The following is a 54,596-nucleotide window of genomic DNA, read 5'->3' as shown; positions in this document are numbered from 1 at the left end:
CAGCCAGGAGCCTCCGTAGCCGGTGATCATGAGAGCGGCACCCGTGAGGGCCAGGCGCGTCCGGACAGCGGTGGCAGCCAGGTCCAGGCGGGCCATGGCCATGCCGGCGATCACGAACGGGATCCACGTCAGGGCCGGGTAGGTGCCGGTGAAGAGCAGCGAGACGATGCCGTCGGGTTCACCGGGCGAGCGGACGCCACCGTCGCCGATCGCCTGTTGCACCACGTAGAGCACCTGGGGCAGGACGAGGGCCGTTCCCGCGGCGATCGCCGCCAGTGGGCCGGCGCCGAGCCGGTACAGCGGCAGTACGAGCAGGAAGTACAGGCCGTAGAAGGCAAGGATCACATCGACCGGGGTGCCCCTCATGGTCAGGGCGGTGCCCAGGGCCAGAAGGATCACGGCCCGGATCACCACCTTGACCACTGCCTGGCGCCCGGCCCGCCCCGTCTTCGGCGTCCTGCGCCCGGTGATGAGAACAACGGCGAAGCCCGCCAGGAGGGCGAAGAGCGCGGCGGACCTGCCGTGGGCCAGCTCCATCAGGAAGCCGGTCACTCCCCCCTGGTCAGGGTCGGGCCCCACATGAGCCGCGTACATGCCGAATACCGCGAGTCCGCGGGCCAGGTCCAGCCCGATCAGTCGGCCCGTCGGCGCCTTCTTGCTGTCGCGCGCGGGGGCCGGGGCGTCCACCACGGGAGCTGCGACGTCTGAGTACTGCGTCATGCCTTCCAGGTTTGAGCGTGGGCTGATCGCCAGGTAACCGGCAGATGTCCGGGCTGCCCCGCCATCCGGCGGAGGCCTACCAGCCGGGTGTCTGGAGCCGCTGCTTGCGGAGCCGCCCTGGTCATGTGGGGCTTTGGGCTCGGTGTAGCAGGGATGGACAGCCATCGGCCGGTGTGCTTTCGACTGTACAGCCGACGGCCCCGAACAGACTGTGAGGCGGAACACATGTGATCCGGCTTGCAGTGGTGAACGATGAGGCACTGCTCCGAACTTCCGGCTCGTCCTCAACGCGGCCGACGAGATCGAGGTCGTCGCGGCGACTGGTGCCGGCCGTCGACATCGTCTGCGCGGAGCGCCCGGACGTGGTCCTGCTGGACATCTACGGCCTTGCTGCTCCCTTCCGGCAACAACGTGGCGAGGCTGCCGGCTCGTTGGGAAGCGGGCAGTCAGGAGGCGTTCGTCGCCAAGATGAACGACGACTGTTCCGGGAGTGCCGGGCCCCGTCGTCAACACCAACCGGCTGCTCCGTGCCCGTGCCCAGTGGCGGTGGCCGCACGCGCGAGGATGGCGGTGGCGCTTTCTGTTCGGCGGCCTGCTCACCGACAAACGCACGGATGGCGGGGACATGACCGTGGTCAGCCACAACGTCCACGACGCGAATCCCGACCCGCGCAAGACCGCCCGCGACCTCGCGGGGGCTGTTCCCGCTCAGAGATCGTCATGACGGCATCGGAGGGAAACCACCACCCGCGCATCGTCCGGTTTCCCACGTCTCTGGGCGGTCCTGCCGCGTTCGCCGACCGCAGGACCGGCTACTGACCGCAGTTGCCAGCGCTTGCCACGTCCATTGAGACTCGACCGACCTCACTATCCGCTGCTGCGTCATGACCGATGCAAGGTCCCGTCACTGCGCAGCGGTATGAAGTCCCAGGACAGTCTCTGCTCCTCGTCCACTACGCGCGTGTAGTCGTTGAGGGGCTGGTTGGTCTCGAGAGACGTGGCGATCGTCTTCATGAGCACCGGCACCGACGTCCACATCTCGTGTGATACGCGCATAAGGAACCTTGCTCGACCTCGGCTTCGTGGACGCGCCCCCGGTCGATCTCGGGACGGTGGTCCAGCACGAGGTAACCCCCGCTGACGTCCCGCGCGATGGGGATCAACTGCGGGTGTCCGTACAGGACGCTGCTGACCCCGATCTTCATGAAGTCGTAGTCCGCCTCTTCTCCTTTCTCATCCGCCGTGCGCTTGTCGTAGAAGCCGGTTAAAAGTTGCCACGCAGCCGCTATCTCGCGTGCACTCATCGGTCTGTAGAACCCTGGCGGTAGCGAGCCCAGCTGGTCGAGGAGACCGTCGTGCCGCGACAGCGACATCACCAAGGGCTTCAGGAGTGGTCGGCCGATGACGCGTTCGGCTCCGGCGATGTCCGCCGGATCCGCGGGCGGCGCCAGCGCGGCGTAGGTCGCCGGGGCATGCTCGGCCAGCCAGTTTTCGATTCGCTTCCACGACTCACTGATCGGCGCGGTCATGGCACGGCATCCTGCCACCTGGTGCTGACGGCCTCCTGGGAACAGCCAGACGGTGGCCGTGACCCCGATACATCCGACTGGGGGCCGTCTCTGGGCCGTGCGAGGGGACTCAACGATGACAGGCGACGACGGTCGCCGATCGCTAACCCGCAGGCCAGAACGGCGGCAGCTGGAGTGCGTGCAGGTCAGGAAGGTGCCGCGTCACTTCCAGAAGAACTGATCGAGTGCCGCACGCGCCCTTGACTCGATCCATGAAACTCCCAGCCAAAGTCGCTACGCCGACCTCTGTGCGCCCCTTCTCTTGGCCGAAGCCCTCCCATGGTGTTCTACCCGCATCGTTGCCCCGGCTGCCGGTGGGGCGGCTCAGGCGAGGCTCAGCTCGCCGGGCCGGTATCGAGCACCGCGGGTTCGGTCTTGGCGCGGACCTCCTCGACGGTGACGTCCGGAGCGAGCTCAACCAGGCGCAGGCCGTCGGTGGTGACGTCCAGGACGCATAGGTCGGTGATGATCCGTTGGACGACACCAATGCCGATGTAGGGCAGGGAACACTCCTTGACGATCTTGAAGTCGCCGTCCCGGGTCACGTGCTCCATCAGGACGACGACCTTCTTGGCACCGTGCACCAGGTCCATTGCCCCGCCCATGCCTTTGACCATCCCCCCGGGGGATCATCCAGTTGGCGATGTCGCCGGTGGCGGAGACCTGCATCGCGCCGAGGACGGCGGCGTCGATCTTGCCGCTGCGGATCATCCCGAAGGACGTCGCGGAGTCGAAGAAGCTCGCGCCGCGGCGTACGGTCACGGTCTCCTTGCCGGCGTTGACGAGGTCGGGGTCGACCTCGTCCTCGGTCGGGTAGCGGCCCGTGCCGAGGACGCCGTTCTCCGACTGCAGCACCAGCTCCACGTCATCGGGCACGTGGTTCGGGATGAGTGTCGGGAGCCCGCACCGCATGTACGCAACCGAGATCCGCCCCATCGGCTGCCCTCCCGCTGGCCGGGAGTACGTCCTCCGCGGAATCAATGCAACGGACTACTCCATCGGGTACATCCGGTCGGGGCTCGGTGTGGAGATAGCAGGGCCGGAATCCGAACGCTCGTATTTTGTGGCGCGCTCGGTTGATGGTCGATGAGCGCTGCCCGCCCTCGGAACGGGACCGAGCGGGGAGGCTCACCACTCAGGCTGCCGAGCTGCAGGGCAAGCTCCCTGCCGTTCCCTCAGACCGTCGAAGTACTACGTGCAGTAGGCCGCGGCTTCGCCGTCCTTCACGCGGACTGATCCCATCGCCCTGAGCGGGTAGGGCCGTCTCCAGGCCCTCCCACCACAACCTCACATCCTCAGAACAGGCCACCACTGGAGGCATTCGTCCGGGCGTGGCCGCCCCGCAAGAGCGGATTCCAAGGCGCGATCGCACCACCTATCGGCGTACAAGTGGTGCATCACCTCGTACGGATGAGAGGGGTCTGCCGCTGTGCCGCGCTCACCACGTCTTTCGTCTCCACCCTCAGCACCGGGGCGATAGCTGCCCTGGCGGTCGCGGGCACGCTCGTCATCGATCTTCAAGGCGGCCACCTGCTGGGCGGCACGATCCTCGACAGATTCCTCGCCGCTTGCCCGCTGCCGACCACCCTGGAGCCCGCCGAAGCAGGGGAAGTGCTCGGGGCGGGACGGTTCGGCCGGCCGCGGGGTCTGCAGCGCGCTCCGGGACGCGGCCGTCAGCCGTGGTACGGGGTTCCGATACGGCAAGGCTTGTGCCTCCTGATGGACGGAACTGCTCAGCCGTATGGCAGCTGTCGTGCAGGACAGCGGTGCCTCAGGTGCCTGCGCCGGCGTCGTGTTCAGGCGGGCTGCTTTTGGCTGTCCTTTCCTGCTGCGGAAGCTTCCGGCGCCTTGGACGGTGTGTAGAAGACGGAGGCGCCCTGCTTTCTGCGCTGGGCCTGGTTCTTGGCCACCAGTCCTTCGAGCGTGGTGCGCACGACGGTGGCCTTGATGTTGCGTTCGGGGTGCTGCTGTCCCAGTGCGGTGGTGATTTCGGCGGCGGAGCGCGGTTCGCTCCGTGCGGCCAGGTACTCGCGGACGATCTCGACGAGGGTGCGCTGTGCTGTTGGTGAAGCCGTCGCCTTGTCTGCGGTTTTCTTCGGCGAGTTCTTCTTGGGGGCGGTTTCCCGGGAAGGTGCGGCGGGCATCTTGGCCTGCTTCCGCTTGCTCTGGTTCGGCTCGGCGGTGGGCTTCTTGCGGGGCGCGGGCACTGCCTTCGTGGCCCGACCGGTCGTGGGCTTCTGCGGAACCGAGGTAACGCCAAGGGCCTGTTGGACATTCACCAGGACGGCGTGTTCGTGCTGGAGGGTGGCCAACTGTTCCTGCAGCGATGTGATGTCACCGCTGATGCGTTCTTGCTCCTTGACGTTGTTCTCAAGGTCCGTGGCTACTTGAGCGGCGTACTGCGTTGCCAGGCCGGTAGTTGCCGTTTCGGTCTTGGACATGAGAGTTGTCACTCCTTCCGGGTCTGCAGTCCATTTGCCGCAGGTCCATAGACGTACGCGAATCCGAACGCGTGTGCCGTTTAGGCGGGGGTGTGGAGGCTGCAGCGGCTAGTACTGCAAGCTGTGTTCCAGTGATAGTACGGGACAAAGGCATGTGTTGGTCTCTTTCCGGGTGTCCGAGGATCAACTGCCGGACTGACCACGGGTGTTTGTTGCGCAACGCATACCCACTGTGCAGTGGTGGAGCGACCACTCCTAATTGGTTTCCGTTCGCTGCTTCGACGCGGCCAGGGATGCCGGCCACGAGCGGCTGAGAATCCGGTCCTGCTGCTGCATCGGAGGCGGCGGCCGCGCGCCTGCCGCCCGACTCGACGGTCTTCTCAGCTTCGCAGTACCTGTCCTCCAGGAGTGCTTGCCGTCCGCGGCCTTTGAGGGTCGTCACCTACAGACACGCCTCTACGGGTGTTGAAAAGTGCGTGGAGAGTTGGCTCGGCTCGGGCACCGGATCGCAGCCTCGACGGTGTGGAAGGTTCTCCACGGAGCGGGCATCGACCCCGCGCCGCGCCGCGTCGCTCCGGTCCGACCTGGCGTGAGTTCCTCACCGCCCAGGCCGAAGGCATCATCGCGGCGGACTTCTTCCACATCGACACCACGCTCGGCAAGCGGCTCTATGCGCTGGCCTTCCTCGAGCACGGCACCCGGCGCCTGCACATCACCAGCGTCACCGCCCACCCAACGCGGGAGTGGACGGTGCAGCAGGCGAGGAATCTCACCCCCGACCTCGGGATACACATGGAGTCCCTGCGGTTTCCGCTGCGCGACCGAGACGGCAAGTACGGCGAGGCATTCGACGCCGTCTTTGAGGCAGAGGAACTGGACGTGATCAGAAGTGCACCGTGGGCACCTCGGATGAACGCCTACTGCGAGCGCGTCATCGGCAGCATCCGCCGCGAGGTCCTCGACCACATCCTCGTCATGGGAGAGGCACATGCCCGGCAGGGGCTTGCGGCCTACCAGAGCCACCACAACGAGCACCGGCCCCACCAGGCGCGCAACCAGCTACCACCCGCTGCCCAGACACAGCCCACCGCGATAGACCTCGGCGCCCACAAGCTGCTGCGCACCCGAATCCTCGGCGGCCTCATCAACGAGTGCAGATACGCCGCGTGACCCGCGGCGACGACTTTTCGAGCGGCATGGGGTGTCGACTCCGATGACGTCGTCGACGTGTTCTGCGAGCATGGTCACGCGGTCGTTCTCCTCCGTGCGGACGGGCCGTGGTCGGCGTCGACCTGGGTGGAGTCACCACGTGGCGGAACTCTGATAAGAATCTCGGCGACATGGCGGACGGCCCGGCCGCCCGCCCACCCGAGTCCACCGACTCCGCCGTGACCTCGGGCTGACGACCACAGCCGCAGCCCGATCTCGACTTCGCCACCAAGTCAGTGATCAGTACTTCGCCGGGATCGGGCGCCGTGCGGGCCGGGACTGGAACTCAGGCACAAGGTGTGGTTCGTGCGCAAGTCGGCCGGGGGAATTCCGCCCGGCGGCCGGGCCGGTGGCTCAGGACTGCAAGAATGGCCGGGTCAGCCGTTCGGCGTACAGCGGCGGGCGCGTCGCGTGCCCCGGAGCTTATGCCTCCGACGAATGGGAAGCCCTCAGCCATGACCGCCCAGCGCAGCTCCGGGGAGCGCACTGCTTTCGTCCACCAGCTCAAGGTCGCTCTGGTGGGGATGAGACCTCCGGTGTGGCGGCGGCTGGTGGTGCCTTCGGACATCGCCCTGGGGTCGCTGCACGACGTGATCCAGGGGGCGTTCGGCTGGGAGGGCATGCACCTGCACGTCTTCGAGGACCGCGCCGGCGGACGGTACGCCCCTCGGGAGGACCTCGACGTCCCGGTCTTCGACGAGGAGGAGGCCGGCCTCGCGGATGTCCTGCCGGGCATCGGCGACCGCATGGACTACACGTACGACTTCGGCGACGACTGGCTGCACCGGATCACGGTGGAGGCGGTGCGCCCCGCCCGGGAGGGTGAAGGGGAGCACGCGGTGTGCGCGGGCGGGCGCCGGGCCATGCCGCCCGCCGAGGACCTCGGCGGTGTGTGGGGGCTGGCCGGGCTGCTGGAGCGGTACGCGGACGGGGAGCGGCCGAGCCCCACGCTTGTCCGGCACGGCGGTGAGGAGTGGGCGGAGTACGACGGCCTGCACGACGAGGTGCTGGCGGGCCTGTACGAGGTGGGCTTCGACCCGGTCGCCTTCGACCCCGCCGAGCTCACCGGGGAGCTCGCGCAGGTGCCGCTACGTCGGGCGGTGGGCACGAAGCGGAAGAGGCGCGGCGGGCCGGGTGGGCGCCAGGTCCCGCCGGGGAGGTACCGGTGCGAGTGCGGTGGTCTGCACCCGCTGCCCGGAGGCGCGGGACCGCTCGCCGAAGGCGACGAGCCGGACGACGAGGTGTCGCTGTCCGATGTCCTGGGCGCCGTGGGCTTGCGGGTGCCGGCCGTGCGGCTGCCTGGCGAGGCGGAGTTGGCCCGCGCGGTGCGCGAGGTGCCCGCTTTCATGGCGGCGGTGCGGCTCGGGCACTGGTGCGGCGGCGGTCGGGAGCTGACCCCGAAGGGGGTGCTGCGGCCGAAGCTCGCCCGGCAGGCCGTGGAGGAGGCCGAGCTGTGGCGCGTCGACCCCGAGGGGTGGGGTGATGCCGAGGAGCGGGCCGCGTGGCTGGCGAAGGTCCGCAGCGCGGCTGACATGGAGCCGCTGGCTCTGCCCTGGGACTGGGCGCTGGACTGTGGCTTCGTCGAGGTGGAGGGCAACCGGGCGTACGCCGGCGGCGAACTGCCGGATCAGGACGATGACGCGGCGCTCCTGTCTGCCTGGGAGGAAGCGGTGGCGGGCGCGGCGGTCGAACTCTCCCTCTCCTTCCCTGCGTTGGACGAGTTGCCGGGCGGGCTGCAGCCGTTGCGGGAGCTGGTCGAGGAAGCCCCGCCGCTGGTGTTCTTGATGCTGATCGCGGCGTACGGGCTGCCCGATGGGGAGTGGCTGGCCGTCGACGGCTTCCTCACCGACGGCATGGAAGGGCTGCCCGAAGGCCCGGCCCGGCGGCTGGTCTCGGCGCTCCTCATCGGCCAATATCACGACACCGCCGGGACTCTGGAGCTGTTCGGCGCCGCCGAACGTGAGGGCCACGAGCCTCCGCCGGCGGACGCCGTGCTCGCGCTGCTGTTTGACGGGCCCGACGGCGGCATGCGGGGCACGCCGTCCGTCGGCCGCTTCCGGCTCACCCCGCTGGGCCGCTCCGGCCTGCGCGCGCTGCTGGTGGCGGCGGGCGTCCCGGCACCGGTGATCGGCTCGCTCGCCCAGGCGGACGCCCGCGCACTGCTGGCCGCGCTCCCTGCGTACCCCTCCGAGACGGACGTGGCGGCGGAGGTGGCGGGCTGGCTGGCGGCTCGCCCCGCGGCGGACGCGGCTGTCCAGGTGGTGGACGCCTGCGACGGCACGGAGCCGGCCGACGCCCTGCGCCGCCTGCAGGCCCCGCGGGTGCTGGCCGCCATACTGGAGGCGGACCGCACCGGGCGGGCGAAGGCGGTACTGCGCAAGGCCGCCCTCTCGAAGGTCACCGGCTGTGCTCACGCGGCGGCTTCCATGTTGCGCCGGATCGGCGAGCCTGCCGAGGGGGAGGACGCGTGGGGCCTGGAGTGGATGCTGGTGGACGGCGTGCTGCCGTTCGTCGCGGCGGGCGAGCAATTGCTACGCGAACAGCTGCTGGCAGGCCCCGAGGACGGCAGGCGTCCGCTCGACCAGCTGGCCGAGCGCGCCGACGACCTGTGGCGGGCCGGCCACCCGCACGCCGGCGAGGTGCTCGGCGCGCTGGCCGATGCCGTCAAGCCCGTCGACAAGGCCCTGGCCAAGCGGCTGCGGAAGGCCGCGTTCAAGGCGGGGAGCACCAAATGAGCCTGCTCGTGAGGGAGATCGGCGCCGAAGCTGTACCGCTCGTCGATCCCGCTGCTACCGCCTGGGCCCGCGAGCGCCTCGTCGCCGGCGGCTGGGCGGCCGTGTTCGCCCCTGCCGAACCGGGACAGCCGGCCCGGCTCGGCCGTCTGGTGCTCTACCGGTCCGCGGCCGACGCCTGCCGCGTGCCCGCCCAGGCCGCCGCGCCGGAGGCGGTGGAGCGGGTCCGGCTGCCGCTGGTCCTGCCGCACGGCAGCGGGGTGCGCACCCGCACCGTCGATGGGTGGGCGCTCGATCCCGGTGGCGCGCTCGCCCTCCTGCTCGACCTGCCCGGGACCGGGGTCCATCCCTCGCTCCTCGCGTGGGCAGCCGTCGCCCGGCTCGCCCTTCGGCTGCTGGGCGAGGGACGCCTGTATCCGGCGCTGACCTCCGACACGTACACCACCTGGCGCTTCGGACCGCCCGGTGCGAAAGGCAAGCGGGACCTGGACGCGCTGGCCGCCGCCCTGCCGCCGTACGCCCACAACCTCCCCGCGCCCCCGGCGGACGACCAGACCGTACGAATCGCCGAACCGGGCGCTCTGGTAGGGGAGTTCTGCGACGCGCTCGCGGACGCTCTGCCGCGCACCCCGGCCGCCGGCCGGGCCGTGCCCGGCAACCCTTACGCCAACCGTGCGACCGCCCTGTATCCGCGCCTGGCCCAGTGGGCGGCCGAAACCGCGGCCGAGCGGGCCGCGCAGATCAGTGTGGAACTGCGGGTCGAGCCCCCGGCCGGGCGGCGCCGTGTCTTCCACACGGTGTTGCAGCTGCGGACCGCGGCCGACCCGTCCCTGGTCCTGGACGCTGCCGAGTTGTGGGCCGATCCGGTTCGCGCACAGCACCTGCTCGGTCCGCGCGCCGAGGAAGAAGCGCTGCTCGCGCTGCGTCGCGCCGCCCGCGCCTGGCGACCGCTGGCTCGCCTGCTCGCCGAGGCCGCCCCCAGCGTGCTGCGGCTCGATGACGAGGAGGCCATGGAGCTGCTGGGGGACGCCACCGACACATTGCGTTCGGCGGGCGTGCGGGTGCACTGGCCGCGTGAGCTGGTCAAGTCCCTCGAAGCGCACGCGGAGATCGGGGCGGCGACCGCGCCCGGCGCGACCGTGGACACCCTGCTGGGCCGCGACGCCCTGCTCGACTTCTCCTGGCATGTCGCGCTCGGCGGCGAGAAACTCACCGAGACCGAGCTCGACCAACTCGCTGAGGCCCGCCGCCCGCTGGTCAAGCTGCGCGATCAGTGGGTGGTCGCCGACCCGAAACTCGTGGCCCGCCTCAAACGGCGGCGCGACCGCGAACTCGACCCGCTGGACGCACTCCAGGCGGTGCTGACCGGAGAAGTGGAATGGGACGGTGAGCGCGTCGCGGTGGAGGCGGCCGGCGCCTTCGGCGAGCTGGTCGCCCAACTGCGCGCCCCCGAGGGCCGCGGCCTCGTCCGGGCACCGAAGGGCCTGACCGCCACCCTGCGCGGTTACCAGCAGCGGGGCCTGGCCTGGCTGGCGGACATGACCCGCCTGACCCTCGGCGGCATCCTCGCCGACGACATGGGCCTCGGCAAGACCGTCACGCTGCTCGCCCTCCATCTGCACCGCCAGGAGCAGCCCGACACCGCGGGTCCCACCCTCGTGGTCTGCCCGGCCTCGCTGCTCGGCAACTGGCAGCGCGAGGCCGCCCGCTTCGCCCCCGCCGTGCCGGTACGCCGCTACCACGGCGGCGAGCGCACCCTGGACCACCTCGCCGGTAACGAACTCGTCCTGGTCACCTACGGCGTGCTGCGCCGCGACCGGGAGCGGCTCGCCGCCGTGAAGTGGTCGCTGGTGGCCGCCGACGAGGCCCAGCACGTCAAGAACCCGTACGCCACCACCGCCCGCGAACTGCGCGCCCTGCCCGCCCGTGCCCGCGTCGCGCTCACCGGCACCCCGGTGGAGAACAACCTTTCCGAGCTGTGGGCACTGCTCGACTGGACCACACCCGGCCTGCTCGGCCCGCTCGCTGCCTTCCGCGACCGTTTCGCCAAAGCCATCGAGCGCGGCGCGCTGGGCATGGACGACGACGCGGAGACCGCCGAACAGGCCCGGCAGGCCGCCGAGCAACTCACCCGTCTCACCCGCCCGTTCCTGCTGCGCCGCCGCAAGTCCGACCCTGGGATCGCCCCCGAACTGCCGGCCAAGACCGAGACCGACCACCCCGTCGCCCTCACCCGCGAGCAGGCCGCCCTGTACGAGGCGCAGGTACGTGAGGCCATGGCCCGGATCGAGAAGGCGGACGGCATCGCCCGCCGCGGCCTGGTCCTCAAACTCCTCACCGCGCTCAAACAGATCTGCAACCACCCCGCCCACTACCTGCGCGAGGCCGGTCCGCTGCCCGGCCGCTCGGGCAAACTGGAACTCCTCGACGAACTGCTCGACACGGTGGTGGCCGAAGGCGAGGGCGCCCTGGTCTTCACGCAGTACACGCAGATGGGCAAGCTCCTTCAGCGGCACTTCGCCGACCGCGGTGTACGCGCCCGCTACCTGCACGGCGCCACCGCCGTCCCCCGGCGCGAGGAGATGGTCGCCGCCTTCCAGCAGGGCGAGTTCCCCGTCTTCCTGCTCTCCCTGAAGGCCGCCGGTACCGGCCTCAACCTCACCCGCGCCACCCACGTGATCCACTACGACCGCTGGTGGAACCCCGCCGTCGAGGACCAGGCCACCGACCGTGCCTACCGCATCGGCCAGGACCGCCCTGTCCAGGTCCACCGGCTCACCACGCAGGGCACGGTCGAGGACAGGGTCGCCCGCCTGCTCGGTGCCAAGCGCGCCCTCGCGGACCAGGTCATCGCCTCCGGTGAGGCCTCCCTGACCGAACTCTCCGACGCCGACCTCGCCGAACTCGTCGCACTCTCCAAGGAGTTCGAGGCATGACCCCCGCCCGCAAGGCACCCCGTACCGGCAGCCGCGCCTTCGCCGCCACCTGGTGGGGGCAGGCCTGGGTGGACGCCCTGGAGGCCTCCACCCTCGATTCCGGCCGCCTCTCCCGCGGCCGCACCTACGCCCGCAAGGGCATGGTCGGCCCGGTCACCGTCACCCCCGGTGTGCTGCGCGCCGAGGTCGAGGGCAGCGCCCCCTGGCCGTACGACGCCGCGGTGCACCTGCGCGTCCTCACCGACGCCCAGTGGGACACCCTCCTCGACGCCATCGCCGCCCAGGCCGGCCGCACCGCCGCCCTCCTCGACGGCGAGATGCCCGCCGACCTCGTCGACGACGCCCGCACCGCCGGCATCCCCCTGCTGCCCGAGCCGAGCGAACTCGACCCCGAGTGCTCCTGCCCCGACTGGGGCTACCCCTGCAAGCACGCCGCCGCCCTGTGCTACGCCACCGCCGCCCACCTCGACGACGACCCCTTCTGGCTCTTCACCCTCCGCGGCCGCACCAAGGACACCGTCCTCGCCGCGCTGCGCACCCGGCGCCAGGCCCGCACAGGCGCCGCGCCGGAAACCGGCGGCACGCCCCGCGGCCGGGGCGTGCCCGCCCGCGACGCGTTCGCCTCCTTCGACGGCGTCTTCACCCCGCCCGCCTCACAGACCGAGGGAACCGAGAGCCCGCCCGCCGACCCCGCCGACCCCGGGTCGGTCCCTTCCCCCCTCACGACCACGCCCCCACCCGACGCCCCCTTCACCCTCGACGACCTCGAAGCCCTCACCCGGGACACCGCTCAGCGCGCCCGCGCCCTTGCGGCCGGACACACCGCCTCCCTCACCTGCACCCCGCTCGACGACGCCGTACGCCTCGCCGCGAGCGGCGTCGGCGAGCACTGGTTCCATCAACTCGTACGCTCCACCGGCCTGCCTCCATTCGATTTCGCCCGCCTGGTCCGCGCCCAGCGCCACGGCGGCCCGGCCGGCGTCGCCGTCGCCCGCGCGCCCCTCACCCCCGACCCCGCTGCCATGGCTGCGGCCCGCGCCGCCCTCTGCGACCCCGACAACGCCGACAACGCGGAGACCGAGGACGACACCGCGGGCACCGTGCGGGTACGCGTCTGGCGCAACCGTCTCACCGCCGATGACGAGGGCGTCCAGATCCGCCTCGGCCCCGACAACCGATGGCATCCCTACCTCCGCGAAGGCCGCGGCTCCACCACCCGATGGTGGCCCTGTGCCCCCGCCACAGCCGACCCCGTCGCCGCTCTCGTCGCGGCCCGTACCGCCGCCACGCGGAACTGACGGTCCTGGACGGCTGGTCCGGGAGGCTGCCTGGGGTGTGTCCGATGGGTCCAGTCGGATGCCGTGGCGGGTGCTGTCTCGCAACGGCTGAGCCGGATCGGGTGCCTACACCCGTTTCCCGGTTTCTGACTGGTGTTCTCGCTACGGTTTGGTCTGCATGCGGCCCCAAACCAAGGAGATCAGCGGGTGTCCGATCTGGACTTCTACGCTCACGTCGCCACTCACCGCGACGTCCTCGGGATCGGCATCGGATCCGGGCCCGGCGCATGGGAAGCCACAGTGGGGCCGGACTACCTCGACGATCCAGGTAAGAAGCTGCTGCGCCGGGACTACGGGCTGGTGGAGCTCTCCTTCTCAGACGCCGATGGGCTCATGTCCTGCTTCGGGATCAGCGTGCAGGTCCACCGGTTGGTCCACGGCCACTGTGTGCCGCCATCCCTGGTGCGCGAGTACGGCGAGTTCACGCCCCGTGCTCGGTTTGAGGAGTTGCGGTCCATGATCCTTTCCTTGGGGTGCAAGGTCGAGCCCGACGACCTCTCGGGGGACGTCCACCGCTATCGCGTGCCTGAGTCCGGCGCTCGCATCTTCGTCATCGACGACCCCGACCCCTTCGGGGATGGCGATCACGATGTCGACGATCCAGAGGTCCACCAAGCGGGCGACGTATGGGCGTTGAGCGTGTCCCCGGCCTGGTGGGGGCGGTACTAGGGGCAGATCCTTACCGGAGCCAAAGGCCGGGCTCACAGGTGCCATGGGCTGAGCTTGCTCAACGCTTCGGCGCGTTCCTCAATGATCTTCATCCGGGCAGGCCGCTCGACTTCGTGGTGGTGGGTGTCGTGAGCCATGAGCTGGTACAAGTTCGCCGTTGAGTACGTGGACGCGCGCTGGACTCGACTTTGCGGCAGCAGCCGGAAGAACCCTCGCCAAGACTCTGACCGTGCACAGCGTGGCGCTCTTGCGCGTCAAGCCCGCTCAGTTCGAACCCGCTGCGGTGCGTACCGCCCTGCGCGAATGGGCGTTCAACGCGAACCGGCGCGGTGCGGCTCCCTGCGACGTGGAGAGCATCCTCAGGTGGGTGGAGCGGAACTCGCTTCCCGTCTCGGCTTGGGAGGACCCGGACAAGGCCGACGAGGTCTTACGAGCCCTCGACACACGCCTCGACGGCAGGCAGGCCGCCGCCTGGTCACGCAAGCGTCATCGCCGGATCCTGAACGTCGCCATGAAGCACGCGATACGGCGGCGCATCCTGCGGGCCAACCCCCTGCCCAAGGGGAAGGGACACGGCCGCTGCCACCAAGACCACCAACGCCGTGGACAAGCGGTCCTTGATGAGTCCGGAGCAGGCTGCGGCCCTCCTCGACTGGATCCGGCGCCGACCACGCGGAGGCAGGCGCCTGCACGCGTTTTTCGCCACGCTGTACTACTGCGGTCCGCGTCCCGAGGAAGCAGTGGCCGTTCGGGTGAAAGATGTGACGTTGCCCGTTCCCGGTGCCGAGGACCAGTGGGGTGAACTTCTGATCCACACGGCGACGCCGGAGGTCGGCAAGCAGTGGACCGACACGGGGGAGATCCACGAAGAGCGCGATCTCAAGGGCCGTGCCGAGGGGGAGACCCGCACCGTGCCGGGACATCCCGCTCTGACGCGCATCCTGCGGCAGCACATCGAGGACGAGGGGCTCCAGCCGAGTGACCTGCTCTTCCAGGGAGAGACGGGCGGCATCCTCGCGGGCTGCGTCATCCGGCGGGCCTGGCACGGCGCGCGCAAGGCGGTGCTGCCTCCCCACGTTTTCGAGTCGCTCACGGGAAAGCGCGTGTACGACAACCGGCATACGCGCCTGACGAAGTGGCTCAACGGCGGGATACTGCCCGCTCAGGTGGCGGACTGGGCCGGCAACAGCGTCCCGGTGCTTCTGGCCACGTACGCCCGCTGTGTCGAGGGGCAGCTTCCCGACCTCAAGAGGCGGCTCGAAGCCGCGGGGGATCTCCCGGAGCTGCCGGACGTCGGCTGACCGTCCCGGCCGAGACCTTCGGCACGTATTCGACACGGCCACCCGCGAAAACCCGGTGACAGCCGGACAGCCCCGGAGCCTTCCCGTGATCGTCGGGGGAGCGCCCGGGGCTTCGGCGTGCGCGGTGAAACCCGCCCTGGCCAGCGAAAGCCCTCCCGAGAGGGAGGGCGGAGACTGGCGCCCCCGGCAGGACTCGAACCTGCGGCCAAGCGCTTAGAAGGCGCCTTGTGGCTGCGCCCCGTCCTCCTCTTGACCTGTGGCACTTCCTCAACTGAGCGGCCGGCCGGTAGAACTTCGACACGGATTCGACACGCAGTGTCTTGGCGGCTCTGTACGGTGCGAACGACACACACGCTGGGGACGAACTGTTGGGGGCGAGCATGACGGAGTATCTGTCTGAGGTTGATCCGCGATGGGCTGAGCACTCTGGCCTAGAGAAGCACTACGGCGCTCCGGAATGGGGCCCGGAGGACTTGGAGCGTGCCGCGGTGTTCCTGGCTGAGCTCGCCCCGAAGGCCCGACGGATGTTCGAGTACATGCTGCGCACCCCTGGCCGTGCGATCCACTGCACGGAGCTGGCGGACAAAGCTCTGGGCTGGCCGAATGAGGGGAATCTGGCAGCGCGCGTGGCAGCTGTGGTGCGTGGAATGGACAAAGGTCAGAGCAACAGTGGGCGGCGGTACCCGTTCTACTGGTGGGCGGCCCCTGTGGGGAGTGAGGGCGCAACGTACGCCGTCCGCCCCTCGGTGGCAGCGGTGTTCCTGGCCGCTCAGCTCGGCGCTTCGTGATCTGCACAGCCGCAACTGACCACCGGCGGCTGTGACCTGCGACCGCCTAATCGATCAACGTCCTGACCTGCTGCCAAGCTGTCGGCAGTTGTCAGCGTTGGTTATCGCTGAGCGCCCTTCCACGGTCCGAGGACGGCCCGGGAGGGCGCTCGTGCGTGAGCACCGCTTTAGGAGTTCGATCGATCCTCGGCACTGCCAGGGGGCAACCCAGCCACGCTGGCCAGGTCAGGCCGCCTAGGGTGCTGACGTCCGGCGTCGTTGATGTCACTCGTGGATGTCAGAACGGTGCAACCACGTGCACGCATGTCGTCGTGATCACCATTGATGTCAGCGAGGTGAAACGACGAGCGCGCCCTGCACCTGCTTCTGATGCGGGAGCTAGGTTTCCCGGCCTTCTACGGCATGAACTGGGATGCCTAGTGAAGGCCCTTCGCAGGCGAAATCCCTTCGGCTCCCGCCGGACAGGGGCGGTACCTTGCCGCCATGTGCATCTCGACAGGTGAGGCCGCGTTCTCCGGCACGATCGTGTACTGCGGACGGCAGCACCACCCCGTGCACGGCCTCATCCACGTCCTGGGCTACCAGAACACCGCCGTCGATCTGAGGGATGGCTCGAACGCCATGCTGCTGCACGTGCCCACGCGGCAGCTCACCCCCAAGCACTTCCTCTCCGCCGGACGCACCGGTGACGTCCTGCACCGCATGGTCGCCGCCGTCGAACCCGTCGCCGCAGCAGCCGACGACGCCGCGTGGATGAGCGCGGGACCGCAGCCCGTCCAGGTCTTCAACCACGACATCTACACAGTGGTCCTAGCCGCCGACCCCACAGCGGTCCCCGCCGCACTGCGGCAGGTGCCGCCACACCGGCGTCCGCAACTCGACCCGGAACTCCTGCGCTTCCATGCCGACCACTTCCCCGACCACACCATCGCCGTGTGCTGCTTCGACAACGCCGACGCGCGACGCGCCAAGCCCCTGCTGCTGTGGTACCCGCCCCTCGACCCCGACCGGCTGACCGTGCCGGCACTGGACAGCCACACCGGGGCGGCGCCGGACCTCGACACCTCCGTGCCCGTGGACCACTGGGTGCTGCTCTCCACCGATTAGGCCCCCTCCGGCTGGGGTGAATCCGTCGACTACCCGAGGGGCATGCGGCACAGCCTGCGCGCTTTCCTCCCCGCCACCGTCGTGGGCCGGTACTACGGCCGCGAACAGACCCTGCTCAACGGAGATTTCACCATCAGACACCGTGACCTTCTCGCCGGCGACCTCGACCGCATCGAGCGCCTGCAACCGACCCGCCGGTCCGGCTGACCAGCGGGACTGAAGAAGCCCACGGCTCTGATCAGCTCAGATGCCGCGGGCTTCTGCGTTGTCGGTCGCCGTCGGGCAGCCTCGCACGGCCCCGAGATGGCCCGAGCGGGGGCGTCGCGGTGCGCCCCTCGATGCGAACTACAGGCGGAGTGGTCGCTGAAGTCTGCTGGGCTGGGCAGGTGGCCATTCAGAGGTATGGGCACTCGGTGCTGGTCAGCGTGGTTGCTGTACTTCGCTGCTGTACTGCATCTTCGAAGGCCGTCCCAGCGCTTTACCTTGGGTCTTGTCTCCGATCTCGGTGACCGTATGTGCGTGCCGCTGTTAACGTCCGTCGCATGAAGCGCACCGTCAGAATCGTCCTCCCATCTGTTCTTGTAGCGCTCGTAGCGTGCTCTCCTCCTCCCTCGGAAACGGAGGGAACATCGACTCCTCGCCCTCACCTGGTCGCCGGTATCGATGGTGAGTCCCTGAGCGAAGCGGAACGCCGATACCTGGACGACGTCTTGGAGAAGGCCCCGGGCACCAAGGCCGGTGCGAAATGGAGGAAGGGTGTCATTTCAGGAAAAACGGATAAAGGCGCTCTTGACATGATTTTCGACGGCGAGCGATTGGCCTTCTGTGAAGGCGCGCCGCGACGCGATCAGGACTCCTTCACCGCACAAATGGGGCAAGATGTGGGGAGGTTCACGTTTATTCGTCAGGAAGCCGCACGCGAGCATCTGTGCTGAAACGCAGTTCGCGGTACACCTCCGACACACTCGGCATGCCTCCGACTTGCCGCCGAAGCGGCATCGTAGGTCGGCGGAGTCTCGATAGGGCGTGGCAAGCGCCGGGAGGCCCGGCCCAGCGGCTCCCCGTCACCTCCGAGACGAGCTGCAGGGGGCCGTCGCCGTCCGCGGGCGTTGCCGTCTGCGTTGCCGTCTAGCTGGGCCCGACAGTCTTGGCGATGTTCTGACACGCGGTCTGTTGACGCCGCGCTCCACACGGCGTTGGATCTTCCCTGCCCGTGCGGGTGTACGGGTAGAGAGCTGGGACGATGACCGAGGACGCCAGACCCGGGCTGATAAGGGTGGTGTACTTCCAGCGGACGTGCGCATCGATGATGGGCGGCGGCGCGGTGCTGTCCGAAGGGTTGCTGCTGGTCTTGATCGGTACGGCTCACCGGCTGGAGACCCTCCTGGTGGGAGCAGTTGCGGTGGCTCTTGTGTCACTGGTGCTACTGCCGCTGCGCTTCCGTCTCCCCGCCCGGCTTCGCCGCACGTACGAGCATGCCGTGCGGATCGACAGTGCCGAAGAACAACCGCACACCGGCCAGGACGCGGCGCAGCGGCTGTCGCTGGGGCGCACGGCCGGATTCGTGGGTGGAGCGGTCTGTTGGATGATGCTCATCGGCCTGGCATCGCATCAGCTGATCCCGCCGCTCATGCTGGTTCCGGTGGCCGTGGCCCAGTGGGCGCAGTCCCGGGCGACCGCGAAATGGGAGCGGGTGAACGGGGCAGACCTGTGGCAAACCGTGCCCGGGCTGCTGGGTGCCCGAGGCCCGGTGTTTTATGTGAGGGCAGAGCGCGGTATCTGAAGCCACGGTCTTAGGGGCCGTCACTCCCGGCACCGCTTTAGGAGAGAGGTAGGGGAGCCTTGCCTGTGACCTGTGGCCTTCTTGGACCGAGCTAGCGGGCGGAATACGCCTGTTAGCCACCCTGGTTGACCGTGGCAGACCCCTGTATCTGGCACGACTGTGGCACATGGCGACTTGCCCGGTGTGGCGCCGCGCCCTTCTGATCCGCAGCTCTATCGGGCCGGTCGGGGTCCGCGCGCGACCTCAGCGGGGAGAGGTGGTAGAGGCTCCGTCCAGGCAGTGGTCGTATGCAGACTTGATGGAGGGATACAAGGCGCCCAGAGCTATTCGACTGCCCGGGGCGTCGTCTTCGCAGACGTATCCCCCTGGGCCTGAAGCTGCCTTGACGTGCAGCACTACTTCGTAAGATGAAATGTGCACGTTGTGCTTCGCCCCCGCTGGGATGACTCCTAGGCTGCGCTGCTCCGCGCATTCGTTGTCACCGTCGCCAGCACACCAGAAGACGTGCACTGGGCCCGATGCGTCGTTCACCAGGACGATCGGATCGACGTTCTCTGGGTCGGTCGGATCAGGGTTGCAGCCAGCGAGAGCGAGTGCAGTCAAGCTCAACAGGATCGTGGTCGCAACGCGGACAACACGGCTGTTCAGCAGGTCCACTGGCTCTCCGAGGGGTCGTCATGCGAAGCAGCACAGTAACGCAGGATGGCCACTCCAGGACATGAGCTTGGGAAGCTCGTGTTTCCTGGCCCCGGTTGCCCTGCTGACCTGCGGTCAAGAGCGCTGGTGCCCCTGCTCGGCCGCCGCTCGATTCCCCGGTGTTCCCCGTGGTTCCCCGCACAACCTGGCACGCGTCTGGCACGACCTCCTCGTCCTGAACTACAGGCGGAGAGGTCGCTGAGGTCTGTAGACCTGGTCAAGCGGATGCTAGTGGCTCAAGATGTTCACCATGGTTGCCACGGTTGATGTGCTTCTGTGCTGCACCGCAGCGGCCCCGCTGGCCCCTTGCTCTCAGAGGAAGCCGCTGCTCGGACCCTTGCGGGCGCTTGGTCGGCTGAGGCCCGTCCTCAGGTAGCCTCACAACGCCCGACTGTCGGGCAAGCAGGTGTAGGCGCTCGGGGCGCAGCGAGACCCCGGCGACCTGGCCTTCACTGCCCCGGGCGACCTTCCGAAGGAGTGCATCGGTGGAAGCGGAAGACTGGTGTCTGGTCTTTCTCGCTTTGATGGCCCTTGCCGGGGCCTTTACGCGGGTGAGTCAACCATGGCGCTACAAGTTGATCCTGCCCACTGGATTACTGGGCGCCCTGGCGGTTGGGGTGCTCATCGGGAATGCCGACTGGAAATGGTACGGAATTCCCTTCCTGCTCATTGCTGCCGGAGGAATACTGGACGGCCTGTGGGTATCCGGAGTTTGGCGCGCCGGGCGCAAAATCTTCCGATCGAGCGGAATGCGACGTCGACAGAGCCATTGAGCCTTCTCCATCTTCACTCTGAGCTGGTCAGATGAAGGGTGAGGACGGCCTGGACGAGGCTGGTGATCCGGGTGATCGAGCACCGGAGTTTGCGGAGGAGCCGCCAGGACTTGAGGGTGGCGACGGCCTGCTCGACGGCCGACCGGCACACCTCCACAGCGCCCGGCAGGTCCGCCGGCCATCGTCCTCCCGCTCGGCCAGGACGTAGACGCTTCGGCGACGACGTCGCTCTCCTCGCCATTCACCGGGCCCCCATCCCCCACCCCGGCAACCACCTTCAGCACGTCCAGCGCGGACACGCTGGCGTCAGCGGGCAGTAGGCGAGGATGCCTTGCTCCTCCGGCTGGCGCCTTCTCATCGGAGGCGGACATCGGGCACGGTGTTGTGGAAGCGGGGAAGTCGGGGACCGAGGAGCAATCTTGAAAACCGTCGTGGCGCGAGTCACCGTGGGTTCAAATCCCACACCCACCGCGCAGGTGAACGGCCCCTGACCAGGTAAAACGGTCAGGGGTCGTTGTGCTGTGCGATGCCCGCCAGACACCGTGGCTCCCCGCGGCTCCCCGCACGATCGGGCATGGATGGGGCACGGACGACATTTGATCCGTAGCTCTACAGAGATCGGTCAACGAGGGTCGTAGAGGCCGCCGTTCGGGCCTTCAGAGTGGCTGTCGGTGTCATGGGCGGCTGCTGTGGTTGCTGTATTTCGCTGCTGTACAGCAACGGTGTCCTCTCACACCTTCTGGCAACCGCCATGGTCCGTGGTGCTTGGGTGCCCCGCGCGCCCTGCGGGAGATGTCAGTGTGATCTTGACAGGGGCCTGGGCTCCCGCGTCCACTTGCCTGGACGGTTGAAGGGGGGATCAATGGACGACGTTCGGGGAGTTCCGTGGCGTGAGGCCGCTCGCAAGACGGGTTTCTGCTGGGCGCTATGCGCGGTCGTGGCCGCCTTTCTCAGCCTCTTCGGCGACGTGGCCGGTCTGCCCGTCGCCGCGCCCGTCGTAATGGTGCTGACCCGGTGGTTTTGGGAACGGCATCGTTACTGGGTCGCCGGCATCGCAGCGACTCTCGCAGGCAGCCTCGGCGTTGGCTTCCTCGTCGACCTGACCCGCCCGCACCTCGGGAACTTGTATGGCGACGCACTCGCCACGGCCGTCGGCGCGACGGTGGCCATCGTTGCCTTCACCGCCGTTTCTCGGCTGACAGCACCGCCATCCGGATCTGCGGCGCGACACGATCGGCACTGAGGCCGAAATGATCTACACCAAGGCTCTTTCCAACTGTGTTGGCGGGGTCGTAAGCCTCGTACAGGGTCGTTCACCTGTGTTCATGGCTGACCGGGTCCCGGGACCAGCCTCGCCCACGGTCCGGTCCGAACGGCCCTGTACGGGGCTGAATGAGACGGGAACTGAGACGGCCCGGCCGGCGACTGGGCCGTCTCGTGAGCTGCGTGACCTTCTGATCCGTAGCTCTATGTAGATCGGTCGGTGACGGTCATACAGGCCGCTTCATGGCCCCTCGGAGGCACTACTGGTCGAGGCTGGTTGCTGTGGTTGCTGTACTTCCTTGCTGTACAGCTCGTTTCGCCGCCGCGTTCTGGGCATGAGCCTCACGCCGCAGCCGACGCTCATTCAAGAAGGCGGAGCTGACCTATCGGCACTCCGAGGAGAGCAGGCAACGCGAAGTCGCCGCCGGGCTCGGCGGCCTCGTACGCGCCGAACGTGCGAAGCACCACAGCGGTGACCGCACGCACCACACGGAGGAGCCGCCGGAGAGCTAATGGCGTGTGACCACGGGGGTTGCCGAGTCCGCGCAGGTCTCTGTATCGTCTTTCGATAACATCGATAATCGATAGGGGCAGTTGTCATGTCGAAGGTCCGCAGTCCTCTGGAGCCGATATCGACGGGGTTAGGAGCGTCCTGGCGCTGCTCGCGGCGCTGATGGGCGTGGGACTGTTCGCCTCGCTGTTCGCCGACGGCGGGTCTGTTCTCGGCGTCGGCCAGAAGTTCATTTGTGCCACGGATGCCAACACGAGGATCGGCGGCGATGAGCAGCCGAGCCCGGACTTCGCACCCGCACCGGGGGCCACGTTCAACGTGAGCGCCCACCCGGAGTACTGCACGGAAGCCCCCAGTACGGTGCAGAGTCTGCTCAACACCGCAACCCAGCTGGCTCCCTTCATCTTCGTCGTTGGAGCGCTCCTGCTCGCCCTCTGGGTGATCCGAAGTGCAGCGCGCGACGGCCTCTACACCACACAGACCGCAGAGCGGCTGCGCCGGCTGGGTTGGTGGATACTGGCAGGCAGTGTGCTCACCTCGATTGCTACGTCTATGGCCGAGAAGGCTCTCCTCGCCACCCTGAGGCTCAACAGTGACATCAGCGCTCTCTCCGGACTGCTGTCGTGGGACGTTCCCTTCCTGGCGATCCTCACCGGCCTCGGCGTCCTATCCTTCTCCCGGATCATGCGCGTCGGCATCACCATGCGCGAGGACCTCGACGGGACAGTCTGATGTCTGAGGAGAAGCAGGAGCACGCGATCGAGGTCCATCTCGACCGGCTGCTCGAGGAGCGGGGGATGACCTTGACGGAACTCGCCAACCGGGTCGGAGTCACCCACGTGAATTTGTCGATCCTCAAGAACGGCAGGGCAAGGGCCGTGCGGTTCACCACCCTGAGCCGCATCTGCGAGGTACTGGAATGCCAGCCGGGCGACCTCCTCAGTTACCGCCCACACTGAGCAGTCGGCGAGCCGTTCCTGCACTCCACCAGCGCACTACCGGTGGGGCCTCAGGGCTCAATCAAAGTGGGCCGGGGTGACTGCTATTGGAGCACCAGCTTGGAAGGGTGCGTATGTGGACGACGGCCGACCTGGCAAGTCTCTGACCTGTGCGGGAGCGCCTGTGACGCCGCTGTTCCTCGTGAGTCCCCGGCACGTCCCGCGGCATCGGGCACGCGGCGGGCACGTGGCCGACTCTCCGCTTTTCTGGCGAGTTGATCGTGCGGGCCGGATCATGATCCGGCCCGACAGCGACAGACGTCGACACCCCGTGACATACCGCTGCGTACGCTGACGTCCGTCGTCGTTGCCGTCAGAGGCCGTCGGGCGGGGATGGTCTTGAAAGTCGTACTAACGTGCGGCGAGCAGACCCTATGATCACTCCACCTAAGCGTCCGCTGCGGCCGCACACGCCTCCGAGACAGGCCAAAGACGATGACACGCAAAGCTCCCTGGATCCTTGCCCGCTCCGCGCAGGTGGCGATAGCGGCCGCCGCCGTGGCTGACACGTTCCGCGCGGCGGCAGTCCGGGATCACTACCTGGACCACACGGATGCGTCCCTGCACAAGTCGGGCTTCATCTCCATGATTTTCATCTATCTGATGACTCTCGCGATCGTGCTCTTCCTCGTGTGGCTCGCCCGGTCCCGGCGCAACGCCCAGGAGCTGTCCCCCTGGGCCTCGGTCCCGAGTCGGGGCTGGACGATCGGTGCGTGGTTCATACCGGTGGTCAACTTTTTTGTCCCGCGCCAGTTGGTCCTTGACATCGGGCGCGCGAGCTCCGCGTCGTGGGAGGAGAAGCGGGACACAACACTGGTGAATCTGTGGTGGGTGGCCTGGATCACGCATGCGCTAGTGCTCATGGTGGTGGGCGCCTGGGTGGCCCCGGGGTCGATGGCCTTCCTCGTGGTGGCGGAGTCGCTCATGATCGCGGCGGCCGTGCTGCTGGGGCTCGTCATCGAGCGCATCACGGCGGTGCAGAGCTCCGCGCTCGGTGCCACCGTGCCCGTCGCACCTCTCGCCCAGGCATGAGTCAGTCCCCCGATGTGCTCTCCCACGACGACGCGATTGGCTGCGCTGAAGTTCCCCCGTGGGGCTGGACAGCCTGATAATGGGACGGTCGGTCCCGGAGGAAGCAGTTCCAGGTAGTGAGCAAGAAGAGCAACACGAGCAAGCGATACACGGCCGAGTTCAAGCGGGACGCGGTCGCGCTGGTCCATTCGTCAGGGAAGACGGTGACCGAGGTCGCCCGTGAGATCGGGGTGAGCCCGGAGGGCCTGCGGAACTGGGTGAACCAGGACAGGGCGGATCGGGGCCAGGGGGCCGTGGGTGCTCTGACCAGCGATGAGAAGGAAGAACTGCGTCGTCTGCGGCGGGAGAACCGGGAACAGCAGCAGACGATTGAGGTCCTGAAAAAAGCCGCGGCCTTCTTCGCGAGGGAGTCGACGAAGTAGCCGTGCGCTACGCGTTCATCGACGCGGAGAAGGAGCGAAAGACGTCGGCGCGAGCCGCCTCGTGGCCGCAGACCCAGGACCTCGACGGGAACGGAGGCCGACGCGCAGCCTTCCTCGGCAGACGACGTCGACCACTGCACGCCGCGACTGCAGCCGCCACCTGCTCCGTCAGGCGGGCTGCGGGGCCGTCCTCCTGGCTCCCAGACGGCGGGTGCGGTACTTGCCGACCAAGCGGCAGACGGCGTAGATCGTGAACGAGATCGTCGTGACGTACGGGCTGATGGGGATGCTGCTGCCCAGGGCGAGGAGAATGCCGCCCTCGATGGAGATCACTGCGAAGACGATGCTGAGCAGTGGTAGCAGTACGGGGGAGGCAGTGACGCGGGCGGCGGCCGCTGCAGGGGTGACGACGAGGGTGAGGACCAGCAGGGCGCCGACGACCTGCACGGACAGGGCGACGGCGAGGCCGAGCACGATCATGAAGGCGAAGGACAGTCCTCGCACCGGGACGCCGCGCGCCTCGGCGACGTCCGGGTCGGCGCTGGCGAAGGATAGCGGCCGCCACATCACCACCAGAGCCACCAGGACCACGGCGGAAGTGCTGAGCAGCCAGGTCATCTGCGGAGTATCGACGGCGACGATCTGGCCGGTGAGCAGGCCGAATTTGTTGGCCGCCCGGCCCTTGTAGAGGGCGAGGAAGAGGACCCCCAGCCCCAGGCCGAACGGCATGAGGATGCCGATCGCCGAGTTGCGGTCCCGGGCCCGCGCTCCCAGGACTCCGATCGCGCCGGCCGCGACGAGCGAGCCGACGATCGAGCCCGCCACGACGTTCGTCTCCAGCAGCAGCGCGGCCGAGGCACCCGCGAAGGACAGTTCGCTGATGCCGTGCACGGCGAAGGGCAGGTCGCGCATGATGACGAAGACACCGGCCAGGCCGCCAATCAGGCCGAGTGCGGCGCCGGCGACGAGGGAGTTGCGGACCAGGGCGAGCAGTTCGCCGTAGTTGTCGAAGTTGAAGATCTGCTGCCAGATCCCGTCGGCGAGCGTCATGGCCGGGCTCCGCCGGACTCGTGGCGTTCGTGGCTGTGGTGAAGCTGGGCAGCCGGTGCGTCGGGTACGCCGGCCACCACGATCCGGCCGTGGACGCGAACGACGTCGATCTGCGTGCCGTACAGGCGGGAGAGCGAGCCGGAGGTCAGGACGTCCTCCGGCGTGCCAACGCGATGGCCGCCGGGCGCCAGGTACAGTACCCGGTCTACCAGGTCGAGGACTGGGTTGATCTCGTGGGTCACGAAGACCACCGCCGTGTCGTGGGAGCGGCGGCGGGCATCGATCAGTTCGGTGACCGCCCGCTGGTGGTTCAGGTCCAGGGAGAGCAGTGGTTCGTCGCACAACAGGATGCGCGGGTCGGTGGCCAGTGCCTGCGCGATGCGGACGCGCTGGCGTTCGCCACCGGACAGCAGTCCGAGCGGGACGTCGCCGTACGCCAAGGCCCCGACCTGCTCCAGGATCTCGTCGACCCGCCGGTGGACGGCGTTCGTGCGCAGCCGCGGGCCGAAGAGGTGGCCGTCGATCCCGAAGCGCACCAAGTCGCGGGCGCGCAGCATCGCCTGCGCGGACAGTGTCGCCTGCTGAGGGATGTACCCGATGCGCCGTCCGGCGTTGTGGGAAGGGCGGCCGAGGACGCTCAGCGTTCCCGCGGACAGCGGCTGTCGGCCCAGCAGGGCTTTCAACAGGCTCGTCTTGCCCGACCCGTTCGGCCCGAGCACGGCGAGGAACTCCCCGGGCCGTACGTCGAGGTCCAGATCACGCCACACTGTCCGCGTGCCGTAGGCCACGGCGGCGCTGCTGAGGCTGATCAGCGGGGCGGTGTCTGCGCGGACGACGCTGGTTTCCGTCCTGCTCTCGTGGGCCCGGGGTACGGGAGCCACCTCCGGTCACCTCACTTTTTCAGCGCGCCGGCCAGCGCGTCGACATTGGAGGTCATCCACCCGACGTAGTCCTTGCCCGTGGGCAGGGTCTCGGTGACGGGAACGATGGGGATGCCGGCCGTCTTGGCCGCCTGTTCGACCTTCTCGGTCTGCGGACCGGAGGTCTGTGCGTTGTAGACCAGCGCCTTGACCTGCTTGCCGGTGAACAACGCGAGAGTGGCCTGCAAGACCTTGGGGGAGACGTCACTGCCTTCTTCGACGGCCTTGCTGAACTCCTCGGGAGTCTTGTTCACCAGCCCGTCGGCTTCGGTCATGTACAGCGGCACGGGCTCGGTCATGGCGATGGCCTCGCCCCCGTGATCCTTCTTGATCTGCGCTTCCTTCGCCTCGAGCGGCTTGAGCTTCGCCTTGAAGGTCTCGGCGTTCCTGGTGAAAGTGACGGCGTTGGCGGGATCTGCCTTGCCCAAGGCCGTGGCTATGCGGTCGGCGATCTTGGCGGCGGTGGGGAAGTCGTACCAGACGTGCTCGTTGAGCTCGCCGCCCTTCGGAGCGGTCTTGCCGGAGACATTGATCGCGTTGATGACCGCGGCGGAGGAGTTGCTGCTCTTGAGCATCCGGTTGATGAAGTCGTCGTAGCCGCCGCCGTTCTCGATGACGACCTTCGCCTTGGATAGGGCCAGTTGGTTCTGGGTGTTGGCCTCGTAGGAGTGTGGGTCCTGGTCGGGGTCGCTGATGATCGGCGTAACGGCGACCTTGCCGCCGCCTATTTGCTCGACGATGTCGCCGTACACGTTCGTCGAGGCGACCACCGTGACCTTGGAGGAGGCGGCCGGGGTCTGCGAGGCGCGCCCGTAGCTTTTGGCGTCGGAGGAGTTGCCGCAACCGGCCACGAGAACCAGGCAGGCGCCCGTGAGGAGAGCGAGACAGCAGGACGGGGACGTGGGCATGGATCCTCCACGACGCGTGCTGCAGGGGCCTTCGCAAAAGCGCCTGGTCCGACCCGAATCGATCCGGGCATATACACCACGCTAGGTGGTAGTGAATGTCAAAACCATGACCTGATCGCATCGATGTGACAATCATTGCGGAGAACTGGCATACCGGCTACTCGTGCGATGGCGTCGCCCCAGCAGGGGCTGCAGATGCTCGTGAGCTCCAAGGTGCGCTCGAAAAAACTCGGCGAATCCGGTGGTTGCGGCCAGGGTCTCGGTCCAGCGCTCCACGCTCCTCCGCGTCCACGGGGCGCGGCTGAGGCTGAAGCGTCGGCGCTGCGGGCGCGGGTGGTGTCCGGCCTGGCGCGGCATCAAGAGCTCTGCACCGCTTGCCGCTTCTAGTAATGACAATCATTTGCGATTACTGTGCGAGTCGAGCGTCGCGCGCCCTGCTTCGGAGGGGCGCTCCGGTTGTCCGGCGTCTGTGGTGTCCACGGCAGCGGACCTTGGTGTCCGGCGTGCGCGCCCGCTCGTCGACTGGCCCTATGACACTGGATTCCTGGAGCAGTGATGAGCGACCCTTATGAGCGGTCCGCGGAGTACCTCGACATCATGATCGCCGAGGCGTGGGAGGCGCTGGCTCCGGCGCTGGCGGATGCCCTGTCGAATGCTCGGGCGAGGGCCGGTGCGGTGGTGGACCTCGGTGCCGGGTCCGGCCGGGGCGTGCGCGTCATTTGCGACGCGCTGCCGCAGGGGCCGGTCCTCGCTGTCGAACCCTCCGCCGCGATGCGCGCCGTCCTGCTTGCCCGCGTCCATGAGGACGGCGAACTGCGCAAGCGGGTCACGGTGGTTCCCGGCGACTGCGCGAGCACCGACTGGCCCGACGGTGTGCGCGCGGTCGTGGCCCTGAACGTGATCGGTCATCTGCCGCCCGACCAGAGGCGTGCGCTGTGGAACCGAGCCGCCCGGCAACTCGCCTCCGGCGGAGTGCTGGTGTTCAACGTCACTCCGCCGTTCGCCCCGACGGAAGTGGAGCGGGTGCGGATGGCCCATGTCGCCATCGGTGAACTGGAGTACGAGGGCTGGGCGAGCGCGCGCCCCTCCGGAGTGGACGAGATCACCTGGTGCATGGACTACCAAGTTCTGCGCCAAGGGCGGGTGCTGGCCGCGGACTCGGTCCAGTACCGCTGGTGGGTCGCCACGGAGGACGCCCTGGCGGCCGAGGTCGCCCAGGCGGGGCTCGCGCTGCGCCGGGTCGGTGATCCGGGGTTGGGGCTGTGTGTTCTGGAGCGTGTGAGTGCAACGACATCGCGCGCTGATTGATTTGATAATCATTTTCATTTAGGTTTCACTGGTGTCCTGCTTCCCCTGCCCTGAGGGGGAAGCGCCTTCCTGCCTGCCGCTGCAACGGAGACCGGATGAACCAGCCTGTACCGAGCGACGACATCCTTGCCCGCGTCATCGACTGCATAGCCGAAGTCCTCGGCACACCACCGCAGAAGGTCGCGCTGACGACTCCGCTCGCGGCCCTGGGACTCGAATCGTTCACCGCGGTGCGGCTGAGGCGACGGATCCGCGAACGCACCGGTCAGGACCTGCCGTTGACCGCCTTCCTCGGTGAGGGTGCCACGGCCCGCGCGGTGGCGGACCGCCTTCTCGCCGTACAGGTGCCGGACGGCGCCCCGCACTCCGGGCCCCCCGACGGCGAGGCGCAGGCGGCAACGGAACCCGGTGATGTCCGGCGTGGTGAGGAGAGGTCAGGGGAGGGCTTTCCCCTGACGCCCATTCAAGCCTCGTACCTCGCAGGACGGGCCGAGGGCATGCCCCTGGGCGGGGTGGCCACCTACTACTACTACGAGTACGACCGCACGCCCGGCGGCGTGGATCCGCTCGTGGACGTGGGTCGACTGGAAGCCGCGTGGAACCGGCTGATCGAACACCACCCGATGCTGCGCATGACGGTGGATGACCGAGGTTGCCAGCACATCGCCGAAGCCCTCGGCCTCTACCAGATCGGCGTCACCGACCTGCGTCGCGAACCCGCCGAGCGGGTGCAGGAAACGTTGTCGGTCCAGCGTCGGGAGCGTTCCCACCAGAACCGCCCCGCCGGTTCCTGGCCGCTGTTCGACATCCACGCCACGTTGCTGCCCGACGGGCGGACCCGGCTGCACGTCGGGGTGGACGTGCTCCTGACCGATCTGGCCGGCTGGATGCTGCTGATGCGCCAGTGGGGGCGTCTCGTTGAGGACCCCGCCCACCGGCTTCCCGAGCCGCCGGCGCAGTTCGCCGACCTTCAGCGCGCCCGCTCCGGAGACCCCGAGTGGGCGGCCCGGCGCGCACGCGACCGTGCCTACTGGGCCGCACGCGCCCCCGAGCTGCCGCCGTCGCCGCGCCTGCCCCTGCTGCGCGACCCTGCCGACACCAACCCGCCCCGCTTCGTCCGCTCCGCCGCAGAGCTCGACGCCGGCACCTGGGCCGAACTGCGTGCCCGGTGTACTGAGCACGCGGTCACGCCCACCGCCGCCCTGCTCGCGGCCTTCGCCGTCGTACTGGGACGGTGGGGCGCCGGGGAGCGGGTATGCCTGAACACCACGCTGTTCGACCGCCCGGAATCCGATGATGGGACCGAAGGGGTGGTGGGCGACTTCACCACCACCGCCCTGGTCGGCACGCCCCGGTTCAGCCCCGCCGACTGGAAGGGCTTCGCGGACTACGCCGCCGCTGTCAACCACCGCTTCTGGGAGGACCTGGACCACCGGTCCGTCTCCGGTGTAGAGGTGCTCCGGGACCTGCGGGCGTGCACCTCGCAGACGGTGGGAGCCCCCAGTCACCCGGTGGTCTTCACCAGCGGGGTGGGTCTCGCGGGCGACGGGGAGCCCCCGGCCGGCTGGCTCGGCCAGGAGGTGTACGGCATCTCCCAGACCCCCCAGGTCCTGCTCGACCACATCGTGTGGGACGAGGGCGGGCGGCTCCGCCTGGCCTGGGACGCCGTCGAGGGAGCTTTCCCCGACGGCTGGATCCCGGCCCTGCTCGGCGCCTACGTACGTCTGTTGAACACCCTGACGCGGCCCGACGCCTGGCGCGACGCCGCACTGGGGTGGGATCCCTCCTTTCACCCCGAAGAGCCCCTCGACGCCGTGCCGTTCCCATCCGCGGGCCCGCTGCTGCACGATCCGGCCGTCGACGCGGCACGCCGTCAGCCGCAGCGGCCGGCCGTGCGCACCTCCGCCGCCACCGTCACCCACGGCCGCCTCGCGGAAAACGCCGCCGCCACCGCGGCACTGCTGGCCTCCCGGGGAGTGGGACCCGGCGACATGGTCGCCGTCGCCTGCGAGAAGGGGCCCGCGCAGATCACCGCCGCACTCGGCGTCAACCTGAGCGGGGCGGGCTATCTGCCGGTCGAACCCTCCTGGCCGGCCGCGCGGATCGCAGCCGTCTGCGAGCGGGCCGGTGTCCGGCACGCACTGATCGGCCGGGGTGTGAAGACCGACTGGCCCGACGGCGTCACCGCGCACCGCCTGACCGCCACGGGCCGGCCCGCCCGCGGCGCCGCCGCCTTCGCCGAACCCGTGCCCGCGCCCACGGACCCGCGCCCCGACGACATCGCCTACACCATCTTCACCTCGGGCTCGACCGGCAGCCCCAAGGGCGTGGAGATCCAGCACCGGGCCGCGCGCACCACCATCGACGACATCGTCGACCGGTTCGCCATCGGCCCCGAGGACCGGGTGCTGGCACTGTCGGCACTCAGCTTCGACCTGTCCGTGTTCGACATCTACGGCGTCCTGGGCGCCGGCGGCTCCTTGGTGCTGCCCGATCCCGCCCGGCAACGCGACCCGCAGCACTGGCTCGAACTGGCGGGCCGGAACGGCGTCACCGTGTGGAACACCGCTCCCGCCCTGCTCGAAATGCTCGTCGAATACGCGGAGATGGAACCGGACGAGGCCGCCACCGCGCTGCGCACATTGCGTCTGGTGATGCTCTCCGGCGACTGGATCCCCCTGTCCCTGCCCGACCGGCTGCGCCGACTAGCCCCGCAGGCAAGGGTGATGAGCCTGGGCGGGGCCACCGAGGCCTCCATCTGGTCCATCACCTACCCGATCAAGCGCACCGATCCGCGCTGGCGCAGCATCCCCTACGGCAGGGCCCTGCGCGGTCAGAGCTTCTTCGTCCTCGACGAGGACGGCGCGCCCTGCCCGGTCGGTGAGGCGGGGGAGTTGTTCATCGGCGGCGACGGACTGGCCCGCGGCTACACCGGCGATCCGGTCCAGACCGCCGAGAGGTTCGCCGTCCACCCCGTACTGGGCCGCCGTCTGTACCGGACCGGGGACCTCGGCCGGTGGACCGCCGACGGCACCATCGAGTTCCTCGGACGCGTCGACCGGCAGGTGAAGATCCGCGGGCACCGCATCGAACTGGGCGAGGTGGAGGCGGTACTCGCCCGCCATCCGGCGGTCCGCCAGTGCGTGGTGTCGTCGATGCGGGGCCCCGACGGGCGACCCCGGCTGGTCGCGCACCTGTCCCCCCGGGGAGCGAGCGAGCCGCCGACCGCCCAGAAGCTGGCGGACGCCCTGCGTGAACGGCTTCCCGACTACATGGTGCCCAGCCGGTTCGTGATCCTGGACCAACTGCCGGTGACGGCCAACGGCAAGATCGACCACGCGGCGCTGACCGCCGCACCGGCCGACGCCAGGCCCACGCATGCCGCTGCGTCCGGCGCGGTCGCCGCCGAGCAGAACGAGCCCTCCACGCCCTCCGGTACGTTCCCGGCCGAGTCCGCCAGCCCCTCACGTGCCGTTGACGCCACGGGCGCGGAATGGGTCGCCGCCGCGCTCGCCGAGGCGGCCGCCCTGGGGCTGGAGGCCGCCCTCGTGATCCGGCCCGGACGGCTGCGACCGGACCAGGCACTGGAGGCGTCCGCCCACTGGCTGAGGCAGGTGGCACAGACCACCGACGGCACAGCCGCCGAACCGCGCCTGGCCGCCGGCGGACTGGCGGAGGTGGTCTGCCACCCCCGCGGGAGCACCGCCACGACGCCTTACTCAGCCACCGGTCCGGCAGCGGCGTCCATTGCGCCCGCCCCGGACCGGCACGTCACCGAACCCCGTACGTCCCCCCACGGCCGAGGGCAGGGCACGGTGGACCCCGCCGTACTGGACGCGCTCACCGCCGTCCTAGCCGACTTCACCGACCTGCCGGTGACACCCGACAGCACCTTCAACGCCCTCGGCGCGACCTCCCTGACCCTCGTCCTCACCCACCGCAGGCTCCGCGAGAGCATCGCCCCCGGCCTCGCGCTCGCCGACATGTTCGAGCACCCCACCGTCGCCGCCCTAGCCGCCCGCATCACAGCACAACGTGCCCCGGACACCGCCCGACCCCCCAGCGCCCACGGCACCGGCTCCGTTCCCCCGCCCACGACCCCGCAGCCCGAACGGCCCGCGCGCAGGACCTCCCGCGTCGCCGCACGCGCCCTGGCCGAGGAGACCACGCGATGACCGAACCCACCTTCTCCCGGGGATACATGCCGGACGCGTCCCGGCCGGATCACCCGGCCGTGGAGGACGACCTGATCGCGGTCACTGCCCTGGACTGCCGGTTCCCGGGAGCCCCCGACACGGCGGCGTACTGGAACCTGCTGGTCGAGGGCCGCAGCGGACTGACCCGGCACAGCGAGCGGGAGCTGGCCGAACGCGGTGTCCCCGCGCGCCTGCTGGCCAACCCGGCCCACATTCCCGTCAGCGGGGTCATCGACGAACAGGACCACTTCGACCCCGAGCCGTTCGGCCTGACCGATGCCGAAGCGGCCGTGATGGACCCCCAGCAGAGGCTCTTCCTGGAAGCCTGCCTGCGCGCCCTGGAAAGCGCCGGGCACGGCGGCGGCACCGGGGCGGGCGCGGTGGGCGTCTTCGCCGGCGCCGCCCACAGCGACTACCTCGCCCGCAACCTCGCGGACCGGTACGCCGCCTCCGCGACCGACCCCGTAGGCAGTCTCCAGGCGGCCCTCGCGGGGGTGGCCGACTACCTCCCCCTGCACGTCGCGCACCGCCTCGCGCTCACCGGGCCCGCCGTCGCGGTCGGCACCGCCTGCTCGACGTCCCTGGTCGCCGTGCATCTGGCGGCCCAGTCGCTGCTGGCGGGGGAGTGCGACACCGCCCTCGCCGGGGGCGCCTCCCTGATCGTTCCGCAGGGCAGGGGCTACCTCCATGTCCCCGACGGGATCTTCTCCGCCGACGGCCGTGTCCGCACCTTCTCGGCGGAGGGCACCGGCATCGTCCACACCCAGGGCGTCGGCGTGGCCGTACTGCGACGGCTGCGCGACGCCCTCGCCGACGGCGACCCCGTCCTGGCCGTCCTGCACGGCTCCGCCGTGAACAACGACGGCGGCGACCGCACCGGCTTCACGGCCCCCTCACCGCGCGGACAGGCCCGTGTCGTCTCCGAGGCGCTCGCCGTGGCCGGTCTCACGCCGAGGGACATCAGCTACGTCGAGGCCCACGGGACCGCCACCCGGCTCGGCGACGTCGTCGAGGTCGCCGCGCTGCGCCGCGTCTTCGGCGGCACGGGCCCGGCCTGGTGCGCCCTCGGCTCGGTCAAGAGCAACATCGGGCACGCCAACTCCGCTGCCGGCATCGCCGGATTCGCCAAGACCGTACTCGCCCTGCACCACGGTCTGCTGCCGCCCACGCTGGACGCCCTGCCGCTCAACCCCGACCTCTCCCTGGACGACTCGCCCTTCACGGTCGTCCACGAGGCCACCGGCTGGACCGGACCCCGGTACGCGGGAGTCAGCTCCTTCGGTATCGGCGGCACCAACTGCCACGTCGTCCTGGGCAGTGCCCCCGTCCGTCCGGAACCCCCCGCCGACCCGCGCCCGCAACTCGCCCTGCTCAGCGCGCACCGCGACGACGCCCTCGCCCGTCTCGCCGAGTCCACCGCGACGGCCCTGCACACCACACCGGTCGAGACCGCAGACGCCGCCCACACCCTGCACACCGGCCGCGCCACACTGCCCTACCGTGCCGCCGCGGTGATCACCGGGGCGGCGGAGGCCGACACCCACGCGCTGCGCACCGCCCCCCGACGGCGTCCCGGCGCCACTCCGCCCCGCATCGTGCTGGCCTTCCCCGGCGGCGGCGCGCAGTACGCGGGCATGGGCCGCGAACTGTGCGCCGAGGAAGAGGAGTTCGCCCGTACCGTGCGCGAGTGCGCCGACCTGTTCGACGACGGCACGGGCATGGACCTCACCTCGCTGATCACGGCCGATCCGTCCGACGACCGGGCACGCCGGCTGCTGCGCGATCCCGCCCACGGCCTTCCGGCCCTGTTCACCGTCTCCCTCTCCGCCGCACGCACCCTGCGTTCCTGGGGCGTCGAACCGGACGCGGTGGTGGGCCACAGCCTCGGCGAGTACGTAGCCGCCGTCCTGGCCGGAGCCCTGTCCCTGCCCGACGCCGCCGCCCTGGTCGCGGTCCGCTCACACGGTATGTCCCGGGCGGCCGGCGGTGGGGCGATGCTGACGGTCCCGCTGGCCGAGCGGCAGACCCTGGCGCTGCTCGCCGACCATCCGGAACTGGACCTGGCCGCGGTCAACGGCCCCCAGTCCTGCGTGGTGTCAGGACCCTCGCCGGCCGTCGCCGAACTGGAGCGGACCCTGACCGCGCGCGGCGAGCGCGCCGTACGGCTCTCCCTCGACGCGGCCGCCCACTCCCGTCTGGTCGACCCGATCCTGCCCGAACTGCGCGCGGCCGCCGACACCGTCCAGCCACGCGTCCCCGGCATCCCGCTCGCCACGACCCTCACCGGAAAGCTGCTGCACACCGCTCCCGACGCCGACCACTGGGTGGCGCACCTGCGCTCCACGGTGCGCTTCTCCGACGCCCTGGCCGCCGCCCTGGGCGAGGGGCCGGCCGTCCTCGTCCAGGCGGGACCGGGCAGCGCACTGCTCCAACTGGCCCGGCAGCAGCGGGAGCGGCAGCCACTGGCCACGCTGGCTACCTTCCCTGACCGTGACGAGCCGCGCGGAGGGCGTGCCGCGCTGCTGGCGGCCGCCGGAGAGCTGTGGACGCTGGGAGTTCCGTTGGACGCCGCCGCGCTGCACCGGCCGGGGCGCCGCAGGGTCGTCCTGCCGGGCCTGCCCCTGGAACGCCGCAGGCTGTGGATCGATCCGCCCGCTGCGGGCCCCGCCGTCGACCGCCCGGCTGCGGCGGCTACGGAGGACGGCCACCGCACCACGCAGGCCGCCCCCGACGAGGCGGAACCCCTCCAACTGCCCGTCTGGCGGCGCACGGCCCCGGTCGACACGGACCGGTCGGCGCTGCGGGGCCGCTGGCTCGTCGACGGCCCGCCGGACTCACCGCTGCCCGAGCGGGTGCGCGCCGCGCTCGCCGCCGCCGGGGCCCTCCCTGTCACCCTCGACGAGGCGGCCCGGGACCCGGACACCTCCTGTGCGGGCGTCGTCGTGATCGGCTCGCACAGCGGCACCGGCGAGGACCCGGCCGACGACGGAGCGGACCCGGCCGGAAAAGTCGCCGCGTCGGTGCTGCGTTATGCGGAGATGGCGCGGACCACCGCCTCCTGGGCACACCGCACCTGCCTGCTCCATATCAGCCACAACGCCCAGCAGGTGGAGAGCGCCGACCGTCCCGCGGCCTCCGCCGCCGCCACCCTCGCCGTCCCCCGTGTCCTCGCCCAGGAGTTCCCGGGCCTGCGCTGGCGGGCCCTGGATGTGCCGGCCGACCCGTCGGACACGAGCGTTCTGGAGGCAGTGCTCGCGGAGGCCGCGGACCTGGTGTCCGAGGGTCCGAGCGGTGTCGAGTGCGCCGTCCGCGGCGGACACCGCTGGACGCGCGGCATCACGCCCTGGCGGCCGTCGGTACCCGCGCCGGACACTGAAGGGCCCGTCGTCACTGACGGTGCCACCGGCACGGCCGTGGTGCTCGGCGGCCTCGGAGACGTGGGCCTGGCCCTGGCCGGGCACCTCGCCCGCTCGGGACGGCGGGTCGTGGTCACCAGTCGCACCGGGCTCCACCCGGATCCCGCTCCGGGGAGCAGCGAGGCCGAACGGGCGGAGACCGTACGTCTCCTGCGGGACTCCGGCGCCGACATCGAGGTCCGTGCCGCGGACGCCGCGGACACCGCCGCCACCACGGACCTGCTGCGCGAACTGACCGACCGTGATGGACCGTTGGACCTGGTCGTGCACGCCGCCGGCGTGGTCGCCTCCGCCGCCGTCGCACCGCTGCGGGCCACCGATGAGCACACCGTACGCGCGCACGCGCACGCCAAGGTCACCGCGGCCCTCGCGCTGCGCACCGCCGTGCACAGCCTCCCACCCGACCGCCGCCCGGCCACCGTGCTGCTGATGTCCTCGGCCACGGCGTTCGTCGGCGGCCTGGGCCTTGCCCCGTACGCCGCCGTCAACCGCTTCCTGGACGCGCTGGCCGAACACGAGCGCGCCCAGGGCCCGGGATCCCCCCGTTGGATCAGCGTGGCCTGGGACGGCTGGCGCGTGGGCCCCGGCCGGAGCGAGCGCACGGTGGCCTCCCGGCACTCGATCGGCCTGGCCGACGGCATGTGCACCGTGGACCGGCTGCTGGCGCTCGCGGCCCGGGGCCGTGCCCCGGCGTCCATCGCGGTCTCGCCGGCCGACTTGGCGTCCCGTACCGCGGGCACGCCCACCGTCGTACCGGCGTCCGTCGTACCCGCTTCGGGCGCGTCCACGGCACGGCCTCAGACCGGTGCCGAGTTCGCCACGGGTGCCGAGACACAACTGGCCGAGGTCTGGTCGGAGCTGCTGGGCTTCCCCGTCACCGACCGCGACGCCGACTTCTTCGCACTCGGCGGACACTCCCTGCTGGCCACCCGGATGCTCGCCCGCCTGCGCGACGACCACGGAGCCGACCTCCGGCTGCAGGACCTGCTCGCCCGGCCGACCATCGCGGCCCTGGCCCCGCTGCTGCCCGGCGGGGAGCCGCGGCGCGCGCCCGCAGAAGCGACGGATGCGGCGCTCCCGCCCCAGGCGCCCGGCGACGGCCCCCGGGAGTTCCCCCTCACCCGGGTGCAGCACGCCTACTGGGTCGGCGGATCCGGCGGCTACCGCCTCGGCGACGTTCCGTGCTCCTTCCACCTGGAGTACGACTGCCCCGGCCTGGACACCGACCGCTACGAAGCGGCGTGGAACGCGGTCATCGCCCGCCATCCGATGCTGCGCGCGGTCATCTCACCCGAAGGCCGCAACCGGGTGCTCGACAAGGTGCCCCGCTACCGCATCCGCGTGCAGGACCTGACGAAGGACGATGACGCCGAACGCGCCCGGAAGCTGGAGCGCGTCCGCGAACGTATGGTGCGCCGCGAACCCCGCCCGGGCCGCTGGCCCCTGGTCGACATCCGGGCCGCCCGCTTGCCGGGCGACGTCGTCCGGCTGTTCGTCAACGTGGACGTGCTGGTGTGCGACACTGCCAGCTACCTGATCTGGGACCGCGAACTGCGTACCCTCTACCGTGACCCCGGTGCCCACCTGCCCGCACTGGACACCACCTTCGCGGACTGCGTGGCCGCGCTCGAACACCGCGCCGAGGGCCCCGAGCACGCGCGGGCCGCCGCCTACTGGCGCGCCCGGCTGGATGACCTGCCCGGCGCGCCTGCGCTTCCCGTAAAGACGCAGAATCTCGGTGACCGGCCACGTTTCGCCCGGCGCACCGCCCGTCTGGAGCCGGACCGCTGGGACGCCCTCAAGGCCGAGGCCGCCCGGCGTGGACTGACCCCCACGGCTGTCCTGCTGGCGGCCTATGGGGAGGCCCTGGCCCGATGGTCCGGGCAGGACCGGTTCGCCCTCACCCTCACCCTCTTCGACCGGCCCACGCACCTTCCCGGAGCGGACGCGGTGGTCGGCGACTTCACCTCGCTGATGCTGCACGAGGTGGACCGCTCGGACACCCCCTGCTTCGCCGACGCAGCCGAGCGGGCCCAGCGCACCCTCTTCGAGGACCTGGACCACCGGGAGTTCTCCGCACTCGACCTGTTGGCGGAGAAGTCCTCGCGCACCGGCCGCACCGAGTCCGTCCCCGTGGTCTTCACCAGCGCCCTCGGTCTGTCCGGTCCGCTCGGCGGCGGACACGACCTGGACTGGGCGGGCACACCCGTGTACGGCGTGAGCAGCACCCCGCAGACCTGGCTGGACCACCAGGCGATCGAGCAGCACGGGGCGCTCCTGCTCCAGTGGGACGTGCTGGAGAGCGCGCTGCCCGCCGACGAGGCGGACGCGGCGTTCGCCGCCTACACCGCCCAGGTGCGCCGGCTGGCCGACGTGCCGCAGGTGTGGGACCTCGAAGCCCCCCGTCCCGCTCCCGCACCCCCGGCCCGTGAGCCGGACCGGACGGCACCTCTTCCCGCCCCGCAGAAACCGGCCCCCGCCGGACGCGGCCGCCACGCCGACGCCGACGTGGCCATGCTGCTGCACGACGGCGACGGCGACCGCCCGCTGTTCCTGATGCATCCCTCCGGCGGGGACGTACTGTGCTACGGCGAACTCGCCCGTCTGATCACCGACAGCCGGCCCGTGGTCGCCCTCACCGATCCCGCCCTGACCGGCGCCACCGGACCGCGGACCATCGCCGAGATGACGGACCGCTACCTCGCGGCACTGCGCGACCACCAACCGCAGGGCCCCTACCTGCTGGGCGGCTGGTCGATGGGCGGCACAGTCGCCCACCAGATGGCGGTCGAACTCGAACTGCGCGGTGAGAGAACCGACCTCCTCATCCTGATCGACTCCAACATCCCCGATCGCATAGGGGCGTTGGGCGGAACCGACCGTGCCCAGGACACCGCCTTCGCGGCCGTCCGCTACCTGCGCTCGCTGGAGGCGTTCCTCGACCTCGATCTCGGCCTGGGCGCGGACGCGGAGGTGATCCGCAAGGCCCAGAGTCCAGCGGGGGTACGCCAGGCCGTCACCGAACGGCTGCGGCAGGCCGGCCTGCTCAGCCCGCGGGACACAGCCGACCTCCGGCTGGAGGTCTTCGAACGGCACCTGCGGGCGCTGGCGGACCACCGGGCCGGACACCTCACCGATCCGGCCACCCGCCTGCTGCTCATCGCCGCGTCCCGCCCCTCGCCGCACAACGCCGGCGTCGGCATGGGTGTCGACGACGCCGGGGACCTGCCCGCTCTGGGATGGCTGCCGCACGTCAGCGGCCCGGTCGACGCCCACACCGTCGAGGGCCACCACTACTCCATGCTGCACGACCCGGCGGTACGCCGGACCGCCGCCCTGATCGACCGGGCCCTGGACGCCCTGCGCGCCGACCGGTAGGCCCCCGGCCTTCCTTCCTGACACCCGAACCTCTCGCGGAAAGAAACCATGCACCAGCACTCGTCGCCCCGTGTTCCCCTGCACCGCAGATCCGCACTCGTCGCCCTGGCGGCGACCGGCACCCTGCTGTTGAGCGCCTGCTCCCAGTCGCCCAGCACCCACACCCCGGCATCCGGCACCGGCACACCCGTCGACGGCGGCACCCTGCGCTACGCCGTCACCGGATCGCCCGCCACTGCCAGTGACGACCCGCACGGCGGTCTCGGCAACGAGTCCGACGTCCTGCGGTTCGCCCTGACGTACGACGTGCTCACCGTCCCCGGCGAGGACGGCAAGCCCCAGCCGCGGCTCGCCACGTCGTGGAAGCCCAACGGCGCCATGAACCGTTGGACCCTCACCCTGCGCGAGGACGCCCGCTTCACCGACGGCACGCCGGTGCGCGCCGCCGACGTGCTGTACTCCCTGCGGCGGATCAGCAGCAAGGCCGCCGAAAACTACGGCCGGCTCGCCGACTTCGACATGGAGAAGTCCACGGCCCCCGACGAGCACACCGTCGTCCTGGCCACCCGCGCCCCGATGGCCGACGCACCCCGGGCGCTGGAATCCGTCACCTTCGTCGTACCCGAGGGCACCAAGGACTTCTCCCGCCCCGTCACCGGCTCGGGTCCCTACCGGGTGGAGCGGACCAGCGCCCAGACCACCGTCCTCGCCCGCAACGACAAGTGGTGGGGCGAGCGGCCGCACCTGGACCGGATAGAGATCCAGGCCGTCGCCGACCCGCAGGCGCGGGCCAACGCCGTCGCCTCAGGACAGGCCGACGTCGCCGGCAGCGTCAGCCCCGCCGCGGTCAAAAGCGCCGGCCATTCGGCGAAGACACAGGTGGTCCGGCGGAACGGAGTCACTGAATACCCGTTCATCATGCGCCTGGACACCAAACCGTTCGACGACCCCAGGGTCCGCGAGGCGTTCCGCCTGGCGGCCGACCGCAAGGCCCTGGTCGACACCGTGTTCCTGGGCTACGGCAAGGTCGCCAACGACCTTCCCACCCCCTACGACCCGTCGGCCCCCGAGGACCTGCCGCAGCGCACGCGTGACGTGGAGAAGGCCAGGAAGCTGCTGGCGGAAGCGGGCCACGCCCACGGACTGTCCGTCACCCTGCACACCACCACCTCCTACCCCGGCATGGACACCGCGGCCACGCTCTACGCCCAGCAGCTCTCCGACATCGGGGTCGACGCCAAGGTGAAGGTCGAGCCCGCCGACACCTACTGGACCGCCGTCTACGCCAAGAAGGCGTTCTACACGGGCTACTACGGCGGCATCTCCTTCCCTGACCTCGTCCGCGTCGGGCTGCTGTCCGACTCCCCGACCAACGAGACCGCCTGGCGCAGCAAGACCTTCGACAGTGGCTTCGCTCAGGCGATGTCCACCGCGAACGAGGCGCGGCGCGAGGAGCTGCTCTCGGGCATCCAGCGTGAGCTGTGGAAGGACGGCGGCTACGTCGTCTGGGGCACCGGGGACGGCCTGGACCTCACCGCGCCCGGCGTGCACGGACTGCCCGACGGGCCCGGCTTCCAGCGCATGTTCATCGACCAGGTGTGGATGGCGGAATGACCCTGCGCACCGTCAGCCGTGCCCTGCGCCCGGTCGGCCGTGTTCTGCGCCCGGTCGGCCGGGCCGGGGCCCTGGCCGTCGCCGTCACGGCCGTGGTCTTCACGGCCACCGAAGTGCTCCCTGGCGACGCCGGCGAGTTGAGGACGGCGGGTCGGGCCTCCGCGGAGGACATCGCGGCGCAGCGCGACCGGCTCGGGCTGGACCGGCCCGCCGTGGTGCGCTACATCGACTGGCTGTACGGCGTGATCCGGGGGGACCTGGGACACTCGCTGGCGGGGGACCGGCCGGTGGCGGCGCTGTTCGCGGAACGGCTGCCCGCCACCGCCGTCCTGGTCGCGGTGGCGCTGGCCGGCACCGTGCTGCTGACCGTGACGGCCCTGATCGTTACGTACCTGCGCGGCGGCCGGGGCGGCTCGGCCGCCACCGGGCTGGCCGCCGTGCCGCAGCCGGTCTACGCGGCGGTGCTCGGCGCGGTCCTGGCCGGGCTGCTGGGCTGGCTGCCTCCCGTGTCCCTGCTTGCACCCGGCGCCTCGCCCCTGGCCGATCCGCGGCTCCTGGCGCTGCCCGCCCTTACCCTGGCCCTGCCCTCGGCCGCGTTCGCCACCGTGCTGCTGCGCGGGGCGATGGGCGACGCCCTGCGCCGACCCCACGTGGCCGACGCGCGGCTGCGCGGCCTGCCCGCCCCGCTGGTGCTGTACCAGCACGTCCTGCCCTTCCTGTACGCGCCGGCGCTCCAGGTGACGGCCCTGCTGGCCGGCGGCCTCATGGCCGGAACCGCCCTGGCGGAGACGGTGTTCGGCTATCCGGGCACCGGGCAGCTCCTGGTGTCGGCCGTCGCGGTGCGGGACGTTCCCGTCATCCAGGCCACGGCCCTCCTGCCGGCCGCCGTGCTGCTGCTGGGCATGCTTCTGGCCGACCTGGCCGCCCGCCGTACCACGCTGCCGGGCCCGGCGCGGCATGGCGGCCGGGCCGTGCCGGAAACCGCGGGAGGGGGCGGGTGATGGACCGTTCCGTGCGGTCCTTCCAGGCTGCCGCCCGCCGGACGGTGCCTGGGGCCGCGGCCGTTGTCCTGCTGGTGGGCGTGCCGCTGGGCCGGTACGCCGCTCCCCACCCGCCGGAGCGGACGGTGGCCGCGCCCTGGACACCGCCCGGCGGACAACATCCCCTGGGCACCGACGTCCTGGGGCGCGACGTGCTGTCCCGGGTCCTGGCCGGGGGTACCCAGCTCCTGACCGTGTCTCTGCTCGCCGCGACCGCCGCTGTGGTCTGCGGCACGGCTCTCGGCCTCGCCGCGGGCTGGTCGGGCGGCCCTACCGCCCGTGCCGTGCGGGCCCTGTGCGACCTGCTCCTTGCCGTCCCTGCCCTCGTCTTGGCGCTGGTGCTGGCCACCGCCCTGCCGGGGGCCACGGCGGTCGTCGTGGCGGCGGTGCTCGCTGGCGCACCGCTGACCGCACGGGTCGTCGGCACGCAGTGCGCGCACCTGCGCGGCAGCGGCCACGTGCACGCCGCCGTCGAACGAGGCGAGCGCACACCTGCCGTCCTGCTCCACGAGGTGCTGCCCGCCCTGCGCCGCCTGGTCGCCGCCGACGCCGGACTCCGTCTGGTCACGGCACTGCAGATCGCGGCGGCCCTCGCCGTCCTCGGCCTGGGACCCCAGCCCCCGGCTCCCGACTGGGCGCTGATGCTCAGTGAGAACCTTCCCGGCGCCGCGCTCAACCCCCTGGCACTGCTGGCCCCAGCGGTTCCCCTGGCGGGCTGCGCCTGGGTGTTCGCCGCGGCTGCCCGGACAGCCGCCCGGACGCCGGGGGAGGCGCTATGACGGCCCGCGCCCGCACCGAGCCCGAAGAAGCCACCGTGCCGCTGCTGGCGGCCGAGGGACTGACCGTTCGCCGTGTCCACGACGGCGCCACCGTGCTGCCGCCGGTCGACCTGGAGATCGACTCCGGCCAGGTGCTGGCCGTCACGGGCCCGTCCGGTGCCGGAAAGTCCACCCTGCTCCGCGCCCTGCTCGACGTCCTTCCGGACGGCCTGCACCGCGCGGCCGGCACCGTGCGCTGGAGCGGGGCGACGGTACCGCGGGGCCGGGCGGCCAGGCGGTGGCGGCGTGCCCGGTGCGGCGTGCTGGGCCAGGACCCCGGCTTGGCCCTGAACCCGCTGTGGCGGGTCGACCGGCTGATCGTCGAGGAGTTCGCCGGCGACGCCGCCGCCCGCGTACAGCGGGTCGAGGCCTTGATGCACCGGCTGGGCCTTCCGCCCGGGCTCGCCTCCCGGCGCGCGGGGGAACTCTCCGGCGGGCAGGCCCAGCGGGTCGCCCTGGCCCGAGCCCTGTGTGCCGACCCCGAACTGCTGGTACTGGACGAGCCGACCTCGGCGCTGGACCGCGCCACGGCCGATCTGGTCGCCGAAGTGGTGCGCTCCCGGCGAGGTGTTCCCGGCCGGGGCGTCGTCCTGGTCACGCACGAGGCCCGGCTGGCCGCGGAACTGGCCGACCGGACCCTGGTGCTCGACGCCGACCCGCGGCCGGCCCCCGGCCCGGCACCCCAGGCACGTTCGGTACGGAATCCGATCCGGCCAACCACCCAACCCCCGGTGCCGGGGACCGGGCATCCGTCCCCGCCTGCGCGGGCCACCACCGTCCCCTCACCGTCCCTCGTGCTGTCGGCGCACGGCCTGACTCTGCTCACCCCGGACGGCACACCGCTGCTCGACCCCAGTGACCTGGATCTGCCGGCAGGTGGCTGGCTTGCCGTCATGGGAGCGTCGGGAACCGGAAAGACGACCCTGCTGCACGCCCTGGCAGGCCGCCGCCCACCGGCCGGCGGACAGTTGCTGCTGCACGGACGCCCGCTGCCCTGGGCCACCCGCCTGCGTGACCCGCGGATGCTGCGAGCCGTCCAACTGGCCGGACAGGACACGGTGACGGAACTCAACCCGGCGCACACCGCCGGCCGGTCGGTGGCCCGGCCGCTGAAGGTGTTCCACGGCATGACCGGAACCGCCGGGCGGGAACGGGCGAGGGAACTTCTCGAAGCCGTGGGACTCCCCGCCGAACTGTCCGACCGCAGACCGTCGACGCTCTCCGGTGGCCAGCGCCGTCGGGTCGTCCTCGCCCGGGCCCTCGCCGCCGGCCCCGACGTGCTGCTCCTCGACGAGCCCACCGCGGGCCTGGACCCGGCCTCGGCGCGAGTCGTCCTCGACCTGCTGGACCGGCTGCGCAGGAGCGGCCCGGCGGTCCTGACCGTCACCCACGACGCCGACACGGCCGCCCGCGCCGACCGCGTCCTGCACCTGACCGGGCGCCGCCTGACCACGGGGTCGCCCGTGGCCCCCGACCATTCCCACCACGATTGAACGGAGCACCCCGGTGTCCGACAACAGCACGGCTGAACACACCGCACGGATCGCGGACCTGCTGTCCGCACACCCCTGGGTGGCGCGGGCACGCCCCGCACCCGACGGCGGCGTCCTGGTCGTCCCGCACCCGAGCGCGGTGGCCGCCTCACCCGAACCGGGCCCCCTGCTGCGCGAGCACCTCGAACAGTGGGCCGAGGTATACGAATGGGTGTACGAAACAGGGGAGGGCCGGCACGCCGACGACCTGGACCTGTCCGGATGGCGGGCCTCCGACACCGGGGCGCCGCTGCCCGAGGCCCACATGCGCGACTGGGTGGACCGCACCGTGGACCTCGTCCTGGCCCAGAACCCGACCAGACTGCTGGAACTCGGCTGCGGCACTGGCCTGCTCGCCCACCGCCTGCACCCGCGCCTCCACGGGTACGTCGGCACCGACGTCGCCCAGGTCGCGGTGGACCGCCTCACCACCGCCGGCCTGCCCCGCACCGGGTTCGTCCGGGCCGCCGCCCACGAGACGGCCGCCTCCCAGGTGTGGAACGCCATGGACGCCGTCTTCGGCCCCGATGCGCTCCCCGACTGCGTGCTGCTCAACTCAGTCACCCAGTGCTTCCCCGACCTGGCCTATCTGACGGCCGTTCTGCACGGGGCGCTGTCCGCCGTCGAGAACGGCGGCACCGTGATCGTGGGGGACATCCGGCACTCCGGCCTGCTGCTCGACCACTTCAGCCAGCTGGAACGGGCGCGCGACCCCGAGGCGGACAACACAACGATCGCCGCCAGGGCCGCGGCCTCAGCCGAGGCCGACGAGGAACTGTCCTTCACCCCCGCGGCCGTCTCCGCCGCGCTCGCCGCCCAGCCGCGGCCGGTCCGCATGAGCGTCCACGCCCGCACCATGGCCGAGGACACCGAACTCACCCGATACCGCTACGACGTCGTCCTGCACGTCGGCCCGCACACCGGCGGACCAGGCGCTCAACGTGTGCGCCGGACGTCCTGGGACGAACACCGGGGGAGCAGTACCCGGGAAGCACTGCGCACCGCGCTCCGCGGCGGCCCCGTCGTCGTCCACGGCATCCCCAACGCCCTGCTCCGCGACGCGCCGGGAGCGGTGACCCCGTACGCCCTGCGCCAGGCCCTGGACGGAGCGGACGCCGCCGTACTGCTCGACGTCGCCGACCCCCGCACACTGGCCGTGGCGGCACCAGCGCACTGCGCCCCCACCGCGGCCGAAGACGCCCCGAAGCCTTCCGGCCCGGCCGCGCACGAGCCGTTCCCCCTGTTCGCACGGCGCCGCCTGCCCGAAGTGCTGCGTGACCACCTGCGCCAAGCCGAGCCGTACACGACACCGCCGGCGATCACCGTGGTGGACGGCATCGAGGACGGCCACCCGTGAACGAGGAACTCAACGACGCCGCCCTCACCGGGCTGCCCGGCGTGAGGCACTGGCAGCTCCTTGGTGACGACGAGCAGGACACCCTGTTGGTGGCAGGACCGCCTCCGGCCACGGGGGAGACATCCGCTCTGGGCCAGGACGATGCCCGCGCCGCGAGCCGGGCCGCAGACGACGGTGACGCCGCCGTACGCGGTACCGACCTGGCCGCTCTCCCAACACTGATGCGGCAGCTCGACGAGACGGCACTGCTGACGATGGCCCGGGTGCTGGACCGGACCCGCCTGTTCCGCGACGGCGGCCGACACGGCACCGACGAGGTCCTCGCAGCCCTGGCGGTCGCACCCCGGCACGCGTGGATCGTACGGCGCTGGCTGCGCACCCTGACCGCCGAGGGCCGGCTCGGCCTGGACGCGTCGACGGGCCGCCACCACTCCCTGGAGGTGCCCGACCGCCGCGACCACGCCCGGGCGCTGCGCGAGCTGGACGCCGCCTGCCGGGGCCTGGGCTACCCGGCGTCCATGACCCGTTTCTTCCGGGCCGCGGCCGAGCGACTGCCGCTGCTCCTCCAGGACCGCGCAACCCTGCACGAGGTGCTCTTCCCCGACGGGGAGACGAGCACCGCGCAGGGCAACTACCGCGACAGCGTCCCCAGCCGCTGGGCCAATCACGCCGCCGCGTCCCTGATCGCCGAAGAGGCCCATCGAAGGGCGGCGTCGACTCCTCTGCGCGTCCTGGAAGCGGGCGCCGGAGTGGGCGGTACCACCGGCACCGTCCTGGAAGCCCTCGGCGACACTCCCGTCGACTATCTCTTCACGGACGTCTCCCCGTTCTTCCTACGGGTGGCCAAGGACGTCTTCGGCGACCGCCCCGGACTGCGGCACGCCCTGTTCGACATCCAGGCCGACCCGCTCGCGCAGGGCTTCGTGGCAGGCTCCCAGGACGTCGTCCTGGCGGCGAACGTCCTGCACAACGCACGGCACGCCGGCCGGTCCCTAGCGGCCCTGCGGGAGCTGCTGGCGCCCGACGGACTGCTGGTCCTGGTGGAGTCGTGCCAGGAGCACTACCAGGCGCTCACCTCCATGTACCTGCTGATGTCGCCCGCGCCCGACGAGCAGGGCTGGTTCACGGACCTGCGAGCCGGCCAGGACCGGGTCTTCCTCACCGCACAGGAGTGGGCACGGCAACTGGATGCTGCCGGCTTCGACCCGCTGCCCGTCCTCCCACACGGAACACATCCCCTGGCCACGGCGGCGGGCCAGCGTGTCATCGCGGGCCGTGTCAGAACCCACGGCGCCAGGCCGGACCCCGGCCGCGTCCGCGCCGCACTCGCCGACCGGCTGCCTCCTGCCGTCCCCCTCCCACGGATCCACGCTGTGGACGACATCATCCGCACCACCCTCCCGACTGGAGCTTCCCGTTGACCTCCTCCTCCGCCCCCGACCACACCGCCGACGCGTCCACGGCGCCGGCCGACCTCGTGGACGCCGTCCGCGCCGTCTGGGCCGACGCCTTGGAGACCGACCTCGCCTCCGTGCCGGCGCACGCGAGCTTCCTCAACCTGGGAGGTGACTCCGTCCTGGCCGTCCGCATGGCCGCGATGCTCCGCAAACGGCTGAGCACGCCGCTTGCCCTGGCGGATGTGCGCGTCGAGCAGAGTGCCGCGCAACTCGCCGCCCTTGTCCACGAACGAAGCACCGGCACCGGCGCGCTGCGACCGCTGCCCCTGGACCTGCGCCGACGCGAGGACCCGGACGCCCCGTTCCCGCTCCTGCCGCTCCAGCAGGGCTACTTCGTGGGCCAGCAGGACGCCTGGGAGCTGTCCTACCGATCGGCCCATCACTACGTGGACATCGGGCTGGAGGACATCGACGCCGACGAAGCCCCCGAAGCGCTGCAAGACGCCCTGGAGAGACTGGCCGAGCACCAGGCCGTCCTGCGGGCCCGCATCCGGCCCGACGGCCGGCAGCACATCCTGCCCCTCGACGATCCGCAGGCGATACCGCACCTGCGGATCACCGACCTGCGCGACGCCGACGAGGAGACGGCCGCCGCCCGGCTCGCCGAGATCCGGCACGAGATGAGCACCCAGGGCCCCGACCCGTCCCAGGGCTGCGGCCTGGACATGCGCCTGACCCTTATGCCCGGCGACCGCGCGCGGCTGCACTCCTCCACCAGCCTGCTCATCATCGACGGCTGGTCCTCCAGCGTCTTCTACCGCGACCTGTTCGCCCTGGTCTCCGACTACAACGCCGTCCTCGCGCCCCTGGACATCGACTACGGCGACTACGTGACGACCCTGCGGGACCTGCCCGGCACACAGGCGTGGCAGCAGGACCGCGACTGGTGGTGGGACCGGCTCGACGGCTTCCCCCTGCCGCCGGCCCTGCCGCTGGTGGCCGACCCCGGGGAGGTGCGCCCCACCCTGATGGGCACCCGGCAGGCGGTACTGGACCCTCAGCGCTGGTCGACACTGCGCCGTCTGTGCACCGAACACGGCGTGACCCCGTCCGCAGCGATGTTCGCCGCCTTCTCCGCAGCCGTCGCCCGGGCCTGCGGCCACCGTCGCTTCCTGCTCAACACCCTGCAGCTGAACCGGCTCCCGCTCCATCCCGACGTGTCCAGGCTGGTGGGAGCCTTCTCCTCCACCATGCTGCTGCCCGTCGACCTGCCGCTGGCCCCGGTCTTCGCCGACCTCGCCACCCGGGCCCAGCAGGACATCGGCGACGCGCTCGCCCACCACCTGATCACCGGTGTGGAGGTCTCCCGCGAACTCGGCCGCCGGCGAGGCACCCACCGCCCGGTGGCCCCCGTCGTCTTCCAGTCCACCCTGGGTGTGGACGCGGCACTGGGCAGCGAGGTGCCGCAGGAGGCCGGACCGCTCGGAGAGATCGACCTGTCGAGCCACCACCAGCAGCTGCGGACGCCCCAGGTGGCCCTGGAGGCGCGCCTGTTCGAACTGCGTGGAGAACTCGTCGTCGCCTTCTCACTGGTGGAGGAACTGTTCGCGGCCGAGGACGTCGACCGTATGTTCGGCGATCTCATGGCCACCGTGGAGTCGCTGGTCGAACCGGACGGCTGGTCCGCCCTGGTCGAACTGCCCGAGGCGGTCGACGCTGAGCAGGCGGAGACGACTCGGCAGGCACCCGGACGACGCCTGTCCGTACCCGCGACGACGGCCGACGGAGCGGAGCCGGGACCGCCCCGGGACGAGGTGGAACGGGCCGTCGCCGCGCACTGGCAGAAGCTGCTGGACTGTGCGGTGGACGAGCGCACCGCCGACTTCTTCGCGCTCGGCGGCGACTCGCTGCTCGCCGTGCGGATGCTCGCATCACTCGCGCGGGAGGGACTGGGACGGGTGACACCGCGCCGCTTCCTCCGGCAGCCGACGGTGGCGGGACTCGGCGCCGCGTTGCGGGAACCGGACGAACGGTGACTGGAGTGCGGCGGGGGCGGAGGCCGTCCCCGCCGCACACCGACGTCAGCCGCCCAGGCCGGCGTCCTCGCGGAAGAGTTCCTGGTCCAGCCAGACCGCGGCACGGGCGCCGTCGGCGGCCCCCGTGACCACGAAGGTGAGAGCGTCCGGCAATGCCTCCAGACGGGCGGTGTCCCCGGCCGCGTACACACCCGGCACGGAGGTGCGCTGGAACTCGTCCACCCGCACACAGCCGTCCGGCAGGATCCGGCACCCCAACTGCTTGGCCAGCAGGGAGTGCTGGCGGGTGGGCGCCCGATGGTAGACGCCTTGCCGTTCGAGAACCCGGCCGTCGGCGAGGACCATGCGGAGTGCACCTGCCTCGCCCTCGATCCGGGCCACGGCCGTCTCCTCCACGGTGATACCGGCATCGGCGAGCTTGCCCGCGGCCTGTTCGGGCACCGGGTGTCCGTTGGTGCACACGACCACGTCGTCACTGAAGCGGTCGGCCACGTACAGGGCCTGCATGACCTGCGGCAGTTCATGCCCCATGACGGCCAGGCTCATCCCGCTGGTCTCCCAGCCGTGGCAGAACGGGCAGTGGTACACCCCCCGGCCGAACAGCGCGGACAGCCCTTCCACTTGCTCGTCGAGCACGTCGACCTGCCCCGTGGCGAGGACCAGTTTGCGGGTCCGCTCCACCGTCCCGTCCGTCAGCGTCACGGCGAACCCCGGCGGCTCGGACACGGCGGCCGTGACGGTCGCCTCACGTACGGCCACGTTCGGGTAGGCGGTGAGCTGCTCCCGGCCTATGCGGCGCAGTTCCGCGGGCGGGAACCCGTCACGGCTGAGAAGCATGTGCATCTGCGCCGCGGGCGCGTTGCGCGGGCGGCCCGAGTCCAGCAGGAGGACCCGCCTGCGCTGACGCCCTGACACCAGCGCGGTGTTGAGGCCCGCAGGCCCCCCGCCGACCACGATCACGTCGTACATCGTCTGTCACTCTCCTCCGTAGTACGCCACTGTAGCTGTGATAATAATTATCATTTTCAGTTACTGGCTGGCGGCGGGGAAGGCGAGGAACACAGGTGCAGGGGCCCTCATGCCGCTTTTTCGATGTGGTCGCACAGGCCTTGCCGCGGCACGGCGTGGACTACGTGGATGCTGCCGGTGAGGAAAGGGCCGTGGCGTGGGTGCTGGGCGGCGCGGAGACCGCCGGACTGGTGGCGGCGGCCGATGAGGACGTGCGGCGACGCGGGGTCTGGTCCGGGCGGGAGTGCTCTTCCTGCGCTTTGCCGAACGAGCGCTTTTGGCGGGTACCTCGCTGCTCGGGGGTGCACACGGTTCGCCGTCGCTCCGGTGTGGCCGTCCGGGCACGCCAGGCGTGCCCGGACGGCCGCGGAAGCGATGTGGGTCACCAACTGCTCTTGGTCACACCGGGGAGCTCGCCCGCGTGGGCCATCTCGCGTACGCGGATGCGGGACAGGCCGAAGGCGCGCAGGTGGCCGCGGGGGCGCCCGTCCACGCAGTCGCGGTTGCGCAGGCGGGTGGCGCTGGCGTCGCGGGGCTGCCGGCGCAGTTCCCGCTGGGCGGCGGCGCGCTCGTCGTCGGATGTCCGGGGCGAAGAGATGATCGCCTTCAGCGCGGCGCGGCGCGCGGCGTAGCGGGCCACGACGAGGCGTCGTTGCTCGTTCTTCGCGATCTTGCTCTTCTTCGCCATCAGACCTTCCCTCCCCGGGCGCGGATGCGGGCCACCGCGGCCTCGATGCCGATCGTGTCGACCGTCTTGATGCCCTTGGCGGAGAGGGTGAGTCGGACGTGGCGGCCTTCGCTCGGCAGCCAGTAGCGCTTGCGCTGGATGTTGGGGTCGAAACGGCGCTTGCTGCGCCGGTGGGAGTGGGAGATGTGATGGCCGAAGCCGGGCTGTCGATCGGTGAGTTGACAGTGGGCGGACATGTTTCCTCCTCGTGCGTGGATCGTGGTGCCGTGTGCGTTTCTTGCGAGGGCGGGTGATTGCGACCTGGTGCGGGGCAGCACAGTAGCAGCTAGATGAAAATGAAAACCAATCTCTTGTATAGTGCGTGTCCATGTCCAGAAACGAACTGCGTCCGATCATCAAGCTCAGGTCCACCGCCGGCACCGGCTACACCTATGTGACCCGCAAGAACCGCCGTAACGACCCCGACCGCCTGACGCTGCGCAAGTACGACCCGGTCGTCGGTCGCCACGTCGACTTTCGTGAGGAGCGCTGAGTACCGTGAAGCCCGGAATCCACCCCGAGTACCGCCCGGTCGTCTTCCGTGACCGGGTCGCCGACTTCGCCTTCCTCACTCGGTCGACGGCCACCAGTGACAAGACCGTCGAGTGGGAGGACGGCAACACCTACCCGGTCATCGACGTCGAGATCTCCTCGGCGAGCCATCCCTTCTACACCGGCACCCAGCGGGTCCTGGACACCGCGGGGCGCGTCGAGCGCTTCGAGCGGCGCTACGGACGCGGACAGGGCCGGCAGTGAGCAGGGACCAGGCGCGGCTGCCGGTCGCGATCGTCGCCGGGCTGCACGCCGACGCCCGCCGGGCCGCCGTCGAGGAAATCCTGCGCACGGTGCCCCGCTCGGTCGCGCTGCACCACGACCTGACGTCCGCCGCCGACAGTACGGTGCACCGCACCGTACGCGATGCCGGCGGCCTGCTGGGCAGCGGTGACGCACCCCTGGTGAACGACTGCGCGTGCTGCGCGCTGCGCGAGGACCTCGTCCCCGAACTGCTGCGGCTGGCCGAGGAGGGAACGCACCGGCTGGCCGTCGTGGAACTGTGGGACTCCGTCGAACCCCAGGGCATGGCCGCGGTCATCGCCGCCGCGGGCGTACCGCTGGCGCTGACCGGGGTCGCCACCGCGATCGACCCGGCACTCGTCCTGCCCTACCTGTCCAACGGCGACGACCTGGCCGACGTCGGCCTCGCCGCCGCCCCGACCGACCAGCGCACCATCGCCGACACCTTCGCCCGGCAACTGGAATACCCCACGGTGATCGCCCTCGCCGAGGACGGCTCGGGCGCAGCGGGCGGCGAGCCCGCCGACGACACCGACCACGCGCTGCTCGCCCAGCTCACGCCGGGCGCACGAAAGGTACGCGTGGGAAGCGCTGCCCTGCAGACCGCTCTGCTGGCGGGCTTCGACGTCGACGCGGCCGCCGCTCGCCTGCATCCCGCGTGCGCGCTGTTGCCGCAGGAGTGCGACGAGCACGGCGTGAGCACCTTCGTCTGGCGGCGGACACGCCCCTTCCACCCGCAGCGCCTCTACGCGGCACTGGAGGACCTGACCTGCGCCGCCGCCCGCAGCCGTGGGCGGTTCTGGCTGGCAGACCGCCCCGACACCCTGCTGTCGTGGGACGCCGCCGGCGGCGCGCTGTGCGTGGAGTCGGCCGGACCCTGGCTGGCGGCCCTGCCCGATGCCGCCTGGGAGGTGATGCCCGCGGAACGCCGCCTGGCCGCCTCCGTGGACTGGCACCCCGAACACGGCGACCGCTGCCAGTACTTCACCTTCACCTCGCCCGGTCTGGACAGCGACGGTCTGCAGGTGCTGCTCGACTCGTGCCTGCTCACCGACAACGAGTACGCGGCCGGCAGCGATCGTTGGAAGCAACTTCCGCACGCCTTCGACGACTTGCTCGACCCAGTGACCTGAACCGCGACCGTCCGCGCATTCCACCGCACCCCCTTGAGGGAGGATCCGACCATGCCCCGACGCCCAAGCACCCGGCGGCAGACCGCCAAGCCGCAGCGAGCCAACTCGCTGGACGCCGCCGGCATCACATACGTCGACTATAAGGACACTGACCTGCTGCGGAAGTTCATCTCCGACCGCGGAAAGATCCGCAGCCGTCGGGTGACCCGCGTGACGCGTCAGCAGCAGCGGCAGGTGGCGCAGGCCATCAAGAACGCACGAGAGATGGCACTCCTTCCCTACAGTTCCCGATAGCCGGGAACGCGTTGAGTCAACGCTGCTCGTACGGGGCCGACGGCTCCTCGACCCGTCTGACCGCGTTCGCGTCCAGCAGCGGGGGCCAGGCCGCCGAGGAGCCCAGCCTGCCCTTGGGTTCCAGATGCCCGTGACCTTCACCCACGTGTCCGTCGCCGGGGCGTCCGCGCCGCGGACCTCCACATGCGTCGGCTGTTGAGCACACTCTCCGAGCGCTGGTGAAACGCAAGTTGCTCCCTCTAGCCGGTTGTCGATCTGAGTACGTGCGCCCCTGCGGTCACTCTCTCGCTTGTCGTCGGGCTATGGGTAGCTGCGTTCGTTCGGTCACGCTGGGGGCGAGGGCGGCCAGGAGTTGGACAGCCTTGGTGACATAGCGGTAGGCCGTGGTGGTTGCGACGCCGAAACCCGGCTGCGAGCTGGGCATATGTGTGGGCCACCCGCAGATGGGCGAGTGTCAGCAGGGCCTGGCGGCCGGCGCTCAGGCGCCGCTAACGGGGGCGGATCGCATGGCGGTGCCGCCGTAACTGCTGCGTGAGGAGACGGAGGTCAGAGCTGGACACGTCGACGCCCGACGGGTGGACAAGCACGTGAAGCCTTTGGCGGAAACGGTTCTCTTGGTCGGAAACCCATCTACCAGGGCCACGTTGTCAGCCCAACTGCAGTACTCCAGAGGCAGGTCGGAAAGGGCTCAGTGAGTCGTTCGATCACCATCGTGGCTGCGCACTTGATCGAGGTCTGGCTCATCGTAGGTCCAGCCCAGGTCTGGGAAGGGAACAGGGGCGTGGCCGGGTCGGTCGAGTTCGGCGGTGGAGTCGGCGACATCGGGACACTCCCGGGTCAGGTACGGATGAACGTGCAGAGCTCGGCATCCAGCAACGCGGGACTGGGAGGGTCTCGGGATACTGCAGGGTGCGACAATCTGGCCGTGTCTGAGGAGTTGTCGCGCTGGTATCGGGGCCGCCTGGTCGTGGGTCCGTTCAGGCCGTTCGACGTCTGTGAGCTTGAAGAGCTCGAACGGGAGATCGGGCTGCCTCTGCCGTCTTCGTACCGTTCGTTCCTAGAAGCTGGGGGTGGGGAGGGCCTCACCTACTCGGTTTGCTTGCCGGCCTGTGAACCGGAGCGGGTTCAGAGCTTCGACGACCTCTACCAACTCGGCCGTGACGGCGACGGCGAATACGGCTGGGGTACTTTGCTGGGCGAGTATCGCCGTAGCCGTGACGGGTGGCTTGCCGATGAGGTCTCGCTGGCCGGTCTTCTCCCGATCGCTCGCAACGGCGGCAGTGACACCCTGTTCCTGGACTTGAACCCGGGCACCCACGGTCAGCTTCATGCCTTCGTGCATGGCATCCCTCACCCTGGATACCTGTCGAAGGGGGTCTTCAC

At 70.6% G+C, this 54,596-nt stretch carries 43 protein-coding genes and 4 pseudogenes; 34 read left to right on the top strand and 13 right to left on the bottom strand.

The features are described 5' to 3' along the window. Positions 1–720 (bottom strand): heparan-alpha-glucosaminide N-acetyltransferase domain-containing protein (locus tag ACWEK3_RS33625; RefSeq protein WP_453251392.1); only part of this gene is annotated, 720 nt, incomplete at its 3' end. Between the two features lie 490 nt (positions 721–1,210). On the opposite strand from ACWEK3_RS33625, the gene ACWEK3_RS33620 reads away from it, so the two are divergent. After that, complete coding sequence (locus ACWEK3_RS33620; protein ID WP_453251394.1) at positions 1,211–1,444, top strand: hypothetical protein; 234 nt, start codon at positions 1,211–1,213, stop codon at positions 1,442–1,444. Between the two features lie 286 nt (positions 1,445–1,730). Here ACWEK3_RS33620 and ACWEK3_RS33615 read toward each other — a convergent pair whose 3' ends face one another. The 3 genes and pseudogenes from ACWEK3_RS33615 to ACWEK3_RS33605 all read right to left on the bottom strand — a co-directional run bounded on the left by ACWEK3_RS33615 (position 1,731) and on the right by ACWEK3_RS33605 (position 4,729). Continuing rightward, positions 1,731–2,249: an SMI1/KNR4 family protein gene (locus tag ACWEK3_RS33615; protein ID WP_453251391.1), complete on the bottom strand. Its 519-nt coding sequence runs from the start codon at positions 2,247–2,249 to the stop codon at positions 1,731–1,733. 374 nt (positions 2,250–2,623) lie between these two features. Then, a pseudogene (locus ACWEK3_RS33610) lies at positions 2,624–3,191 on the bottom strand (3-oxoacid CoA-transferase subunit B); the annotation flags it as partial. Between the two features lie 893 nt (positions 3,192–4,084). Next, on the bottom strand, positions 4,085–4,729 hold the full coding sequence (locus tag ACWEK3_RS33605) for a hypothetical protein (RefSeq protein WP_450547304.1): 645 nt from the start codon (positions 4,727–4,729) through the stop codon (positions 4,085–4,087). A gap of 469 nt (positions 4,730–5,198) precedes the next feature. Here ACWEK3_RS33605 and ACWEK3_RS33600 point away from each other — a divergent pair. From ACWEK3_RS33600 to ACWEK3_RS33540, 13 genes and pseudogenes are all read left to right on the top strand, one after another. Beyond that, a pseudogene (locus ACWEK3_RS33600) lies at positions 5,199–5,899 on the top strand (integrase core domain-containing protein); the annotation flags it as partial. A 494-nt stretch (positions 5,900–6,393) separates the two neighbouring features. Continuing rightward, positions 6,394–8,673, top strand: coding sequence for a plasmid pRiA4b ORF-3 family protein (locus tag ACWEK3_RS33595; RefSeq protein WP_453251390.1), 2,280 nt, complete (start codon positions 6,394–6,396; stop codon positions 8,671–8,673). Then, the gene (locus tag ACWEK3_RS33590) at positions 8,670–11,606 is read left to right on the top strand and encodes a DEAD/DEAH box helicase (protein ID WP_453251389.1); all 2,937 of its coding nucleotides are present in this window, start codon (positions 8,670–8,672) and stop codon (positions 11,604–11,606) included. Before ACWEK3_RS33595 ends, ACWEK3_RS33590 begins: the two co-directional genes overlap by 4 nt. Continuing rightward, a complete protein-coding gene (locus tag ACWEK3_RS33585) occupies positions 11,603–12,904 on the top strand; it encodes an SWIM zinc finger family protein (protein WP_453251388.1) in 1,302 nt (433 codons plus the stop codon). The genes ACWEK3_RS33590 and ACWEK3_RS33585 overlap by 4 nt, the downstream gene beginning before the upstream one ends. A 186-nt stretch (positions 12,905–13,090) precedes the next feature. Continuing rightward, positions 13,091–13,612: a hypothetical protein gene (locus tag ACWEK3_RS33580; protein ID WP_453251387.1), complete on the top strand. Its 522-nt coding sequence runs from the start codon at positions 13,091–13,093 to the stop codon at positions 13,610–13,612. Positions 13,613–14,373: 761 nt separating this feature from the next. Then, positions 14,374–14,913: a hypothetical protein gene (locus ACWEK3_RS33575; RefSeq protein ID WP_453251386.1), complete on the top strand. Its 540-nt coding sequence runs from the start codon at positions 14,374–14,376 to the stop codon at positions 14,911–14,913. 380 nt (positions 14,914–15,293) lie between these two features. Then, positions 15,294–15,701, top strand: a complete 408-nt coding sequence (locus ACWEK3_RS33570; RefSeq protein WP_453251385.1) for a DUF6416 domain-containing protein — start codon at positions 15,294–15,296, stop codon at positions 15,699–15,701. Positions 15,702–16,070: 369 nt separating this feature from the next. Next, a complete protein-coding gene (locus tag ACWEK3_RS33565; protein WP_453251393.1) occupies positions 16,071–16,121 on the top strand; it encodes a hypothetical protein in 51 nt (16 codons plus the stop codon). A gap of 63 nt (positions 16,122–16,184) precedes the next feature. Continuing rightward, complete coding sequence (locus ACWEK3_RS33560; RefSeq protein ID WP_453251384.1) at positions 16,185–16,808, top strand: hypothetical protein; 624 nt, start codon at positions 16,185–16,187, stop codon at positions 16,806–16,808. 42 nt (positions 16,809–16,850) lie between these two features. Then, a complete protein-coding gene (locus tag ACWEK3_RS33555; RefSeq protein ID WP_453251383.1) occupies positions 16,851–17,015 on the top strand; it encodes a hypothetical protein in 165 nt (54 codons plus the stop codon). Positions 17,016–17,350: 335 nt separating this feature from the next. Beyond that, complete coding sequence (locus ACWEK3_RS33550) at positions 17,351–17,743, top strand: hypothetical protein (protein WP_453251382.1); 393 nt, start codon at positions 17,351–17,353, stop codon at positions 17,741–17,743. Positions 17,744–18,051: 308 nt separating this feature from the next. Continuing rightward, entirely contained in the window at positions 18,052–18,591 is a 540-nt protein-coding gene (locus tag ACWEK3_RS33545; RefSeq protein WP_453251381.1) for a hypothetical protein, read from the top strand. A 1,181-nt stretch (positions 18,592–19,772) separates the two neighbouring features. Then, complete coding sequence (locus ACWEK3_RS33540) at positions 19,773–20,060, top strand: hypothetical protein (protein WP_453251380.1); 288 nt, start codon at positions 19,773–19,775, stop codon at positions 20,058–20,060. A 13-nt stretch (positions 20,061–20,073) separates the two neighbouring features. Here the strand turns inward: ACWEK3_RS33540 and ACWEK3_RS33535 are convergent. After that, positions 20,074–20,247 (bottom strand): annotated as a pseudogene (locus ACWEK3_RS33535) (IS5/IS1182 family transposase); the annotation flags it as partial. Between the two features lie 675 nt (positions 20,248–20,922). Here ACWEK3_RS33535 and ACWEK3_RS33530 point away from each other — a divergent pair. The 5 genes from ACWEK3_RS33530 to ACWEK3_RS33510 all read left to right on the top strand — a co-directional run bounded on the left by ACWEK3_RS33530 (position 20,923) and on the right by ACWEK3_RS33510 (position 24,286). Further along, positions 20,923–21,303, top strand: a complete 381-nt coding sequence (locus tag ACWEK3_RS33530; RefSeq protein ID WP_453251379.1) for a hypothetical protein — start codon at positions 20,923–20,925, stop codon at positions 21,301–21,303. A 699-nt stretch (positions 21,304–22,002) separates the two neighbouring features. Next, on the top strand, positions 22,003–22,566 hold the full coding sequence (locus ACWEK3_RS33525) for a DUF2975 domain-containing protein (RefSeq protein ID WP_453251378.1): 564 nt from the start codon (positions 22,003–22,005) through the stop codon (positions 22,564–22,566). After that, positions 22,566–22,793 carry a helix-turn-helix domain-containing protein gene (locus ACWEK3_RS33520; protein WP_376505102.1) on the top strand — a complete coding sequence of 76 codons (228 nt, stop codon included), beginning with the start codon at positions 22,566–22,568 and terminating at the stop codon, positions 22,791–22,793. The genes ACWEK3_RS33525 and ACWEK3_RS33520 overlap by 1 nt, the downstream gene beginning before the upstream one ends. A 474-nt stretch (positions 22,794–23,267) precedes the next feature. Beyond that, the gene (locus ACWEK3_RS33515; RefSeq protein ID WP_453251377.1) at positions 23,268–23,864 is read left to right on the top strand and encodes a DUF4328 domain-containing protein; all 597 of its coding nucleotides are present in this window, start codon (positions 23,268–23,270) and stop codon (positions 23,862–23,864) included. A 116-nt stretch (positions 23,865–23,980) separates the two neighbouring features. Beyond that, complete coding sequence (locus tag ACWEK3_RS33510; RefSeq protein ID WP_390879061.1) at positions 23,981–24,286, top strand: transposase; 306 nt, start codon at positions 23,981–23,983, stop codon at positions 24,284–24,286. A 168-nt stretch (positions 24,287–24,454) separates the two neighbouring features. On the opposite strand, the gene ACWEK3_RS33505 is transcribed toward ACWEK3_RS33510, so the two are convergent. Genes ACWEK3_RS33505 through ACWEK3_RS33495 form a run of 3 tightly spaced genes read right to left on the bottom strand, consistent with a single transcriptional unit; the run spans position 24,455 to position 27,164 of the window. Next, positions 24,455–25,336, bottom strand: coding sequence for a metal ABC transporter permease (locus ACWEK3_RS33505; protein WP_453251376.1), 882 nt, complete (start codon positions 25,334–25,336; stop codon positions 24,455–24,457). Next, positions 25,333–26,217, bottom strand: coding sequence for a metal ABC transporter ATP-binding protein (locus ACWEK3_RS33500; RefSeq protein ID WP_453251375.1), 885 nt, complete (start codon positions 26,215–26,217; stop codon positions 25,333–25,335). The genes ACWEK3_RS33505 and ACWEK3_RS33500 overlap by 4 nt, the downstream gene beginning before the upstream one ends. Positions 26,218–26,228: 11 nt before the next feature. Then, entirely contained in the window at positions 26,229–27,164 is a 936-nt protein-coding gene (locus tag ACWEK3_RS33495; protein WP_453251374.1) for a metal ABC transporter solute-binding protein, Zn/Mn family, read from the bottom strand. Between the two features lie 555 nt (positions 27,165–27,719). Between ACWEK3_RS33495 and ACWEK3_RS33490 the strand changes: the two genes are divergently transcribed. The 10 genes from ACWEK3_RS33490 to ACWEK3_RS33445 all read left to right on the top strand — a co-directional run bounded on the left by ACWEK3_RS33490 (position 27,720) and on the right by ACWEK3_RS33445 (position 49,256). After that, positions 27,720–28,472, top strand: a complete 753-nt coding sequence (locus ACWEK3_RS33490; RefSeq protein WP_450544507.1) for a class I SAM-dependent methyltransferase — start codon at positions 27,720–27,722, stop codon at positions 28,470–28,472. Positions 28,473–28,567: 95 nt separating this feature from the next. Further along, the gene (locus ACWEK3_RS33485) at positions 28,568–32,647 is read left to right on the top strand and encodes an amino acid adenylation domain-containing protein (RefSeq protein ID WP_453251373.1); all 4,080 of its coding nucleotides are present in this window, start codon (positions 28,568–28,570) and stop codon (positions 32,645–32,647) included. Beyond that, positions 32,644–39,462, top strand: coding sequence for an SDR family NAD(P)-dependent oxidoreductase (locus ACWEK3_RS33480; RefSeq protein ID WP_453251372.1), 6,819 nt, complete (start codon positions 32,644–32,646; stop codon positions 39,460–39,462). Before ACWEK3_RS33485 ends, ACWEK3_RS33480 begins: the two co-directional genes overlap by 4 nt. Positions 39,463–39,510: 48 nt before the next feature. Further along, on the top strand, positions 39,511–41,076 hold the full coding sequence (locus ACWEK3_RS33475) for an ABC transporter substrate-binding protein (RefSeq protein ID WP_453251371.1): 1,566 nt from the start codon (positions 39,511–39,513) through the stop codon (positions 41,074–41,076). Beyond that, positions 41,073–42,077: an ABC transporter permease gene (locus tag ACWEK3_RS33470; RefSeq protein ID WP_453251370.1), complete on the top strand. Its 1,005-nt coding sequence runs from the start codon at positions 41,073–41,075 to the stop codon at positions 42,075–42,077. Before ACWEK3_RS33475 ends, ACWEK3_RS33470 begins: the two co-directional genes overlap by 4 nt. Further along, positions 42,077–42,895 (top strand): ABC transporter permease, encoded by an 819-nt coding sequence (locus ACWEK3_RS33465; protein WP_453251369.1) that lies wholly within the window; start codon positions 42,077–42,079, stop codon positions 42,893–42,895. Before ACWEK3_RS33470 ends, ACWEK3_RS33465 begins: the two co-directional genes overlap by 1 nt. Beyond that, entirely contained in the window at positions 42,892–44,427 is a 1,536-nt protein-coding gene (locus tag ACWEK3_RS33460; protein WP_453251368.1) for an ABC transporter ATP-binding protein, read from the top strand. The genes ACWEK3_RS33465 and ACWEK3_RS33460 overlap by 4 nt, the downstream gene beginning before the upstream one ends. A gap of 13 nt (positions 44,428–44,440) precedes the next feature. Continuing rightward, positions 44,441–45,823 carry a class I SAM-dependent methyltransferase gene (locus tag ACWEK3_RS33455; protein WP_453251367.1) on the top strand — a complete coding sequence of 461 codons (1,383 nt, stop codon included), beginning with the start codon at positions 44,441–44,443 and terminating at the stop codon, positions 45,821–45,823. Next, complete coding sequence (locus tag ACWEK3_RS33450) at positions 45,820–47,244, top strand: class I SAM-dependent methyltransferase (RefSeq protein ID WP_453251366.1); 1,425 nt, start codon at positions 45,820–45,822, stop codon at positions 47,242–47,244. The genes ACWEK3_RS33455 and ACWEK3_RS33450 overlap by 4 nt, the downstream gene beginning before the upstream one ends. Then, positions 47,241–49,256: a condensation domain-containing protein gene (locus ACWEK3_RS33445; RefSeq protein ID WP_453251365.1), complete on the top strand. Its 2,016-nt coding sequence runs from the start codon at positions 47,241–47,243 to the stop codon at positions 49,254–49,256. Before ACWEK3_RS33450 ends, ACWEK3_RS33445 begins: the two co-directional genes overlap by 4 nt. A 45-nt stretch (positions 49,257–49,301) precedes the next feature. Here ACWEK3_RS33445 and ACWEK3_RS33440 read toward each other — a convergent pair whose 3' ends face one another. From ACWEK3_RS33440 to rpmB, 3 genes are all read right to left on the bottom strand, one after another. After that, a complete protein-coding gene (locus tag ACWEK3_RS33440; protein WP_453251364.1) occupies positions 49,302–50,225 on the bottom strand; it encodes an NAD(P)/FAD-dependent oxidoreductase in 924 nt (307 codons plus the stop codon). A 421-nt stretch (positions 50,226–50,646) separates the two neighbouring features. Next, entirely contained in the window at positions 50,647–50,952 is a 306-nt protein-coding gene (gene rpsN / locus ACWEK3_RS33435) for a 30S ribosomal protein S14 (protein ID WP_450546928.1), read from the bottom strand. Next, positions 50,952–51,188 carry a 50S ribosomal protein L28 gene (gene rpmB, locus ACWEK3_RS33430; protein WP_361421660.1) on the bottom strand — a complete coding sequence of 79 codons (237 nt, stop codon included), beginning with the start codon at positions 51,186–51,188 and terminating at the stop codon, positions 50,952–50,954. The genes rpsN and rpmB overlap by 1 nt, the downstream gene beginning before the upstream one ends. Before the next feature lie 131 nt (positions 51,189–51,319). On the opposite strand from rpmB, the gene rpmG reads away from it, so the two are divergent. Genes rpmG through rpsR form a run of 4 tightly spaced genes read left to right on the top strand, consistent with a single transcriptional unit; the run spans position 51,320 to position 53,213 of the window. Beyond that, positions 51,320–51,484, top strand: a complete 165-nt coding sequence (rpmG, locus tag ACWEK3_RS33425) for a 50S ribosomal protein L33 (protein WP_225077651.1) — start codon at positions 51,320–51,322, stop codon at positions 51,482–51,484. A gap of 5 nt (positions 51,485–51,489) precedes the next feature. Beyond that, complete coding sequence (locus ACWEK3_RS33420; RefSeq protein ID WP_450546930.1) at positions 51,490–51,747, top strand: type B 50S ribosomal protein L31; 258 nt, start codon at positions 51,490–51,492, stop codon at positions 51,745–51,747. Continuing rightward, positions 51,744–52,919, top strand: a complete 1,176-nt coding sequence (locus ACWEK3_RS33415; RefSeq protein WP_453251363.1) for a CobW family GTP-binding protein — start codon at positions 51,744–51,746, stop codon at positions 52,917–52,919. The genes ACWEK3_RS33420 and ACWEK3_RS33415 overlap by 4 nt, the downstream gene beginning before the upstream one ends. 51 nt (positions 52,920–52,970) lie before the next feature. Continuing rightward, positions 52,971–53,213, top strand: a complete 243-nt coding sequence (gene rpsR, locus ACWEK3_RS33410; RefSeq protein ID WP_453251362.1) for a 30S ribosomal protein S18 — start codon at positions 52,971–52,973, stop codon at positions 53,211–53,213. 16 nt (positions 53,214–53,229) lie between these two features. Here rpsR and ACWEK3_RS33405 read toward each other — a convergent pair whose 3' ends face one another. Further along, complete coding sequence (locus tag ACWEK3_RS33405; protein WP_453251361.1) at positions 53,230–53,358, bottom strand: hypothetical protein; 129 nt, start codon at positions 53,356–53,358, stop codon at positions 53,230–53,232. A 174-nt stretch (positions 53,359–53,532) separates the two neighbouring features. Continuing rightward, a pseudogene (locus ACWEK3_RS33400) lies at positions 53,533–53,800 on the bottom strand (helix-turn-helix domain-containing protein); the annotation flags it as partial. A gap of 338 nt (positions 53,801–54,138) precedes the next feature. On the opposite strand from ACWEK3_RS33400, the gene ACWEK3_RS33395 reads away from it, so the two are divergent. Next, positions 54,139–54,596 (top strand): SMI1/KNR4 family protein (locus ACWEK3_RS33395; protein WP_453251360.1); only part of this gene is annotated, 458 nt, incomplete at its 3' end.

It is taken from the genome of Streptomyces sp. NPDC004721 (assembly GCF_053601495.1).
This window is presented reverse-complemented; position numbering and strand designations above follow the sequence as displayed.

What these genes read in the sequence shown, in the direction of transcription:
- ACWEK3_RS33615 (WP_453251391.1), bottom strand. Translation starts at nt 2,249, where the DNA reads ATGACCGCGCCGATCAGTGAGTCGTGGAAGCGAATCGAAAACTGGCTG.
- ACWEK3_RS33605 (WP_450547304.1), bottom strand. Translation starts at nt 4,729, where the DNA reads ATGTCCAAGACCGAAACGGCAACTACCGGCCTGGCAACGCAGTACGCC.
- ACWEK3_RS33595 (WP_453251390.1), top strand. Translation starts at nt 6,394, where the DNA reads ATGACCGCCCAGCGCAGCTCCGGGGAGCGCACTGCTTTCGTCCACCAG.
- ACWEK3_RS33590 (WP_453251389.1), top strand. Translation starts at nt 8,670, where the DNA reads ATGAGCCTGCTCGTGAGGGAGATCGGCGCCGAAGCTGTACCGCTCGTC.
- ACWEK3_RS33585 (WP_453251388.1), top strand. Translation starts at nt 11,603, where the DNA reads ATGACCCCCGCCCGCAAGGCACCCCGTACCGGCAGCCGCGCCTTCGCC.
- ACWEK3_RS33570 (WP_453251385.1), top strand. Translation starts at nt 15,294, where the DNA reads ATGACGGAGTATCTGTCTGAGGTTGATCCGCGATGGGCTGAGCACTCT.
- ACWEK3_RS33560 (WP_453251384.1), top strand. Translation starts at nt 16,185, where the DNA reads ATGTGCATCTCGACAGGTGAGGCCGCGTTCTCCGGCACGATCGTGTAC.
- ACWEK3_RS33555 (WP_453251383.1), top strand. Translation starts at nt 16,851, where the DNA reads ATGCGGCACAGCCTGCGCGCTTTCCTCCCCGCCACCGTCGTGGGCCGG.
- ACWEK3_RS33550 (WP_453251382.1), top strand. Translation starts at nt 17,351, where the DNA reads ATGAAGCGCACCGTCAGAATCGTCCTCCCATCTGTTCTTGTAGCGCTC.
- ACWEK3_RS33545 (WP_453251381.1), top strand. Translation starts at nt 18,052, where the DNA reads ATGACCGAGGACGCCAGACCCGGGCTGATAAGGGTGGTGTACTTCCAG.
- ACWEK3_RS33530 (WP_453251379.1), top strand. Translation starts at nt 20,923, where the DNA reads ATGGACGACGTTCGGGGAGTTCCGTGGCGTGAGGCCGCTCGCAAGACG.
- ACWEK3_RS33520 (WP_376505102.1), top strand. Translation starts at nt 22,566, where the DNA reads ATGTCTGAGGAGAAGCAGGAGCACGCGATCGAGGTCCATCTCGACCGG.
- ACWEK3_RS33515 (WP_453251377.1), top strand. Translation starts at nt 23,268, where the DNA reads ATGACACGCAAAGCTCCCTGGATCCTTGCCCGCTCCGCGCAGGTGGCG.
- ACWEK3_RS33505 (WP_453251376.1), bottom strand. Translation starts at nt 25,336, where the DNA reads ATGACGCTCGCCGACGGGATCTGGCAGCAGATCTTCAACTTCGACAAC.
- ACWEK3_RS33495 (WP_453251374.1), bottom strand. Translation starts at nt 27,164, where the DNA reads ATGCCCACGTCCCCGTCCTGCTGTCTCGCTCTCCTCACGGGCGCCTGC.
- ACWEK3_RS33490 (WP_450544507.1), top strand. Translation starts at nt 27,720, where the DNA reads ATGAGCGACCCTTATGAGCGGTCCGCGGAGTACCTCGACATCATGATC.
- ACWEK3_RS33485 (WP_453251373.1), top strand. Translation starts at nt 28,568, where the DNA reads ATGAACCAGCCTGTACCGAGCGACGACATCCTTGCCCGCGTCATCGAC.
- ACWEK3_RS33480 (WP_453251372.1), top strand. Translation starts at nt 32,644, where the DNA reads ATGACCGAACCCACCTTCTCCCGGGGATACATGCCGGACGCGTCCCGG.
- ACWEK3_RS33475 (WP_453251371.1), top strand. Translation starts at nt 39,511, where the DNA reads ATGCACCAGCACTCGTCGCCCCGTGTTCCCCTGCACCGCAGATCCGCA.
- ACWEK3_RS33470 (WP_453251370.1), top strand. Translation starts at nt 41,073, where the DNA reads ATGACCCTGCGCACCGTCAGCCGTGCCCTGCGCCCGGTCGGCCGTGTT.
- ACWEK3_RS33465 (WP_453251369.1), top strand. Translation starts at nt 42,077, where the DNA reads ATGGACCGTTCCGTGCGGTCCTTCCAGGCTGCCGCCCGCCGGACGGTG.
- ACWEK3_RS33460 (WP_453251368.1), top strand. Translation starts at nt 42,892, where the DNA reads ATGACGGCCCGCGCCCGCACCGAGCCCGAAGAAGCCACCGTGCCGCTG.
- ACWEK3_RS33440 (WP_453251364.1), bottom strand. Translation starts at nt 50,225, where the DNA reads ATGTACGACGTGATCGTGGTCGGCGGGGGGCCTGCGGGCCTCAACACC.
- rpsN (WP_450546928.1), bottom strand. Translation starts at nt 50,952, where the DNA reads ATGGCGAAGAAGAGCAAGATCGCGAAGAACGAGCAACGACGCCTCGTC.
- rpmB (WP_361421660.1), bottom strand. Translation starts at nt 51,188, where the DNA reads ATGTCCGCCCACTGTCAACTCACCGATCGACAGCCCGGCTTCGGCCAT.
- rpmG (WP_225077651.1), top strand. Translation starts at nt 51,320, where the DNA reads ATGTCCAGAAACGAACTGCGTCCGATCATCAAGCTCAGGTCCACCGCC.
- rpsR (WP_453251362.1), top strand. Translation starts at nt 52,971, where the DNA reads ATGCCCCGACGCCCAAGCACCCGGCGGCAGACCGCCAAGCCGCAGCGA.